This window comes from Arthrobacter sp. CC3 (genome assembly GCF_039907775.1).
Classification (GTDB): Bacteria; Actinomycetota; Actinomycetes; order Actinomycetales; family Micrococcaceae; genus Arthrobacter.
Window position 1 is genome coordinate 1 of record NZ_JARCCY010000023.1, and the last position, 57,218, is coordinate 57,218.

General features: G+C 65.9%; 52 protein-coding genes. 26 read left to right on the forward strand and 26 right to left on the reverse strand.

Features of this window, described 5'->3' with window-relative positions; translation table 11 throughout:
- The 8 genes from PV761_RS14495 to PV761_RS14530 all read right to left on the reverse strand — a co-directional run.
- Positions 1–359 (reverse strand): alcohol dehydrogenase catalytic domain-containing protein (locus tag PV761_RS14495; RefSeq protein ID WP_347897744.1); only part of this gene is annotated, 359 nt, incomplete at its 3' end.
- Entirely contained in the window at positions 359–1,129 is a 771-nt protein-coding gene (locus PV761_RS14500) for an SDR family oxidoreductase (protein WP_347897746.1), read from the reverse strand. The genes PV761_RS14495 and PV761_RS14500, both read right to left, overlap by 1 nt.
- 137 nt (positions 1,130–1,266) lie before the next feature.
- Complete coding sequence (locus tag PV761_RS14505) at positions 1,267–2,208, reverse strand: 2-hydroxyacid dehydrogenase (RefSeq protein WP_347897748.1); 942 nt, start codon at positions 2,206–2,208, stop codon at positions 1,267–1,269.
- 44 nt (positions 2,209–2,252) lie between these two features.
- A complete protein-coding gene (locus tag PV761_RS14510) occupies positions 2,253–3,002 on the reverse strand; it encodes an SDR family oxidoreductase (RefSeq protein WP_028269812.1) in 750 nt (249 codons plus the stop codon).
- 95 nt (positions 3,003–3,097) lie between these two features.
- The gene (locus PV761_RS14515; RefSeq protein ID WP_347897751.1) at positions 3,098–4,435 is read right to left on the reverse strand and encodes an MFS transporter; all 1,338 of its coding nucleotides are present in this window, start codon (positions 4,433–4,435) and stop codon (positions 3,098–3,100) included.
- A gap of 55 nt (positions 4,436–4,490) precedes the next feature.
- Positions 4,491–5,504 carry a biotin-dependent carboxyltransferase family protein gene (locus PV761_RS14520; protein WP_347897753.1) on the reverse strand — a complete coding sequence of 338 codons (1,014 nt, stop codon included), beginning with the start codon at positions 5,502–5,504 and terminating at the stop codon, positions 4,491–4,493.
- Complete coding sequence (locus tag PV761_RS14525) at positions 5,501–6,226, reverse strand: carboxyltransferase domain-containing protein (protein WP_347897755.1); 726 nt, start codon at positions 6,224–6,226, stop codon at positions 5,501–5,503. The genes PV761_RS14520 and PV761_RS14525 overlap by 4 nt, the downstream gene beginning before the upstream one ends.
- Before the next feature lies 1 nt (position 6,227).
- Positions 6,228–7,016 (reverse strand): 5-oxoprolinase subunit PxpA, encoded by a 789-nt coding sequence (locus tag PV761_RS14530; RefSeq protein ID WP_347897757.1) that lies wholly within the window; start codon positions 7,014–7,016, stop codon positions 6,228–6,230.
- Between the two features lie 487 nt (positions 7,017–7,503).
- Here PV761_RS14530 and nac point away from each other — a divergent pair, with 487 nt between their 5' ends.
- Positions 7,504–8,424, forward strand: a complete 921-nt coding sequence (nac, locus tag PV761_RS14535; RefSeq protein WP_028269807.1) for a nitrogen assimilation transcriptional regulator NAC — start codon at positions 7,504–7,506, stop codon at positions 8,422–8,424.
- A 159-nt stretch (positions 8,425–8,583) separates the two neighbouring features.
- Positions 8,584–8,781 carry a hypothetical protein gene (locus PV761_RS14540; protein ID WP_197024900.1) on the forward strand — a complete coding sequence of 66 codons (198 nt, stop codon included), beginning with the start codon at positions 8,584–8,586 and terminating at the stop codon, positions 8,779–8,781.
- 162 nt (positions 8,782–8,943) lie between these two features.
- Here PV761_RS14540 and PV761_RS14545 read toward each other — a convergent pair whose 3' ends face one another.
- Positions 8,944–9,621: a 4-carboxy-4-hydroxy-2-oxoadipate aldolase/oxaloacetate decarboxylase gene (locus tag PV761_RS14545; RefSeq protein ID WP_028269805.1), complete on the reverse strand. Its 678-nt coding sequence runs from the start codon at positions 9,619–9,621 to the stop codon at positions 8,944–8,946.
- A gap of 25 nt (positions 9,622–9,646) precedes the next feature.
- Positions 9,647–10,855 (reverse strand): aspartate transaminase, encoded by a 1,209-nt coding sequence (locus tag PV761_RS14550; protein WP_347897760.1) that lies wholly within the window; start codon positions 10,853–10,855, stop codon positions 9,647–9,649.
- A 237-nt stretch (positions 10,856–11,092) separates the two neighbouring features.
- Between PV761_RS14550 and PV761_RS14555 the strand changes: the two genes are divergently transcribed.
- The 8 genes from PV761_RS14555 (at position 11,093) to PV761_RS14590 (ending at position 19,586) form a co-directional block, all read left to right on the forward strand.
- Entirely contained in the window at positions 11,093–11,629 is a 537-nt protein-coding gene (locus PV761_RS14555; RefSeq protein ID WP_347897762.1) for a hypothetical protein, read from the forward strand.
- A gap of 331 nt (positions 11,630–11,960) precedes the next feature.
- Positions 11,961–12,737, forward strand: coding sequence for an FCD domain-containing protein (locus PV761_RS14560; protein ID WP_347897764.1), 777 nt, complete (start codon positions 11,961–11,963; stop codon positions 12,735–12,737).
- A gap of 1 nt (position 12,738) precedes the next feature.
- Positions 12,739–13,461 carry a hypothetical protein gene (locus PV761_RS14565; RefSeq protein ID WP_028269801.1) on the forward strand — a complete coding sequence of 241 codons (723 nt, stop codon included), beginning with the start codon at positions 12,739–12,741 and terminating at the stop codon, positions 13,459–13,461.
- Positions 13,462–13,681: 220 nt separating this feature from the next.
- Entirely contained in the window at positions 13,682–15,049 is a 1,368-nt protein-coding gene (locus PV761_RS14570; protein ID WP_347897766.1) for an MFS transporter, read from the forward strand.
- A 34-nt stretch (positions 15,050–15,083) separates the two neighbouring features.
- The gene (locus tag PV761_RS14575) at positions 15,084–16,475 is read left to right on the forward strand and encodes an FAD-dependent oxidoreductase (RefSeq protein WP_347897768.1); all 1,392 of its coding nucleotides are present in this window, start codon (positions 15,084–15,086) and stop codon (positions 16,473–16,475) included.
- 53 nt (positions 16,476–16,528) lie between these two features.
- Entirely contained in the window at positions 16,529–17,416 is an 888-nt protein-coding gene (gene dapA, locus PV761_RS14580; RefSeq protein WP_347897770.1) for a 4-hydroxy-tetrahydrodipicolinate synthase, read from the forward strand.
- A 22-nt stretch (positions 17,417–17,438) separates the two neighbouring features.
- Positions 17,439–18,929 (forward strand): aldehyde dehydrogenase family protein, encoded by a 1,491-nt coding sequence (locus PV761_RS14585; protein ID WP_347897772.1) that lies wholly within the window; start codon positions 17,439–17,441, stop codon positions 18,927–18,929.
- 234 nt (positions 18,930–19,163) lie between these two features.
- On the forward strand, positions 19,164–19,586 hold the full coding sequence (locus PV761_RS14590; RefSeq protein WP_347897774.1) for a hypothetical protein: 423 nt from the start codon (positions 19,164–19,166) through the stop codon (positions 19,584–19,586).
- Between the two features lie 22 nt (positions 19,587–19,608).
- Here PV761_RS14590 and PV761_RS14595 read toward each other — a convergent pair whose 3' ends face one another.
- The 5 genes from PV761_RS14595 to PV761_RS14615 form a co-directional block, all read right to left on the reverse strand.
- The gene (locus PV761_RS14595) at positions 19,609–20,394 is read right to left on the reverse strand and encodes an alpha/beta hydrolase (protein WP_347897776.1); all 786 of its coding nucleotides are present in this window, start codon (positions 20,392–20,394) and stop codon (positions 19,609–19,611) included.
- Positions 20,395–20,402: 8 nt separating this feature from the next.
- The gene (locus PV761_RS14600) at positions 20,403–23,021 is read right to left on the reverse strand and encodes a glycoside hydrolase family 78 protein (RefSeq protein WP_347897778.1); all 2,619 of its coding nucleotides are present in this window, start codon (positions 23,019–23,021) and stop codon (positions 20,403–20,405) included.
- Between the two features lie 32 nt (positions 23,022–23,053).
- Complete coding sequence (locus tag PV761_RS14605; RefSeq protein WP_347897780.1) at positions 23,054–23,881, reverse strand: carbohydrate ABC transporter permease; 828 nt, start codon at positions 23,879–23,881, stop codon at positions 23,054–23,056.
- Positions 23,878–24,789: a sugar ABC transporter permease gene (locus PV761_RS14610; protein WP_347897844.1), complete on the reverse strand. Its 912-nt coding sequence runs from the start codon at positions 24,787–24,789 to the stop codon at positions 23,878–23,880. Before PV761_RS14610 ends, PV761_RS14605 begins: the two co-directional genes overlap by 4 nt.
- Positions 24,790–24,870: 81 nt before the next feature.
- Positions 24,871–26,178, reverse strand: coding sequence for an extracellular solute-binding protein (locus tag PV761_RS14615; RefSeq protein WP_347897782.1), 1,308 nt, complete (start codon positions 26,176–26,178; stop codon positions 24,871–24,873).
- A 274-nt stretch (positions 26,179–26,452) separates the two neighbouring features.
- Between PV761_RS14615 and PV761_RS14620 the strand changes: the two genes are divergently transcribed.
- Entirely contained in the window at positions 26,453–28,606 is a 2,154-nt protein-coding gene (locus tag PV761_RS14620; RefSeq protein ID WP_347897784.1) for a hypothetical protein, read from the forward strand.
- Positions 28,607–28,618: 12 nt separating this feature from the next.
- Here the strand turns inward: PV761_RS14620 and PV761_RS14625 are convergent, their stop codons facing one another.
- Positions 28,619–29,638, reverse strand: a complete 1,020-nt coding sequence (locus PV761_RS14625; RefSeq protein ID WP_028269790.1) for a LacI family DNA-binding transcriptional regulator — start codon at positions 29,636–29,638, stop codon at positions 28,619–28,621.
- 207 nt (positions 29,639–29,845) lie between these two features.
- Here PV761_RS14625 and PV761_RS14630 point away from each other — a divergent pair, with 207 nt between their 5' ends.
- Positions 29,846–30,238: a VOC family protein gene (locus PV761_RS14630; protein ID WP_028269789.1), complete on the forward strand. Its 393-nt coding sequence runs from the start codon at positions 29,846–29,848 to the stop codon at positions 30,236–30,238.
- A gap of 7 nt (positions 30,239–30,245) precedes the next feature.
- Here PV761_RS14630 and PV761_RS14635 read toward each other — a convergent pair whose 3' ends face one another.
- Positions 30,246–30,959 carry a GPP34 family phosphoprotein gene (locus PV761_RS14635; protein ID WP_347897787.1) on the reverse strand — a complete coding sequence of 238 codons (714 nt, stop codon included), beginning with the start codon at positions 30,957–30,959 and terminating at the stop codon, positions 30,246–30,248.
- 145 nt (positions 30,960–31,104) lie between these two features.
- Here PV761_RS14635 and PV761_RS14640 point away from each other — a divergent pair, with 145 nt between their 5' ends.
- The 5 genes from PV761_RS14640 to PV761_RS14660 all read left to right on the forward strand — a co-directional run bounded on the left by PV761_RS14640 (position 31,105) and on the right by PV761_RS14660 (position 37,175).
- Entirely contained in the window at positions 31,105–32,004 is a 900-nt protein-coding gene (locus PV761_RS14640) for a MurR/RpiR family transcriptional regulator (RefSeq protein WP_347897789.1), read from the forward strand.
- A gap of 72 nt (positions 32,005–32,076) precedes the next feature.
- The gene (locus PV761_RS14645) at positions 32,077–32,988 is read left to right on the forward strand and encodes an NAD(P)-dependent oxidoreductase (RefSeq protein WP_347897791.1); all 912 of its coding nucleotides are present in this window, start codon (positions 32,077–32,079) and stop codon (positions 32,986–32,988) included.
- 35 nt (positions 32,989–33,023) lie between these two features.
- Entirely contained in the window at positions 33,024–34,571 is a 1,548-nt protein-coding gene (locus PV761_RS14650) for an aldehyde dehydrogenase family protein (RefSeq protein WP_347897793.1), read from the forward strand.
- 7 nt (positions 34,572–34,578) lie between these two features.
- Complete coding sequence (locus tag PV761_RS14655; RefSeq protein WP_028269784.1) at positions 34,579–35,802, forward strand: amidohydrolase; 1,224 nt, start codon at positions 34,579–34,581, stop codon at positions 35,800–35,802.
- The gene (locus PV761_RS14660; RefSeq protein ID WP_028269783.1) at positions 35,799–37,175 is read left to right on the forward strand and encodes a DUF3100 domain-containing protein; all 1,377 of its coding nucleotides are present in this window, start codon (positions 35,799–35,801) and stop codon (positions 37,173–37,175) included. Before PV761_RS14655 ends, PV761_RS14660 begins: the two co-directional genes overlap by 4 nt.
- A gap of 66 nt (positions 37,176–37,241) precedes the next feature.
- On the opposite strand, the gene PV761_RS14665 is transcribed toward PV761_RS14660, so the two are convergent.
- From PV761_RS14665 to PV761_RS14680, 4 genes are all read right to left on the reverse strand, one after another.
- Positions 37,242–37,907 (reverse strand): GntR family transcriptional regulator, encoded by a 666-nt coding sequence (locus tag PV761_RS14665; protein ID WP_028269782.1) that lies wholly within the window; start codon positions 37,905–37,907, stop codon positions 37,242–37,244.
- Between the two features lie 42 nt (positions 37,908–37,949).
- A complete protein-coding gene (locus tag PV761_RS14670) occupies positions 37,950–38,936 on the reverse strand; it encodes an ornithine cyclodeaminase family protein (protein ID WP_028269781.1) in 987 nt (328 codons plus the stop codon).
- 21 nt (positions 38,937–38,957) lie between these two features.
- Entirely contained in the window at positions 38,958–40,295 is a 1,338-nt protein-coding gene (locus PV761_RS14675; protein WP_028269780.1) for an amidohydrolase family protein, read from the reverse strand.
- 190 nt (positions 40,296–40,485) lie between these two features.
- Positions 40,486–41,973 carry an amidohydrolase family protein gene (locus tag PV761_RS14680; RefSeq protein WP_347897797.1) on the reverse strand — a complete coding sequence of 496 codons (1,488 nt, stop codon included), beginning with the start codon at positions 41,971–41,973 and terminating at the stop codon, positions 40,486–40,488.
- Between the two features lie 142 nt (positions 41,974–42,115).
- Between PV761_RS14680 and PV761_RS14685 the strand changes: the two genes are divergently transcribed.
- Positions 42,116–43,573, forward strand: coding sequence for a DUF3100 domain-containing protein (locus PV761_RS14685; RefSeq protein ID WP_347897799.1), 1,458 nt, complete (start codon positions 42,116–42,118; stop codon positions 43,571–43,573).
- A gap of 85 nt (positions 43,574–43,658) precedes the next feature.
- On the forward strand, positions 43,659–44,891 hold the full coding sequence (locus tag PV761_RS14690) for an amidohydrolase family protein (RefSeq protein WP_347897801.1): 1,233 nt from the start codon (positions 43,659–43,661) through the stop codon (positions 44,889–44,891).
- 242 nt (positions 44,892–45,133) lie between these two features.
- Here the strand turns inward: PV761_RS14690 and PV761_RS14695 are convergent, their stop codons facing one another.
- The gene (locus PV761_RS14695) at positions 45,134–45,652 is read right to left on the reverse strand and encodes a hypothetical protein (RefSeq protein ID WP_347897848.1); all 519 of its coding nucleotides are present in this window, start codon (positions 45,650–45,652) and stop codon (positions 45,134–45,136) included.
- 170 nt (positions 45,653–45,822) lie between these two features.
- Positions 45,823–46,623, reverse strand: coding sequence for an alpha/beta fold hydrolase (locus tag PV761_RS14700; RefSeq protein ID WP_347897803.1), 801 nt, complete (start codon positions 46,621–46,623; stop codon positions 45,823–45,825).
- 80 nt (positions 46,624–46,703) lie between these two features.
- Here PV761_RS14700 and PV761_RS14705 point away from each other — a divergent pair, with 80 nt between their 5' ends.
- Positions 46,704–47,207, forward strand: a complete 504-nt coding sequence (locus PV761_RS14705) for a GNAT family N-acetyltransferase (RefSeq protein ID WP_347897805.1) — start codon at positions 46,704–46,706, stop codon at positions 47,205–47,207.
- A gap of 69 nt (positions 47,208–47,276) precedes the next feature.
- Here the strand turns inward: PV761_RS14705 and PV761_RS14710 are convergent, their stop codons facing one another.
- The gene (locus PV761_RS14710; RefSeq protein WP_347897807.1) at positions 47,277–48,200 is read right to left on the reverse strand and encodes an NAD(P)-dependent oxidoreductase; all 924 of its coding nucleotides are present in this window, start codon (positions 48,198–48,200) and stop codon (positions 47,277–47,279) included.
- 153 nt (positions 48,201–48,353) lie between these two features.
- Positions 48,354–49,382: a substrate-binding domain-containing protein gene (locus PV761_RS14715; protein ID WP_347897809.1), complete on the reverse strand. Its 1,029-nt coding sequence runs from the start codon at positions 49,380–49,382 to the stop codon at positions 48,354–48,356.
- A gap of 277 nt (positions 49,383–49,659) precedes the next feature.
- Between PV761_RS14715 and PV761_RS14720 the strand changes: the two genes are divergently transcribed.
- The 6 genes from PV761_RS14720 to PV761_RS14745 all read left to right on the forward strand — a co-directional run bounded on the left by PV761_RS14720 (position 49,660) and on the right by PV761_RS14745 (position 55,738).
- The gene (locus tag PV761_RS14720) at positions 49,660–51,012 is read left to right on the forward strand and encodes a Gfo/Idh/MocA family oxidoreductase (RefSeq protein WP_028269772.1); all 1,353 of its coding nucleotides are present in this window, start codon (positions 49,660–49,662) and stop codon (positions 51,010–51,012) included.
- Positions 51,009–52,274, forward strand: a complete 1,266-nt coding sequence (locus PV761_RS14725) for an extracellular solute-binding protein (RefSeq protein WP_028269771.1) — start codon at positions 51,009–51,011, stop codon at positions 52,272–52,274. The genes PV761_RS14720 and PV761_RS14725 overlap by 4 nt, the downstream gene beginning before the upstream one ends.
- Positions 52,275–52,300: 26 nt before the next feature.
- The gene (locus PV761_RS14730; protein WP_197024899.1) at positions 52,301–53,248 is read left to right on the forward strand and encodes a sugar ABC transporter permease; all 948 of its coding nucleotides are present in this window, start codon (positions 52,301–52,303) and stop codon (positions 53,246–53,248) included.
- A gap of 4 nt (positions 53,249–53,252) precedes the next feature.
- The gene (locus PV761_RS14735; protein ID WP_081818815.1) at positions 53,253–54,146 is read left to right on the forward strand and encodes a carbohydrate ABC transporter permease; all 894 of its coding nucleotides are present in this window, start codon (positions 53,253–53,255) and stop codon (positions 54,144–54,146) included.
- Positions 54,147–54,148: 2 nt separating this feature from the next.
- Positions 54,149–55,345, forward strand: a complete 1,197-nt coding sequence (locus tag PV761_RS14740; protein WP_347897813.1) for an ABC transporter ATP-binding protein — start codon at positions 54,149–54,151, stop codon at positions 55,343–55,345.
- Between the two features lie 81 nt (positions 55,346–55,426).
- Positions 55,427–55,738, forward strand: a complete 312-nt coding sequence (locus tag PV761_RS14745) for a putative quinol monooxygenase (protein WP_028269769.1) — start codon at positions 55,427–55,429, stop codon at positions 55,736–55,738.
- A 154-nt stretch (positions 55,739–55,892) separates the two neighbouring features.
- Here the strand turns inward: PV761_RS14745 and PV761_RS14750 are convergent, their stop codons facing one another.
- Entirely contained in the window at positions 55,893–57,206 is a 1,314-nt protein-coding gene (locus PV761_RS14750; protein WP_347897815.1) for an FAD-dependent oxidoreductase, read from the reverse strand.
- Between the last annotated feature and the right edge of the window lie 12 nt (positions 57,207–57,218).

Genomic DNA, 57,218 nt, shown 5'->3' on the forward strand with positions numbered 1-57,218 from the left:
GTGCACCCCGGTGAGAGGTTGGGCCGGTCCGCCGGGTACCGGGCCGCGCCCGGGCCGGGCGTGGCCGGATGGACAGCAACCGGGGTCCCCGCGGCCGGTCCGGTGCCGTCCGCCGCACCCTGCAGCACGGTGCCGACAATTTCGTGCCCCAGCACCAGCGGCGCCTTCAGGATCGATTCCCCGGCCGCGCCGTGCAGCCAGTAATGCAGGTCCGAACCGCAGATACCGCCGTAAGCCACTTCGATGACGGCCTCCTCCGGAGCAGGCGTGCCAAGACGCACGTCCTCGATCCGGAGGTCACCGGCCGCATGCGCCACCACGGCCGGGCCGCTGGCAGGAAGCTGGTAAACACCGCCCATCAGACCACCACCGTCATTCCGCCGTCAATGAAAATGGTCTGCCCGTTCACGAAGTCCGAGCCGCTGGAGGCCAGCCACACCGCCGGACCGGCCAGGTCCTGCACGGTCCCCCACCGGTGCGCCGGAGTCCGGCCCAGGATCCAGGCGTTGAACTGCTCATCGTCCACGAGGTTCTGCGTCATCTCGGTATGGATGTAGCCCGGCGCGATCCCGTTGATCTGCAGGCCCGAGGCCGCCCACTCCGCGGTCATCGCCCGGGTCAGGTTCCGCAACCCGCCCTTCGCCGCGATATACGGGGCGATCGTGGGCCGGGCAAGGTCGGTCTGCACCGAACAGATGTTAATGATCTTCCCCCGCCCGCGCGGAATCATATGCCGCGCCGCCTCACGCCCCACCAAAAACGCGCTCGTCAGGTCCGTGGAGATCACCCGCTCCCAATCCGCCACATCCAGCTCCAGCATCGGCACCCGGTGCTGGATCCCGGCATTATTCACCAGGATCTCCAACGGACCCACGTTCTCCTCCACCCACGCCACACCCCGCGCCGCCTCGGCATCGGACGTGACATCGAACGCGCAGCTGTGCACCCGCCCCGGTGGATACCCGGCCGCCATCGCAGCCTCCGCCGCCTTCAACCGCTCAGCATTGATGCCGTTCAACACCACCGTCGCCCCCGCATCCGCCAATGCCCGGGCCAGCGCATTACCGATCCCCCGGCTCGAACCGGTCACCAGGGCAACACGCCCCGTCAGATCAAAAAGTGAATTCATGGAAAGAGCAGCTCCTTCGCCGCGGTCTGCGCGGTATCGCGCTGGTAGTAGGTCGTTGGTGGCGCGAACGTACACTTGCGGCCCTTCGAGGAGGGGCGCCAAGTGTCCGTTCGCGCTTGGTGGGTGGGCGCTTGTGGCTAGAAGCGGCCTCTCTGCACCAGGTTGGCCGGAGCCTGCCCGGCGGCCAGGGCTTCGAGCTGCTGCCTCAGGAGCTTCAGGATCCGGGGCTGGAACGCCGACGCGTTGCCGCCGATGTGGGGCGTGATCAGCGCGTTCGGCGTGGACCACAGCGGGTGGTCCTGGGGCAGCGGTTCGGGATCAACGACGTCGAGCGCGCACTGCAGGCGCCCGGACAGGACTTCCTTGGTCAGGGCAGCCGTGTCCACCACGGAACCGCGGCCCACATTGACCACCAGGGCACCGTCCGGGAGGGCGGCGAGGACTTCTTCGCCGATCAGCTGGTGGGTCTGCTGGTTCAGGGGCAGCACGGAAACCAGGATGTCGTGCGACGCGGCGAGCGCGGTCAGTTCGGAAGACCCGTGAACCTCGCCGTGCTCATCCGTGCGCGCAGAGCTTCCCACCCGCGTGACGGCGACCTCGAACGGCGCCAGGCGCAGGGCAATTTCATGCCCGATCCCCCCGACACCCACCAGCAGAACCCGCCGGTCCGCCAGCGACTGGCGCCGTTCCGGCCGCCACATCCCGTACTGCGAATCGCGGACGGCCTGGTCGATGCCGCGCAGCTTCGCCAGGATCAGCCCCACGGCCAGTTCGGCGGTGGCGGCGGCGTGGACGCCGGAGGCGCTGGCCACGCCGGCCGCCGGACCGGCGGCCTCGATCACGCCGTCGTATCCGGTGGACTGCGTCTGGACGTACTTGAAGTTGGGCACGCCGGCAAGGGACCCCAGCACGGCGGAAGCGTCGATGTACGGAAGGATGACGCCGTCGATCTCACTGAGCGTCCCGCCGTCGGGATCTGCCTTCAAGTCCCACACCACTCCCCTCAGCCCTTCGGGAAGGGGCGAGAGGTCGTCCAGGAGCTGCTGGTCGGGGAAGCTGACGGTGCGGACTGTTTGCATCGGGAAAACCTGTTTCAATCGGTGGCGGGTTGGGGCGGGGGCCGTTAGCGGCGGTCGAAGGTGAGGCCGCCGGGGACCTGGAAGGTTGGCATGAGTTCGAGCATGCCGACATTAACGTGGCGTGGTGTTTCGATCGCGTAGTCCATCGCGTTGACGATGTCGTCCGTGGTCAGCGATTCGTACCCTTCGTAATACGTCTTCCACGCCTCTTCCATGGCTTCGGGAGTGCCGCCCATGTTGCGGCCGAAGATCTCCGTTTCGACGCGTCCGGGGCAGATTTCGGTGACGCGGATGCGCTTGCCCACCGTGTCGTTGCGCAGCTGCCGGGAGACCTGGTGCACTGCCGCTTTGGTGGCGTGGTAGACCGTGTGGCCGTAGAAGTTGTACACCCCGGCGATGGAGCTGATGTTGATGACGTGGCCGCGGTCCCGCTCCACCATGCCCGGCAGCACCAGCCGGGTCAGCTGCAGCAGGCCGCGCAGGTTGACGTCCACGAGTTCGTCGATGTCGCTCTCGCTGGAGTCCAGGATGTTCCCCGGCCGGGACACCCCGGCGCAGTTCACCAGGACATCCACTTTAAGATTTCCGACGGCGGCAGCCAGCGCCGCCGTGTCGGTCAGGTCCACCACATGGGGAATCGCACCGGTCTTGTCCGCCAGTTCGGTCAGGCGCTCCTCGTTGCGGGCGAGGGCGTGGACGGTGAGTCCCCGCTTGGCCAGGCGTTCTGCGATCGCGGCGCCCATGCCGGTGGATGCGCCGGTGACGAGGGCAGTTGAATAGTCTGAGAAAGGCATGGAAGTCTCCTGTGGGTGCAGCGCAGTTGATGCCCCGCAATTGGTGCAGTGCACTGCCGGCGGGGGCAGTGCACTGCTGTTCGGATGGGTGGGGTTTAGGCGTCGCGGAGGGGCAGGTGCGCCCGGTCCTTGACAGTGCTGACGGCGGCGAGGGTGCCCAGTGCCGTGATCACGGCGTAGAAAGCGGGCATGTAGATGTTGCCGGTGGAGGAAATGAGCCAGGTCATCAGCAGCGGTGCGGTGCCGCCGAAGAGTGCCGAGGAGATGTTGTAGCCCAGTCCGTAGGCGGAGTACCGGACGCGGGTGGGGAACAGTTCAACGATGAGGATGTGGATCACTGCGGTGTGGCCGGCGAAGACGACGGCCATGATGCAGGCGCCCAGGATGGCCAGCGCCATTTCTCCGGTGGCGATCAGGGCGTAGGAGGGGATGCCGAGGACTGCCATGGCGATCGCGGAGCCGGCGATGACCTTCTTGCGTCCCACGCGGTCGGAGAGGGCGCCCATGAACGGGATGGCGATGCAGATGACCACCAGGCTGCAGGCGGTGACGAGGAGTGCTTCGCCGATGGTGAAGTTGAGCTGCTTGCCCTTCAGGAAGGTGGGCATGTAGGAGAAGAGGACGTAGTAGCCGGAGCCGTTCATCAGCGGGATGAACAGGGCCAGGAGCATGGCGCGGCGGTGTTCGGCGGAGGCGAAGGCTTCCTTCAGCGGGTTCTGGGACAGCCCGCCTTCTTCCTTGAGCTTCTCAAAGTTCGGGGTGTCGCTGATGGCCTTGCGGATGTACCAGCCGATGACGCCCATGGGGATGGCAACCAGGAACGGGATGCGCCAGGCGAAGGCACCGAAGCCGCCGCCGTCGATGGCTGCCTGGGTCAGCCAGGGTGACATGGAGTAGGCCACGAGCGTGCCGGTGAGCAGGGCTGCGAAGGAGGCGATCTGGGCGTAGGAGGTGATGATGCCGCGCTTGCCTTCCGGTGCGTGCTCGGCGAGGAAGGTCATGGCGCCGGCGGCTTCACCGCCAACGGAGAAACCCTGCAGCATGCGGAGCAGCACCAGGAGGATCGGGGCGGCAATGCCGATGGCCGAGTAGGCCGGCAGCAGGCCGATGCCCGCCGTGGCAACGCTGATCAGCAGAATGACGAAGACCAGTAGCTTCTGGCGCCCGATGCGGTCCCCCAGGAACCCGCAGACCACGGCGCCGAGGGGGCGCACGAAGAAGGACACGGCGTAGCCGGCGAAGACAAACAGCAGGGCGTTGTCCGGGTTGCCTGGCGCCAGGAAGACGAGGGCAAGCGTTCCCGCCATGAAGGCGAAGATGCCGTTGTCGTAGAGCTCCACGAAAATGCCGACGCAGCCGGCCGTAACAACTTTGCGGGTCTGCCTGCTGCTGAGCCGCTCTTGCGGCTGGGCCGCGTGCGTAGAAGTTGACATGGCTTTCCTTACTAAGGGGGATGGTAACAAGGCTTTGGATCTGACGCGAGGGGTGTTAGGTTCCGGCCGCCGGGGCGAACTGTTGCCAGCCCGGCCGGCTGCCGATGCCGAGGAGGGCAAAGACTGTGCTGACGGTGGAACGGAGGTTTTCCAGCTCCCGCAGGGCCGCCCTGTGCTTCGCCGTGGCGTCGGGGACGGTGGTCCTGCGGAAAGTTATGGTGTGGCCCGGCCTGGCCTGGGCCAGCACATCCAGCGAGCGGGTGGTGACCACTGCGAGGACCGGATAGCCTGCGGTAACGCCGCGGCCCCGGTGCAGCACCAGGAGTTCATCCCGGGACGGCACCTCGATCGCTCCGACCGGGACGCCGCGGGACAGCACTTCGGCGCCCGACTGGCGTTCGGGGAGGTCCCCGCCTAGGCGCAGTCCGATGTGGTTGCTCCGGGCGCTGACGGTGTATTCGGTGCTGTAGAGCAGGTCCGCGGTGTCGCCGAATTCGTCCACGTCGGGCCCGTCCGTGACCTCCACCACCGCATGGCTGCTGAATTCGGGCCGGGTCAGTCCCAGCCGGAACAGCGGGAGGTCGAAGTACGGTTGCCGGATCGGCGGGACGCTTCGCGAGGTCTTGAGTTCGGTGCCGTCGGTCAGTCGAAGACCGAAACCGATGACGGTGTCCGGGGCGCAGCTTCCCAGGAGGACGGGTGCCTCCACCGAGCCGTGGACGGCAAGGTAGGCGCGGAGTCCGCCGGTGATCTGGCGCAGCGCCACGGTTTCCCCTGCCCGCACGGAGATCGGTTCCCATTGCTGGCATTCGCGCCCGTCCACCGTGAGCCGCAGGGGTGCTCCCGTGACGGCGACAAGGATGTCGGTGCTGGCCCGCATCCGGAAATCCAGCGCGGTAATCTCCAGCAGGGGCGCGCTGTCCGCATTACCGGTGAGGATGTTGGCCGCGCGTGCGGAGAACTGGTCCAGTGCACCGTTGACGGGCAGCCCGAACCGGGGTCCGCGGAAACGGCCGAGGTCGGTGACCACGGAGTTGCCGGACTGCTGGATGACCAGGGAGCCGCTCATCGTGCCGCCTCCAGTTTCCGGCCGGCGTAGGTGGCGAATTCTTCGGCCCGGATCTGGTGGAACCTCAGCAGATCGCCGGGAACATAGGGAACCAGCGGTTCGCTGGTGACGTCCAGGACTGCCAGCGGCGTCTGGCCGATGACGCACCATCCGCCGGGGGCCATGGCCGGGGCGATGACTGCCTGCCGGCCCGCGACGGCCACGGCACCTGCCGGGACGGACAGGCGGGGGTCCTTCAGCCGCGGCACGGGGAGCGGAAAATCGGGGCCGTCCATCATGGGCGAGCCGGCAGGGGCGCCAAGGCAGCGGATCACGTAGGACTTTGCAGTGTGCAGTGCGATGATCTCCTCGACCGGCAGCTGCTCGTGCTCTGCCACGCGTTCCAGGTCCGGACCGTATTCACCGCCGTACACCACGGGGACGCTGAACTCCCGCGGAGCCCGGGCCGGGGCACCGATGAAGTCGAGCTGGCGCATTCCCAGCAGGACAAAGGCACGGACCTGGCGCGCGGAGGTGACCCCGGGATCGAATTCCACGAGCAGGGAGTCATAGGTGGGCACGGCGCCGTGGACGCCCTCGGCCCCTGCAGCCTCCAGCCATCCGGCGAGGGCATGGACGGTGCTCCAGTTGGCCTCGCGGTCCGGTGACGACGCGACGACGCGCAGTGCGGCGTCCCCGGACTCGAAGACTTCCACCGGGGTCGGCGTTGCGGTGGCGGGCATGTCAGGCTGCCTTCACTTTGGCGGCCAGGACCTGCGCAACGGGGGCGATGGTCACGCCGGCGCGTTCCAGTTCGGCGCGGACTGTGCGGGCCAGCTGGACGGCGCCGGGAGTGTCACCGTGCAGGAGGACGGTGTCGGCGACGATCCGCAGGTCGGTCCCGGCCACCGTTTCGATGAGCCCTTCGCAGACCATCCGGATGGTGCGGTCCACAATAGCCGACGGATCGTGGATGACGGCGCCGGGGCGGCTTCGCGGCACCAGCGTGCCGTCTGCCTCGTAGGCGCGGTCGGCGATGCCGACGATGGCGACCGGGAGTTGCCGCAGCGCGGCGGCGTCGGCAAGTTCGCCGTCCTGGGCCAGGACGATCAGGTCCGGCTTGATGCGGGCGGCGGCGTCCGCCACGGCTTCCGCATAGTCGGCGCGGGTGGCCACCAGGTTGCCGAGGCGTCCGTGCGGTGCGATGTGGGCGACGCCGGAGCCGTGGTACGCGGCGAAGGCGCTCAGTGCGCCGAACTGGTAGAGGATGTCGTTGCGGACTTCGTCGGCGGTGAGGTCCATGGCCCGGCGGCCGAAGCCCCGGAGGTCGGGGAAGCTCGGGTGCGCCCCGATGCTGACGCCGCGCCGCACGCATTCGGCGACAGTGGCGTTCATGATGTCGGGGTCTCCGGCGTGGAATCCGCAGGCGATGTTGGCGCTCGAGACCACCTCGAGCAAGGCCGCGTCGTCGCCCATCGAGTAGGCGCCGAAGCCTTCTCCGAGATCTGCCACGAGATCAACTGTGGGTCCCATGTGAGCCCTCCTGGGATGTTGGCTGCACAGCTGCGCAGCGGGGCGCAGAGTTCAGCTTCCGGTAGTGAAGTGAATTCCGGGAACCTGCCCGGTACGGGGCTTGCGGTCCGGCAGCCCGGACTGCCGGGCTTCTGTCAAAAAGTCTGGCATTGCGAATTGGCTCACACAAAGACGTAATCCATGTCACGGGATAGGCGCTGGTTATGACGGGTGCGCCGTAGGGTGCTGCCATCATTCGTGCCACCTCGTTTCAATCATCAGGCTCCGCCTTGTCACCGCGTTTTCGCGAATACATTCAAGGTAGGGACCGTATATTTCAGAAATGTAAAAGGGAACGGCTTCCCCGGTAAATCCCATTAGCATGCGAAATGCATCTGACGTCATCGTGAAATTGCATATCAACCCTGCGGGTAGAATGTACGATTAATGAATTGGCATCCGGTTATGACCTTCCCGGGGTCTGGACGCCGCGAAGAGAGAAGGCACCATGGATACGCGGAAGCTTGCGTACTTTGTCCAGATTGTGGATTCGGGCAGCATCACCAAGGCCGCAGCGGCGCTGCACGTGGCGCAGCCTGCCCTGAGCCAGCAGGTGTCGGCACTGGAAACCGACCTCAAGCAGCGGCTCCTGATCCGCAGCAAGCAGGGCGTCAAGCCCACCGCCGCGGGGCACACCCTGTACCGGCATGCCCAGTCCATCCTGCGGCTGGTGGAGCAGGCACGCCAGGACGTTGCCGCGTCCGGAGCCGCGCCGTCCGGCCGCGTCTCCATCGCGATCGCGCCGTACAGCATGGCCTCCAGCCTGACGCCGCGGATCATCGGCGAAGTGGGCCGCCGGTACCCGGAAATAATCCTGCACGTCACGGAAATTTACGGCGGCGTCCTGAGCGAGGCCATCAAGAACGGCCGGCTGGACATGGCGCTCATTTACGAGCCGGGCCCCATCCGCGGCGTTCAGTTCACCACGCTGATCGTGGAGGACCTGCATTTTGTGGTGAACGCCAACAGATCCGATGTGGCAGCCGGAAAAGGTGAAATTTCGCTGGAGGACGTGGCGCGTTTCGGGCTATTCCTTCCCGAGAAGATCCACACCCTGCGGCAGGTTGTCGAAACGGGATTCACCAGCAAAGGGCTCACGCTCCAGTTGGTGGGCGAGGTGGAGTCCGTGCCGTCCCTGGCCCGGCTCCTCCGCGCAGACCTGGGCGCCACCATCATGCCCAAGTCGGCCGCGGACGCCCTGTTCCATGAGGAGGACTTCCATGTCCTGCGGATTGTGGATCCGGCGCTGCAATGCAAAATCGCGCTGTGCACCCCTGATCACGACCCCCTCTCGGAAGCCGCCTCTGCGGTCCTGCTGGTCCTGAAGGAAATGCTCCAGGAAATGCTGAGCAACAAATACGCGCGGTAATCCGTCCATAGCATCCGCTTATTAGGCCACTCATCATTAGTCTTAGTATCAGGGCGCTCCCGAATCTAGAATTAAAGGGAAGCCGAGGAATTGCGGCAGTTACTTTTGTAATGAATTTATTGGGAGGCCGCCGTGAAAAAGATCAGCACTATACGAAGAATGTCCGACACACGCCCGGGACTCGCGGCCAGAACAGGTTTCCACTGCCCGGCCAACGGCTTTTGGCGCCCCGAGGACCGCTCCACGGATGCCGTCTTCATCTTCGAAGGCAGCATCATGCCGGCAGGAAGTGCCGGATCTACGGTCTGGTATTTGGAGGGCACGGCCGCTGCCCAGCCCCGCCACCCGGCCCGGTAGGTTCCCAACGCCACAGGGACAGCGCGAACTGGCAGCTAATGCCCCCAAATCGGTGATTTGGGGGCATTAGCTGCTTGTTCGCGCCGTCGTCCCGCACGCCAATGCCGCCGCACGGGAGATTTTCCCGTACGACGGCGGTGCTGCCGCGGCTGGCGCGATCGGTCAGGCCTCTTCGACGAGCAGTCCCTTGGACTTCAGGACGTCGGTGAGGTTGCACAGCTCGATGGTGGTTCCGCCGGCCTGGTAGAGGCTGATGAGTTCGCGCTCGGCGTCGTCGCGCTCCTGCGAGAGGCGGATGACTTCCTCGATCTCGTCCTTCCGGACCACCACCACGCCGTCCGCGTCACCGCGGAGCACGTCGCCGGGGTAGATGATCTCGTCGCCGAAGACCACGGGGTGGTTGATGGGGCCGATGGTTTCCTTCACGGTGCCCTTGATGGAGATGCTGCCGGAGAAGACGGGCAGCCCCAGTTCGATGAGGTCCTGGGTGTCGCGGACGCCCGAGTCGGTCACCAGGCCGGCGAGGCCCTTCGCCTTCATGGCGTTGCCGAGGACGTCGCCGAAGGTTCCGGCTTCCTCGTACTCCCCTGCCGCGGCCAGGATGACGTCCCCGGCTTCGGCGTAGTGGATGGCCACCTGCAGCATGAGGTTGTCCCGCGGGGCGCAGCGCACGGTGACGGCCGGGCCGCAGAAGGACATGGCGCGGTCGATCGGCTTGATCCTGGAGCTGAGGGCGCCCTTGCGGCCCTGTGCCTCGTGGATCGTGGCGGACGAGAACTTCGCGAGGCGGCTGACCGCGTCGGCTTCGGGTCGTTCGATGGTGGTTTTGACGTGGATCACGGCGTTTTCCTTCGGTGGGTTTGGATCAGTTGAGGGCCCGGACGGCCTTGTCGATGGCCGCGATGGACTCGTCGATGACGTCGAGGCTGGTGGCGTAGGAGATGCGGAAGTAGGGTCCCAGCCCGTAGGCCGATCCCTGGATGACGGCGACGGAAGCCGCCTCGAGGAGGTAGAGGGTGAAGTCCTCGTCGGTGGCGATGACCTGCCCCTCGGTGGTGGTCTTCCCGATGACTCCCGCACAGTTGACGTAGGCGTAAAAGGCGCCTTCCGGCGTCGTGCACGACAGCCCGTCGACGGCGTTGAGCGCCGCGACTGCCGCATCGCGCCGGCCGCGGTAGGTCTCGAGGCTTTCCTGCACGAAGCGCTGGCTGCCCGTGAGGGCGGCGGCAGCGGCGGCCTGGCTGACGGAGGACGGGCAGGAGGAGATCTGCGACTGAAGCTTGTTGATCGCGGCGATCAGCGGGGCCGGTCCTGCTGCGTAGCCCAGGCGCCAGCCGGTCATGGCGTAGGCCTTGGACACGCCGTTGACCGCCAGGATGCGGTCCTTCAGTTCCGGGGCCACCTCCACCAGGCTGGAGAGCTTGCCTGTGCCGAAGTAGATCTGGTCGTAAATCTCGTCCGTCAGGATCTGGACGTTCGGGAAGCCGGCCAGGACCTCGGCCAGCGCGCGCAGTTCCGCCGGGGAGTAGACGGCGCCGGTGGGGTTCGACGGCGTGTTCAGGATGACCCATTTGGTGCGCTCGGTGAGGGCCCCGGCCAGTGCCCCGGGTGTGAGCTTGAATCCCGCCTCCTCACCGCAGGCAACGATCACCGGCGTGCCCTCGTTGGCGAGCACCATGTCCGGGTAGGAGACCCAGTACGGGGCGGGCACCACCACTTCGTCGCCGGCGTCCAGGGTGGCCATGAAGGCGGTGAAGATCACCTGTTTGGCGCCGCCGCCGATGGTGATCTCGGCGGGGGTGTAGTGGATGCCGGTGCGCAGCTCGAGGGTCTGGAGGATCGCATGCTGCAGGGCGGGGGTTCCGGTGACGGACGTGTACTTGGTTTCCCCGCGGGTGATTGCTTCAATGGCGGCCGCTTTGATGTGTTCCGGGGTGTCGAAGTCCGGCTCCCCGACCGTCAGGTCCAGGATCCGGCGCCCCTCCGCCTTCAGCTCTCGCACGCGGGCCGCGGCGGCCACGCTGGCGGATGACTTGATGCGGGACACCCGTGATGCAGGTTCAAATTTAGGCATGGTCTCTTCCTACGGATTCAGGAGGGAGCGGTACTCGCTTCCTTCGACCCTAGGGAATCCTGGCGCGTCTGGATAAGACCTAAAGTGCGTGGACGGATAAGCGTCCCTTATGGCCCGCGCCCACATTTTTTGGTTATGGCTCCACGCAGGATTGGTATTTCCGCGGGCGGATTCTTGTGTCTAGCGTTTTAGGTACACCGGCCCGCCTGGCGGGATTTCCGACCTGAGGAGTGCCATTTGGCCGTTCTGCACCCCGTTGATTTACCCGCGGCCGACGGCGGCTTCTACCGTTACCGGGGACGGCGGAAGGCTGACCGGACTGCTGTCCAGGCGGAACGCCTCCGTCAGCTCCTCCGCGAGGACCGGCAGCGGATTTCGTTCAATGCCAGCAGCATGCGCGCCCTCTCGATGCGACTGAACCAGCACGTCGCACAGGCGCTGTGCGACGGGTTGAAGATCACCGCACTCGCCAAGGCGGCAGGGCTGTCCCGCTGGGCTGTTCGGACCATCGGCCTGTCCAGTGACGACCTGGCGCCGTCAGGGTTGCCGCCCGCCCAGCAGCTTGCGGCGATTGGTTCGTTGAAGTCAGAGCTGGCCTCACTCGAGGCCTCGAAGGCGGACCTGGAGGGGCGCCGGCTGAAGCTCCTCGCCGCGGCGCGCAGGCTGGGCGTCATGGACGATTACGAGCTCGCGGCGCTCAGCGGGCTCCAGAGTGAGGCGATCCGGAAGATGACCTGGGGGCTGCAGCCCGAGCCGGGAGTCATCCCGGCTTAGCGGGCGGACGACGGCGGCGGCGGGCGGACGACGGCGGCGGCGGGCGGACGACGGCGGGACCTCCCGCCGTCGTCCGTTTTGCGTTGAGTACGGGCCACCTGAACCATTGGTATGACTCCCGGGAGCCATGCGCCCAACACGGCCAGCGCACTAATCCAGGTTGTTCTCCGCCGTTTCCGGCCCGCACCGATTTAATACTACGAACTTCGGTTACCCCGCCGCGGGCCGTTCCCTCACCCAAAACCGGAAATATGCAAGGATTGAAGGTAATAGGGAACGGCCGACGGCGGCCGCCTCCCGCTTCGGATGGACCGGCAGGAGGGCCCCGGGAATGCAGAGCACGGCGCTGTCCACGCGTTCACTGGATCTTCTGTTGCTGCTGCGGGGCAGCGAGCCCGAGGGGCTGGGCCGCGCCGACCAGGTCTCGTACCAGATTGAAACCGCAATCCTGATGGGCATCCTGACCGAAGGCGACCGGCTACCCACGGAATCCGTCCTTGCCGGAGAGCTGGGCATCTCGCCGATCACCCTTCGCCAGTCCCTTGCCGCCCTCCGGACCAAGGGCCTCATCGAAACCAGCCGCGGCCGCAGCGGCGGAAGCGTCATCCGCCGCCAGATCGAACTCACGGACACACAGCTGCAGCACAAGCTCCGGGATACCAGCACTGAAGCCCTCCGAGACCTCGGGGACCTGGCGGCCGCCATCTCATCCATGTCCGCCCGGCTGGCCGCCGGCCGCGCAGACCCTCAAAATGTTGAGCATCTGGAAGAGCTGGTGACGCGCCACCGGGACACCGCCGATGAACGGGCCCGGCGGCGCATGGACGCCCGGTTCCATGTGGCCATCAGCATCGCTTCCCAATCCAGCAGGCTGACCTCGGCGACGCTGCAGCTTGAAGCCGAGCTAATGACCCTTTGGTGGGGAGACCCCGGCCAACCAGGCAACGAGGGTGACCTCGTCGAACAGCATGCGTCGATCGTCGAGGCGATCCGAAAGCGGGACGCCGACGCAGCGGCCACAGCGGCCGAGCATCACAGCCGGAGCGGAACGGAATATTTGATCGAGCAGCATCTCAGGCTGACGATGCAGGCTGAAGGAAGTGTGTGACGTGGAAACCGTAAGCGAGGCCCTCCAACGGACGGTCGACACCGTCTCCTCCAGCATCAGCGCAGTCTTCGCGGACCTCGAAGAAGTCGCCGGCGCGGTCACCGCAGCGGCACAAGCTGCGTCCGGGGTCCCCCGCCGGAGCGACTACCTGTTCCTGCGGCAGGACTTGGCGAACTTCATCAAGCTGCACTCGGACCTCATCATCGGCGCCGGGATCGCCTACGCCCCCGGCAGCCTCCCGGAGGCACCGCATTGGCTGGAATGGTGGCGGGCACAGCCCAAGGGCGAGCCCCGCTTCGTCACCCACGACCTCAACCCGGACTCGCTGAACTACTACGACTACACCGGACGGGAATGGTTCACGCTTCCCTCCGCCGCCGGCCACCCGCTGGCAGTGGGTCCCTACGTCGATTTCGGCGGCATCAACGTCAGCATCATCACCCTCTGCGTCCCCGCCGCCACCCCCCAAGGGACCCACATCCTTGGGTGCGACCTCACTCTGGCGAACCTCGAAGGAGTCTTTCTCCGGGCGCTTCAGCTCCGTGACCCGGCGGTGGTCCTGCTCGGACCCAACGGCCGGGTCATCGCGTCCAACAACGCACGCATCGCAACAGGCACGCTGCTTCTCGAAGAAGACCTGAAGCGGGCCGATCTTTCCCTCGACGTCTCCCCCGCCGGCAGCCCCGCGCGCCTGCCCTGGAAGCTGATCAGCCTCAAGAAATAGGCGCCAGAAGGCCACCGGAACCCGCGTCAGCTCGACGCGGGTTTTTTTGGTTCCCAAAAAGCTATTGCATTAATCATACAATGATGTATCTTTTATATGTGACCAGGCGCACAACCCCCGCCTTGAAAGCATTTTCTTAGACCGCTCAACCCGCGAAACCCGGCCTTCGCTGCCGATGAAGACAGCGTTCGGGCAGGGATTCTCCAGCAAAGGAAAAGCAATGTCCCATGTAGTTGATGACGCGCCCCTGTCGTCATTCCACAAGAAGCTGGCCCTGTACTCCTCAGGCGGCCCGTTCGTTGACGGATACATCCTCAGCATCATCGGCGTGGCAATGATCCAGATCACCACGAAGTTCAACCTCTCCCCGTCGGAACAAGGCCTGATTGGGGCGGCCGCCCTGGCCGGCATCTTCTTCGGCGCTTTCCTGGGCGGCTGGCTGACAGACAAGTTCGGCCGGCACCTGCTCTTTACCGTTGACCTCATCGCCTTGGTCGCTTGCTCCGTCGCCCAGGCCTTCGTCAACGACGCCTTCTGGCTGATCATCCTGCGGTTGCTCATCGGCTTCGCCGTGGGCGCCGACTACCCCATTGCCACATCCCTGCTGGCGGAATTCACGCCCAAAAAGTGGCGCGGGCCGCTGCTTGGGGCCTTCGTCACCATGTGGTTCGTCGGTGCCGCCGTCGCCTACATCGTGGGCCAGTTCCTGCTCACCTTTGAAGACGGCTGGCGCTGGATGCTTGCCAGCTCGGCCGTCCCCGCCCTCATCATCGTCCTGCTACGGATGGGCACCCCCGAGTCGCCCCGCTGGCTGGTGAAGGTCGGCCGGCTTGAGGAAGCCAACAAGGTTCTCAAGCGCGTCTACGGCCCCAACGTCACCCTCGCGGACCTGCCTGAAGAGTCCGGCGAAAAGGTCAGCGTCGGCCAGCTCCTGAAGTCCGGCTACGGCAAGCGGATGGCCTTCATCACCATCTTCTGGACCTGCTCCATCGTCCCGCTCTTCGCTGTTTACGCCTTCGGCCCGGCCATCCTTGAAGCCCTCAAGCTCGGCGAGGACCTGGCCCACGTAGGCTCCGCGGCCATCACCGTAATGTTCCTCGTCGGCTGCCTGGTGGCCGTGTTCCTCGTCAACAGGATGGGCCGGCGCCCCCTAATCATCCACAGCTTCCTCTGGAGCGGCCTGGCCCTCCTCGCCATGGGAATCTTCCCCGACGCTGACACCTGGATCATCATGGCGCTCTTTGCGGCCTACGCGCTGCTCATCGGCGGCACGCAGATCATGCAGTGGGTCTACCCCAACGAGCTGTTCCCCACTGAGGTGCGCGGCTCCGCCGTCGGCTTGGCCTCATCCCTGAGCCGCATCGGCGCTGCCGTCGGCACGTACCTTGTCCCGCTGGCCCTGACCACGCTCGGCATCGGAACCACCATGATCATTGCCGGAATCGTCACGCTGATCGGCATGGGAGTCTCCATGGCCTGGGCGCCGGAAACCCGCGGAATGACCCTGGGCGAGGCTGCCGCACTGCCGGGAAATGCCCCCGGCGGTGCCACGGCTAACGTCGCCCTCGGCCACAGCGCAGCCAACTAGTACTTCAAACCAGCCTCACAAGAAAGTCCAAATCATGAAAGACGTAGTTATTGTCGGTGGCGGCCTCGCCGGACTATCGGCGGCCTGGAGGCTGCGGCACTGGGATTCCGTGGTGCTGGAATCAGCCGGGCGTGTGGGCGGGCGGATCCGCTCGGAGCGGCGGGGCGCGTACTGGTTGAACTGGGGCGGCCACGTCTTCGCCGGGGCCGGTTCCTCCACGGATGCCTTGCTCAATGAAGTCGGCGTGACGGCCGTCCAGATCCCCGGTTCCCTGCAGGCCCTGTCCATGAACGGGAAGTTCATCCGCGAAGGGCACATCGCCACCTATCCGTTCCGCATCCCGATGTCCCTGACCTCGCGGATCGACACCCTGAAGGCTGGAATGAAGGTCGTTGCCGGCGTCGCCAAGTACACCGGTGTGGTGCGGAAGCGTTCGGGTGAATCCGGTGCGATGCGGCAGCAGCGCATCTATGACTTCGAGAACGACAGCTCATTCCAGGACTTCACCGGAAACCTGTCCGAGGACGCGGCGGCACTGTTCAAGACCACCGTCACCCGCTCGGCCGGGGACATGGACCAGATCTCCGCCGGCGCCGGCATCGGGTACTTCAGCCTGGTCCTGGGCATCGGGCAGGGCCTGAGCCAGGGCATCGTGGGCGGCCCGTCCACCCTGACCGAGTCCATCGCGGCCGCCCTCGGGGACCGTGTCCAGCTCGGCGCCACGGTGCAGGAAGTGATCCACCGGAAGAACTCCGTGCTGGTCCGCTACAGCCAGGGCGGTGTGGACCGTGAAGTCGAGGCCCGCGCCGTGGTCCTGGCGACCACCGCTGATGTCTCGCACAAGATCGGCGTGGACCTCCCGGAAGACCTGCGCGGCGCCCTGTCCCAGATCAAGTACGGCCCGCACGTCAGCACCGCGTTCCTGACCAACGAGACAACGGCCAAGCCCTGGGATGACATCTACGCCATCGCCGCCCCGAAGCGTTCGTTCGCGATCGCCCTGAACCAGGCGAGCATCGTCCGTGGTTCCGAATCCGTGCGGAAGCCCGGCGGGTCCTTTATGACGTTCTCCCCGGCCGCCCTGGGCAAGGCGCTGCTGGAGAAGAGCGATGAGGAAGTGATCGCCACCCACCTTGCCGACCTGGACCAGGTCCTCGGCCACGGCTTCGCCGACAGCGTCGTCGAAGCCAAAACGGACCGCTGGAAGGTCGCGTCCCCGTACTGCTTCCCCGGCCGGGCCAAGCTCCAGTCCACGCTCATGCGCGGCACGGACCGGGTGTTCCTGGCCGGCGACTTCCTCGGCACCCTCTACACCGAAAGCTCCATCACCACCGGCTTCTCCGCAGCCCAGGAAGCCGCCAGCCTGCTCGCCACCGATAAGCAGCGGGCCGCTGCCCCCACCCTGCGCCTGGCCGCAGGCACCTGATCCGGCCCCTGCGCCCGCCCTCGAACCAACACCACCAAGGAGAACAACCCACCATGACAACGCAACTCAAAGGCGTCCTCACCGCTCTGTCCACCCCGTTCAACCAGGACGAAACCATCGACGTCGATACCCTGCGGCGGATCGTTGACCGCTCCATCGACGCCGGCGTGGACGGCGTCGTCGCGGCCGGATCGACCGGCGAGGTCGGCGCTTTGTCCTCGGAGGAGCGCCTGCTCCTGATCAACACGGTCATCGAGCAGGCGGCCGGCCGTGTCCCGGTCATCGCCAACACCGGCGCCACCTCCACCGCCGAAGCCATCCGCCTCTCCCAGGCCGCCGAGAAGGCGGGCGTGGACGTGCTGATGCTGATCACGCCCTACTACGAGCCGCTCTCCCTGGAAGAGACCGTCACCTACATCAAGGACGTCGCCCGCTCGGTGAGCATCCCGGTGATGCTCTACAACATCCCGGCCGTCACCGGGGTCAACCTGGACCCGGCCACCGTCCGTTCCCTGGCCGAGGACGTGGAGAACATCCTGTACATCAAGGACTCGTCCGCGAACTGGGAACAGGCACTGCAGCTGATCCACCACCACAGCGACGTCATTGGCACCTTCATCGGCTGGGACGCCTACCTGTACAGCGCCCTGGCCGAAGGCGCCGCCGGCGTGATGGCGGGCACCGCGAACGTCGTCCCCAACGAAATCGTCGCCGTCAGCCGCCGCATCGCCGAGGGCGACCTCGCCGGCGCCCTGAAACTGTGGAAGCAGCTCTACCCCGTCATCGACGCGCTCCTCTCTGTCCCGTTCATCCCGTCCGTCAAAGCCGGCCTGACCCTGCAGGGCCTGCCCGCCGGCTCACCCCGCCGCCCCACGGCCGACCTCAACGACGCGGACCTCGCCCGGGTCAAGAACGCCCTTACCGCCCTGAACCAGAAGTAAGAGACAGGACTCCAGGAAAACCATGACCGCCACAGACACAGCATTGTTCACCGTCCGCCGGGCGGCAGCCGCGCCCGCGGCGTCGCTGCCGCCGTTCGGCCAGTTCATCGGCGGGGCGTTCATCCCCTCTACCTCGGACGCAACGGTCGAGGTGGTGAACCCGGCCACCGAAGAGGTCCTGATGCAGGTCCCGGGCGGGTCCCTGGAGGACGTCGACGCCGCGGTCGCGGCTGCCCTCGCGGCCAAGGCCGGCTGGGCAGCAAAGACTCCCCAGGACCGTTCCGCGGTCCTGCTCCGCATCGCGGACATCATCGAGGCCAACCGCGGACTCCTCGAAACCCTGGAAGCGGCGAACACCGGCAAACCCGCCGCCGTGGCCGAAGACGACATCTCCAGCGCGATCGACACCTTCCGGTTCTCCGCCGGCGCCGCCCGCACTTTCAACACCCCCGGCGCGGGCGACTACGCGGAAAACCACACCTCCGTGATCCTCCGCGAACCCGTCGGAGTCGTCGGCGTCATCACCCCGTGGAACTACCCGCTGCTGATGGCCGCCTGGAAAATCGCACCGATCCTCGGCGCCGGGAACACCCTGGTCCTCAAACCCTCCGAGCAGACACCCCTGAGCACGCTCAAACTCGCCGAACTCATCGCCGCCGAAATCCCCGCCGGTGTCCTCAACATCGTCACCGGCTCCGGCCGCGTGACAGGACACCGGATCTCCGAACACCCCGACGTGGACCTCGTCGCCATCACCGGCAGCGTCGGCAGCGGCCAGCAAGTCGCCGCCAGCGCAGCGAACACCGTCAAACGCGTCCACCTGGAACTCGGCGGCAAAGCACCCGTGGTCGTCTTCGACGACGCCGACCTCGAAGCCGCCGCCAAAGGCGTCCGCTCCGCCGGATTCTGGAACGGCGGGCAGGAATGCGGCTCCGCCTGCCGGGTCCTCGTCCACGAATCAGTCGCCGCGAAGTTCACCGAACTGCTCGTCCGGGAGGTCAGCGAAATCACCGTCGGCACCCCCGGCGCGGGCGACGTCGAAATCGGCTCCATGATCTCCAAAGCCCATTACGACAGGGTCCTCGCCGCCCTCCAGGACGTCCGCAACGACGGCCTGACCATCGCCGTCGGCGGCAACGCCATCGAGGGCCCCGGCTACTTCATCGAACCCACCGTGGTGACCAACGTGCCCGCCGGCGCCGCGATCACCAGCACCGAAATCTTCGGCCCGGTGGTATCGGTGGAAACCTTCAGCACCGACGAGGAAGCCATCACCCGCGCCAACGAAACCGTGTACGGCCTCGCGGCCTCGGTCTGGTCCACCAACGCCGCCCGCGCCCTCTCCGTCCCCCGACGGCTCGACTTCGGCACCGTCTGGGTCAACTCCCACCTGGTCATCGCCAACGAAATGCCCTGGGGCGGCTTCAAGGGCTCCGGCTACGGCCGGGACCTCTCCGCCTACGCCCTCGAAGACTTCTCCCGCACCAAACACATCATGTACAACCACGGCTAAAGGCCGGGAACGGGCGACGGCGGGACCTCCCGCCGTCGCCCGTTTGCGTTAACCGTTGTCTCGCAGGCGGGTAGTGGGTAATCTACGGCCAACCGGACTTTCGGCCGCATCAGGCGGCGCCCGGAACGGCGCTGCCGTCAGGGGCTTCGCCCCGTACCTACAAGACGCCCAGTCACCGCACTGGCCGACAATGCGGAACGCAGGACGCCACGCTTCCATTCAAGGGAGAACCTGATGTTAGGCACCAGAAGCTGCCTCGCCGCCGCTCTTGCCGCCACCCTCGTGGCCATGGCCACCCCCGCGCAAGCAGCCCCCGCCACGCTGGTGAGCGCGGGCCCGGGAGTCCTCGTCGCCGACGGCGCGGCAGTGGATGTTCCCGTCACCTTCGTGTGCGACACCGACCCCGCCCTGGTCATGGCAATACCCGTTGTCCAGATCACCCAAAGGGTCAGCGACGGTCGTATCGCAGGCGGCGGCGGGAACGATCAGCTCAGCTGCACCAAACAGACCCAGACAGTCACCATCCGGGTGGTCCCAACCATGATGGCGTTCAACGAGGGTGCCGCCGCAGCGTCGGTTTACCTGCAAACCTGCAGCGCGCAATTCCAGTGCACCGCGGTGATCATCCACACTGAAATAACGCTCGACAATCCGTGAGCGCGAACGGACATGTGTGGCCCTACCCGCTAAGGAACCGCAGCAATAACGGGACTGTGGCGTGCATCGTCCGCAGGTCACCGCCGCTGGCGGCCTGCTCGCCGAGGTAGTCGCCGTGGCCGCCGGGGACGACCAGCAGCCTGGCACCCGGGATCATTCCGGCCATCCGCGCGGCGTACTCGGCGGTGACGATGTCCCGGTCGCCGCTCACCACCAGCGCGGGCGCGGTGACGGTGCCCAGTTCGTGGTCCGACCATCCGGGGAAGTCCAGGATGCGCCGGCGGTCCAGCTCGAAAAGCCGTTCCAGATGGCCGGGTTCCGGGTTGAGGAGCCGGTCGGCGTCCTTGTAGGTGTCCGGCATGTCGTCCAGGGTGGCCTTCGCCATGCCGTCCCAGAACTCGGCAGGGACGGCATCGCGGCTTACGAAGGTGGAGGCGAGGACCAGGCGCCGGACAGCGGCGGGACGCGCGAGTGCCAGGGCGACGGCGGTGTGCCCGCCTGCGCTGAATCCCAGCAAGTCCGCAGTTTCAACGGAGAGCTGTTCCAGAACGGCGAGGATGTCGCCGGCGGAGTTTTCGGCAGTGAGCGGGCGGTCGGTGGGCCGGGTGCGGCCGTGGCCCTCCTCCTCGACGGCAATCACCTGGCGGTGGTCGGCCAGCACCGGGATGAGTTCGCCGAAGTTGGTGCCGATCGTGGAGCCGCCGCCCGGGATGAGGAGAAGCGGCGGCTGGCCGGCCACCGCCTCCCCGTGCACCTCGTAGTACATGCGAAGGCCGTTGTTGTCCGCGTAGCCGTGGGTGGAAGTCACACGGCATCCTAACGCCGGAGGCTTCCCTCCAAAAGGGGTGCCGATCGCGTGTGCTGGCCCGGCCCGAGCTCCACGGGTTCCGCACCGGGAAGTTCGAGCCTCGCCGTTGCGCCTGTGGGCACCACAACCTCGGCTTCGAGGGCGCCGTCATCGAGAATCCGCCACGAGATCGCCGCTGGTCCATAGGGGCTCTCGTGACGGGCGGACGCATGCGTCAGCCCCCCGCCGGGCAACGGCTTGAACAGGATCCGCCTGTACCCCGGTTCGAGCGGCGCGATTCCCGCGACCACCCGGTGCATCCAGTCGGCCACTGCCCCGAGGGCGTAGTGGTTGAACGACGTCATTTCGCCGGGGTGGACCGTTCCGTCCGGCAGCATGGAGTCCCAGCGTTCCCAGATGGTGGTTCCGCCCTGGTCCAGCTGGTAGAGCCACGAGGGACATTCCCGCTCGAGGAGCAGCCCGTAGGCAGCGTCCTTCTCTCCTGCGAGCGTGAGCGCCTCCGAGACAACCGGAGTTCCGGCAAATCCGGTTCCCACGCGGTGTCCGTTATTCCGTACGAGTTCGCCCAGGCGGCGGCCGGCCGCGGCCCGGGCCGTGTCATCCTGAATGAGGCCGAAGACCAAAGCGAGCGCGTAAGCCGTCTGGGCATCGGAGGCCATGATGCCGTCGTCGTGGACGTAGGCCTTGGAAAATGCCAGGGCAACGTCGCGGGCCAACGCGGCGTAGTAGCGTTCGTCGTCGGGCTTGCCCAGGACCCCGGCGGCCTTGGCCAGGTGCTCGGCTGAGCGGGCAAAATATGCGGTGGCCACGAGGTAGGGGTCGGTCATGGCGCGGGTGGCGTCTTCCGGCGGAGCCGTCGGGTCCAGCCAGTCCCCCAGCTGCTGGCCGTTTTCCCACAGCCTTCCGGGGCCCGCGAGACGCTCGACGAGGTCCACCCAGTCCTTGGCACTCTTGTACTGGGTGGCCAGCACGCCCGCGTCACCGAAACGCTCGTACAGCGTCCACGGGGTCAGCACAGCGACATCGCCCCATACTGCCCCCGGCCGCAGCGGAGTCCAGTAGTCCCCGCCGGGGATGAAGGGGACATACCAGGGGACGGTTCCGTCATCAAGCTGCTCCGCTGCCAGGTCCTTGAGCCAGGACGACAACATGCCCGAGCAGTCGTAGAGGAAGCTTCCTGTCGGGGCGAAGACCTGGATATCCCCTGTCCACCCAAGCCGTTCATCACGCTGGGGGCAGTCGGTGGGGATGTCCACGAAGTTCCCGCGCATGCTCCACAGGACGTTCTCATGGAGGCGGTTGATGTCGGGGTTTGAGCATTCGAACCACCCGGTCCGTTCCATGTCCGTGTGATACACGCGTGCCACGATGCGGTCCAGCGGGTCGCCTCCGGTCCAGCCGTCCACTTCGGCATAGCGGAAGCCGTGGATCGTGAAACGGGGCTCCCACGTTTCGGTGCCTGCCCCTGCCAGGGTGAAGCGGTCGGTGGCGGTGGCCCCGCGCAATGGCCGGGTATAGATTTCGCCGTCCTGGAGGACTTCCGCATGGCGCAGCGACACAGTGTGCCCCGCTGCGCCTTCCACGGTGATCCGGAGGCGGCCCACAAGGTTTTGCCCGAAATCCAGTATGAGTTTGCCGGAGGGCGCTTCGGTGACGGAAACGGGCCGCACTTCCTGGGTGCAGCGGACGGGCGGACCTTCGGGGGCAACCAGGGTTTGCGGGTCCCGCGCTACAGCCCGGACCTGCGACCACTCGGAATCGTCAAAGCCCGGCCTGCTCCATCCGTCGGGAAGCTCGCGGGCGTCGTACTCCTCGCCTTCGTAAAGCCCGGTGAATCGGATCGGACCGTAGGCAGCCCGCCACTCCGTGTCCGTACCTATCACGGTGACCGAACCGTCGTCGTGCGTCACGTGAACTTGGGCCAGCAGCGCGGCCTTGTCGCCGTAAAGGTTGCGGTGCCCGCCGTGGAAGCCGATGCGCCCGCGGTACCAGCCGTCGGCCAGCCACGCACCGATCGCGTTGTCTCCTTCAGCGAGCTGTTCAGTCACGTCATAGGTGTAGTAGCGGAGGCGCTGACCATAGACGGTCCACCCCGGCGACAGTGCATCGTTGCCGACGCGTTGCCCGTTGATTTCCACTTCATACAGACCGTGGGCGGTGACGTAGAGCCGGGCCGATGCCACGGGCCGCGCCAGACGGAACCCACGGCGAAGGAGCGGCGGGCGGCGGTCGGAATCCGGGTCTTCGTCCCAGTCCGGCGCGACTGCGACGGCGGTCCAGTCGGCAGGCCGCAGAAGGCCCGTTTCGACGACGGCTGCTTCGCTCCAGGCGCTCGGCTCGCCGTTTGCGTCGCCCCAGACGCGGACGCGGACCTCCGCCTTGACGCCGGAGGACAGGGGCGCGGCCGGCCAGTCGAGGAGAACGGATTCTGTCGACGCCGTCTGCTCGCCGGTCCATACGGTCCCGCCGGTTTGAATGGACAACTGGTAGGCGGCCTGTTGCCAGCCGGCAGGGGCGCTGGCTTTCCAGGAGAGACGGGGCGTTGCCGTGCCGATGCCAAGGGCTCCGGGCAGGTGTTCAAAAGTGATGGGCTGGATGAATACTTCGGCCTGCACGGGGGCAGTCATGGAGCTCCTAGGGGAAAAGTCGTGACGCACATTCAGCCCTTGACCGCGCCGGCGGTCATGCCGGCAACGATCTGGCGGTTGAAGAACATGTACATGATCAGGGGCGGGATGGTGATAAGCAGGATGTTCATGAACAGCAGGTTGTAGCTTGTGGCGAACTGGCTCTGGAAGTTGAACAGGGTCAGCTGCACGGTGGCATTCGCATCTCCGGGAAGGAAGTACAGCGGGTGCTGGAAGTCGTTGAAGACGGCCACCGACTGCACCACGATCACCGTGACCATGACCGAGCGCAGCAGCGGGAAGATCACACGGAAGAACAGGCGGACCGGACCGCACCCGTCAATCACGGCGGCTTCGTCCAGTTCCTTGGGGATGCCGGCGATGAAGGCACGGAACAGCATCACGCAGAAGGACAGACCGAACGCCACCTCGATCAGGATCAGGCCCGGGAGGGTCTTGAACAGGCCGAGGGACTGCAGCACCCAGATGGTGGGCACGACGGCGGGCGGGATGATGAGGCCGGACAGGATCAGGAAGTTCACTACCCCGTTCCAGCGCGACTTGCGTCGCTGCAGGACCCAGGCCACCATCGCGGCCAGCACCACCAGCACCGCAACACTGACAACGGTCAGGATGGTGCTGTTGATGAACGCCGTAACGAGCATGAAGTTGCGTTTGGACACAACCTCCTGGAAGTTTTCCCAGAAATGGATCTGCGTGGGCCAGGTGAACTCGAGTTTTGACGCTTCTCGCCGGTCCTTCAGCGCCGTGAGCACCATGAAGAGGAGCGGGACAACGAAAACGATGAGTGAGACACCAATGGCGAGGATCCCCGCGGCATAGCGTTTGATGGCGGTCACTGTTCGACCTCCTTGCGGTTCAGGAACATGGAGAGGGGCACGACGATCGCCGTGACGATAAGGAAGAGCACCACGTTGCCGGCCGTGGAGAGGCCGTAGAACCCGGCCTGGTACTGCTTGTAGATGACGGACGCGATGACGTCGGACGTGAAGCCCGGACCACCCTTCGTCATGGCCCAGATGAGGTCAAACGAGCGCAGGCCCCCGATCAGGGACAGGATGATCACCGTTGCCGTGGCGGGACGGGCCAGGGGCAGTGTGATGTTCCAGAAGCTCTTGAAGGAGCTCGCCCCGTCCACCTTGGCTGCTTCGAAGTACTCGGCGGGAATCGAAACGATGCCGGCGATGTAAATGACAGTGGCCAGGCCAACGCCTTTCCAGACGTCCACCAGCGCCACGGACATCAGGGCCCAGGCCGGATCGGTGAGCCATTTGGGCCCGTCGATACCGAAGAGGGCCAGCGCATCGTTGATCAGGCCATTGTTCGGGTCCATGAGCACCGTGAAGACCATGCCGACGCCAATGCTGGACAGCAGCACCGGGAAAAACAGAACCGAGCGCAGGAAGCCGCGGGCGATAATCTGCGACGTCAGCAGGACCCCGAGGAGCATGCCCAGCACCACTTTGAGTCCCGAAGTCACCACGCCGTAGATGAAGGTGTTGACGAGTCCCTTGATGAGGGCAGGTTCCTTGAAGAACTGAACGAAGTTGTCCAGGCCGATGAAGGTGAAATCGAACAGCGACCAGCGGGTGAAGCTGAAGAAGAACGACGCCACGGTGGGGACAAGGAACAGGACGGTGTAGATCACCGCTGCCGGGAGGTAGAACCAGTACGGATAAGCCGATCGGCCCGGACGACGCCGGGGGGCGTCGGTGATTTGGCGCGGACGGACGCTGGGCGTCGTCATGGTCGTATGTGTAGTCATGGTGGTGAGTCTCCGATCGCCGTCCGGGCCGGGTGGCGGCCCGGACGGCAGGGGGTCCTGGGATCAGTTCCAGCCGGGCAGGTTCAACTGCTTGGCCTGCTTGGTGACGTCCTCGTCATAGAGGGCAGCGCCGTCCTTCGCGGAACGGATACCGGAACCGACCTCAACGGTGATCTGCTCAAGCGAGGGGCCCTTGACGGGAGAAAGGAACTCGAGGGCAGGGCTGTTCTTCGCCGGGTCCTCGAAGTACGGAAGCATGTCCTTGACCGCAGCGGGTACTTCAGCCGGAAGTTCGCAGTCGTCCACGAGATACGGTCCGCTGACGCCAACCGCCTTCGTCACCGCGTCGCAGCCCGCCTTGCTGGCAATGAAGGCCAGCAGTTTCTTGGCTTCCTCGGGATGCTTGCTGGTCTTCGGCGTGTAGGCACCGCCGGGCAGCCACACGGTCAGGGCGTTCTTGGAGGCGTCGTCGCCGGGAAGCGGAAACAATCCGATGTCATTGATCTTTTCCGGGAAGGTGAGCTGGATCGCCGTCAGGGAGCTGCTGAGGATCGGGTACTGCGCCCCTTCGCCGTCCACGAGCTTCTGCAGCGCCTCCTCATACGTGGTCGAGGCGAAGTCCTCGTTGAACAGGCCCGCCTTCGCTGCCTCCTCCTGGTGCTGGAAGCCCTTGAAGGCTGCCGGATCAGTGGAGTACTTGGTCTTGTTGGCTGTGTAGTCAGTGGCGAAGTTCGGCGAAGCCTTGGCTACGTTGGCGAAATCGCCGAGGACAAACAGCTGGGACGACCAGGTGGCCTGGTAGCTCTGCAGGATCGGAGCGACACCGGAGTCCTTGATTTTCCGGCTGTTCTCCATGAACTGGTCCCAGGTCTTCGGAACGGACAGTCCGAGCTTCTCGTAGACCTTCTTGTTGTACAGCACGGCACCCGCAAAGCCGGTTCCGACCGGAACGCCATAGATGTCGCTGCCCGCCGTTACGGTCGGTTTGAACGTCTCGGACACCTTGGCAATGTACGGCTCGTTGGTGATGGGGGTGAGGTTCTGCTGCGGGCTGATCTGCTGGAACAGCGAGCCGGTGTTGTAGGAGAACACGTCCGTCATGTCGCCGGTGGAAAGGCGGGTCTTTATCAGGTTGTCCCCGTCTCCGCCCTGCGGCCGGGTCTCCAGATCCACTTTGATGCCGGGGTTGGCCGCCTGAAAGTCCTCAACGATCTGTTCTGCGGCTGAGACGGTGCTCTCGCCGTTGTCCACCAGCCACGTGATGGTGGTCTGGTTGGCGTTCCCGCTGCTGCCGGAGCAGCCAGTGAGTGCCAGTCCCAGGGCCATAGCCCCGGCGGCCGCTGGCGCCAAGCGCCGAGTAAAGCTCTTCATTCGTATCTCCTGGGTTCGAGGCGGCTTCACTGCCGCCTTGTGGAACGTTTCAAACCTTCTGGCCTTCGCTCCAGCCGGATATCGACTGTGTAGAGCGATCTACATTTGATATTAGCCAGATCACATTTGAGACGCAAGGGCTGTGGCGGATCATTCAAAAAGTGGATGCCCCCCTTGCCTGCCGGACTGCCTCGACTATAGCGTAGATCGCTCTACGTTTGTCCCGGGTCATCGTTTAGTAGCCCGGAGCGAGCTCCCAGGAGGAGAACCCAGGATGACCGAACCGCTGACGCTGCATTCCTTCCGCCCACTCTCCGCAGCGGATGTCAGGGCAGCCGCACGCGCTGGTTCCGTCGACGCGCTTCCGGATGCTCCCTCGCCCAACGCGGGCCCCGGCACCGCATGGCTTTACGTCCGCGGCCAGTACGAGCTGGGCCTCCTCGACCGGCTCGTTCACGACGGCTTCGCTGCCAACAAGCACGTCCACTACGCGCGGAATTACGGCCTGATCCACCACCAGGCGCTCTTCCGCACACCGTTATGCGGTGCCGAGGGCACCATGATCCTGCGGAGCAACGACGCGCTCGCCTGCGTGGTCGACGGAGAGCTTGCCTCCACAGCGAGGACCGCCGAGGGTGACTCCTCCGTTCGTTTGCCTGCCGGCTCACGACGGCTGCTGGTGAAGGTGCAGGCCCGCGAAGGACAGCCTGCAACCTTCGCCGTGCTGGACGGCCATCTGCTGCCCCCGGCAGCTCGGTGGGAAGCGCAAACCGGGCATAGGAACGGCGCCGACGAGGCACAACACTGGAGTCCCGCCGTCGAACGCCCGGGAGGTGCGGGTGTTCCGCCGCACCTCGAACACGCGCCCGTGGCGGAAGTGCGGCCGCACCCGGCCGGTTCCGGCGGGGACTGGAACCTCTTTTCCCTCAGCGCTCCGGTGCTCGGACGCCCTGTTGTCCGCTGCGAGGGTGTGCCAGGGATTTCCACCGGCGAATCGGTCGAGGAGGCCCTGTCACCGGACGCGGACAGCGAATCCCGGCGCGACGTGGTTCAGCTGGCGGACGGGCGCTGGACGACGGTCCATGAACTCGGCTTCCGCCACGTCGTTGTCCGTGGCGCAACGGTGCACGACGTCACGGTCGAGGCATCAGCCCACCCTGTCCCGCACCGCGGCGCGTTTGTCTGTTCAGACGAAAAGATCAATCGCATCTGGGATGTCAGCGCCTACACCCTCCGGCTCTGCATGAACGGACTGATGTTGGACGGCATCAAGCGCGACCGGATGCCGTGGATGGGCGATCAGGCCCTCAACACGCTCTCCAACGCATACGCCTTTGCCGACGCCGGGATAGTCCGGGACGGACTGGTGGCTTTGGGCCAGCCGCGGCACGGATTCATCAACGGCATCTCCGACTACTCCCTGTGGTGGCTGATCAATACAGCTTCGTACGTAAGGTTCTTCGGCGACGCCGAGTATGTGGCGAGGGAGAAGCATCAAATCCACCGTTTCACCGAGTACCTGGCGGGGCATTGTGGCAAGGACGGGATTTTCCGTCCGGGCGACGAGCCTGACTCGTTCGCCGACTCGTCCGACGGCGGCGTGTTCATCGACTGGGGCGTCTCGATTGAGCCTGGACGGACCTTCACTCCCCTCCAGGTGCTGTGGTTCTGGGCACTCCGGAGTGCCGCAGATGTCCTTGCCCTAGCCGGACATGACGGCAGCCGCCGCTGGGCGGCCCTCGCCGAGACGCTGCGTGAGACCCTCATGGAGCACGCATGGGACGAAGATGCCCAGGGGTGGCGCGAATATTTCGACGGGGATTCGATCTCCTCCCCGTATGCCAACATGCTTGCCGTCCTGAGCGGACTCTCACAGGGCAGGCCCGGAGCGGGAGTTCGTGCCTCGCTTCTGGGCACCCACCGGGCCGGGACACCCTTCATGACCAGCTTTGCGCTGCGCGCATTGGCGATGACCGGGGAAGCCGAGACCGCCGTCGCCCGCGTTCGGGAGCTCTGGGGAGGAATGCTCGACGCCGGTGCCCGCAGCTTTTGGGAGGAGTTCGCCTCACCGGGCGAGGGCAGCTACGAAATGTATGGGCGGCCCTTCGGCAAGAGCCTCTGCCATGCCTGGAGTTCAGGGCCTGCCGCGCTGCTTCCGCAAATTGTGCTGGGAGCCGAACCCACGGAAGACGGCTGGGCTGAGTTCCGCGTCCGGCCCGCGCTGGGATCCCTTGCGTGGGCGGCGGCCGTGATCCCGGTCCCCCAGGGTGAAATCACCATCCACGCTGATCCGGCCGTGACGCATGTGGACGTGCCGGCGGGAACTACCCTCGCCATGGCGGGCCACCGTGCCGCCGGCCCGTGCCTGGTGACGCATTCCGTGACGACGGGCGGGTGGACCATCCACCCGTCCGGTTCCGTGGCGTAGGCGGGCCCGCTGTCAGGACTCCCTGGCAGGTGGATACGTGGTTTTCCGGGGCCGCAACTCGGGCGCGTACGTCTCATGCTCAGCGACGTCCCGTCCGGCCAGCCGCTCCAGGAGCATTTCCACGGCCCGCGCCCCCATGTCTTCACCCGGCTGACTGACGGATGTGAGCGACACCAGGGGGTGCCCTGCGAGCGGAACGTCGTCGTACCCGGCAACCGAGATGGGCAGGCCCCGTTCCATCACTGCGCGAAGGGCGCCGAGGGCCAGCTCGTCATGGCCGGCCACGATCGCCGTCGGGGCCGGTCCCTCGTCCAGCATGTCCCTGGCCGCCTCATAGGACGGATCCAATCCTTCACCGCAGCGGATCACGCGGATGTTGCCGGCCAGGCCGGCGTCCACCATGCACTTCTCGTAGGTGGTGAGCCTGATGTCATGGGGCGACCGGGCCGCGCTGGAGAGGGCGTTGATCGTCAGGTGCGCGATGCGCTGGTGGCCAAGGTCGAACAAATGCTGCATCAGGGCCGCCGTCCCTGCCGAGTCGTCACCCGCGACCGTGTCGTAGTAGGGCGACTCATCGTGACGGCCGAACATCACGATGGGAGTCTGCACGGCCGCGCGTTCAAGCCACTCCTGGCTGACCAGCGGCGAGACGGCGATGAGCCCGTCAACCCGCTGGTCCAGCAGCGCCTCAATGGCACGGTACCCCTGCCTCATTCCTTCTTCGGCGGGAGCAATGATCAACTGGTAGTTGGTGCCGGCGAGCGCCCGGGAGGCACCCCTCAGGACCCTGGTAAAAAACTGGTTCCCGAAGTCCGGAATCTCGATGCCCAGCGTGTAGCTCGACCCGCGCATGGCCCGGGCGGCGACGCTCGGCCGATAGTTGAGTTCCTCGATGGCCTTGTCCACGCGGAGCTTCATTGCGGGACTCACGCCGTAGGCATTGCGCAGAACTTTGGAGACGGCAGCCCTGGAGACTCCGGCCGCCCGGGCGACGTCCTCGATGGTTGTCTTGCGGGCCTCATTCTCGGCCATGATGCCTCCAGTGGGATCTCACAGGTCCGCGATTCCTGCGGAAACGCTACAAGTCTATGCCCGTCTGTGGATCGGTCTATGACACGCCGCACGGCGCCACGGAGCCCGACTGGTTTTCCGCACCACAACGCACCGCGCCTGGGTAGCGCCAACCAACCGGCTGCCGAACAATGGTGGAAGGGGGCCACTTCGCGAAGGAGCCAGAAAATGCCCAACGACAACTCGGACATGGTCAGCGTCCGGTACATGGTTGACGACGTCGAGGCGGCGGTCGACTTCTACACCAAGCACCTCGGATTCACCCTCAGGATGAGCGCCGCACCGGCGTTCGCCGACGTCGCCCGGGGCCAGCTGAGGCTCCTGCTGAGCGGGCCGGCCAGTTCGGCAGGCCGGCCGATGCCGGACGGAGCCGTGCCGGCACCCGGCGGATGGAACCGGATCCACCTCATCGTGGGCGACATCGCGGCCGAAGTGGACCGGCTGCGCGCCGCGGGCGTCACGTTCCGAAACGACATCGTCAAAGGCCCGGGCGGTCAGCAGATCCTGCTGGTGGATCCGGCCGGCAACGTGGTGGAGCTGTTCCAGCCCGCCGGCGGGTAGGGCGGACCTAGGTCATTGCTTCTGCCTCCGCCATCCTGATCATGCGCAGTTCGTCCGCCACAGCCCGGGCCGGCCAGTAGTCCTTTGCCAGGCTTCTGGGCAGGTCCCGGTCAGCCTCCGGAAACATTCTGTCGAGCAGCCCGGCCGCTTCAAGCAGGGCGATAAGGGCCGCGGTCCTCGCATCCGTAGGTTTCGAGTCTGCGGGCTCCACTTCGGGCGCCTCGGTCTCGGGCGGCGTTGCAACTGACGGCTTAAGTCCGAGGGCGGCCTGGACCTTCTGCCGGATGGCCGCCTCAGGAGCGTGGTCTTTCTCCGGATACCGCACGGTCGTGAACACGCCCAGGTGCTTTTCGCCAACGTGATCGACGATGCCACGGGAGGCCATCCCCTCGTACACGCGCTGCACTTCCGCGCGGCCTTCGAGCATGGAGACCCACCGCTTGGGAGTGTGCGGCCGGGACTTGTGACGGATGAGCTCCAACTGGTGTTCGAAGTCCGTTTGCAGCGCGGCGCCGGTAGCGCCGACGTGCTTCCCCTGCAGCCCGACCGCGCCGACGACTTCCAGTTCGGCCAGTATTGCGCCCGCCAACGTGGTCCTGAGAATGTAGGCCGGCACTTCGGGATCGCCGTCCGCGTCGTTCGTCGCCAAAAGAAGGAAAGCCTCGGGAAGGCTCAACTCCATGTCCTTCGTGTCCTCAACCTGAGGTGTTTCAGCATCCATACGCTCATCGTGACCCTGTTAGGCGCTGACCACAATGAGGTTTTACAAGCCGGAAACCAAAAAACCTTTTCGCAAACAGAATTGCATAGTAGATTTTATGCAATCAGCCTTGCAGAGTGATGTGCATTACAGAAGAGGTCCGGACTTGAACACCAATGCGGTCGATTTTGATGCTGGCGCCGCCGGCGCCCCGGGCTCCGGAAGTGTTTCCCCGGCATGGCTCGGCGACGCCCTTCCGGACGTGCCGCTGTCCAAAGCCCAGAGCCGGGTAGTGGATGTCATCACCCGCAATCCGCAGCTCTCCTCGTACGCCGACATTGCCGAGATTGCCCAGCGGGCAGACGTCAACAACTCCACGGTGGTCCGCACAGCCCAGCATCTGGGATACCGCGGCTGGCCCGATCTCCAGCGGGAACTACGCTCGCGGTACCTCGTGATGATCTCCACCGAGGACACCCTGACGGAACACGGCGAACACCGCAGCCCGCTCCATGACGCGCTCAACCATGACATCGAGAACTTGCGCCTGACCCTGGACTCCAACACAGGAGACGACGCCGAGGCCGCCATTGCGGCCATGGCCGCTGCCAAGTCCATCACCGTCGTCGGGCTTGGATCCTTCGCCGGGCCCGCCAGTGTGATGGCTCACCTGGGTTCCACCATGGGCTACCCCATCGCCCTGGAGAACCGTGGCGGCGTCCACCTGGCTTCCAGCACCAACACCCTTGGTGCAGGCGATGTCCTGGTAGTCATCAACATGTGGCGCTCCATTCGGCAGATCATCGTCACCGCCGAAGCCGCCAAACTAGCAGGCGCCACGGTCATTGCCATCAGCGACATGCGCCGCGGCCGCCTTGCCGCCGCTGCTGACCACCTACTCATTGTGGCCTCCGAAGGCATCTCCTTCTTCCAGTCGGTGACCGCGGCAAATTCGGTGGTCTACGGGCTGCTCGCGGGCATGGAGGCGGCACATCCCGAACGAAGCCGCGCCGCCATCCGCCGCACCCAGCAGCTGTGGAAAGACCTGGACATCTACCTCGACTGACCGCATGCCCTTGGCACCAAACATTCCACGCACGCACGACACACCTCCACACGCATATTCCAGGAGCAGTTCATGAACACCAGCACAGACCGCCGCATAGCCGTCATTGGCCTTGGAGCCATGGGTGGAGCAATGGCCGCCACGCTGCACAAAACCGGCTGGGCCGTCACCGGATTCGACCCTTCCGAGGCAGCCCGGGCCGCCGCCTCGGCCGCCGGCATCGCCACCACCGCGAGCCTGGAGGACGTCGCCGGAACCCCCTACGCCGTCCTCTCCCTGCCGGCAGCCAGCATCGTGGAAGCCACCGTTCCCCAACTCCTGGCAAAGCCGGGAACGGTCGCAATCATCGACACCACCACCTCCGAGCCCGCCACCAGCAAACAGATGGCCGACCTTGCCGAAAAACAGGGCGCGGCCTTCGTGGATGCCCCGGTTTCCGGCGGTCGCGACGGCGCCGCAGCCGGATCCCTGAGTGCCTTCGTCGGAGCAACGGATGCCGCCCTCCAAGCTGCCGAGCCCGTCCTGCTCGCCCTCACCGGCGGCAAGTTCAGCCACATCGGCGGCCCCGGCAGCGGCAACGTGGTCAAGCTCCTCAACAACGTCCTGGCCGCGGCCAACCTGGTCTCGGTCGGCGAGGCCCTCGGCGTCGCCAAGGCCTACGGCATCGATCCCGCCACGGCGGCGGCCAGCATCAGCGAAGCCTCCGGCGGCAGCAAAGTCTCCGCCAACATGTACCCCAACTGGGTGCTGACCGGCACGCACGATTCAGGGTTTTCCCTCGGCCTGATGGCCAGGGATGCCGCCCTTGCAGTGGACGTCGCCAGGCAGATCGGCGAAAACCCGTCCTTGCTGGGAGCCGTCGCCAGCCAGTGGCAGGACGCCTTGGCCGCCCTCGGACCGCGCGCGGACTTCACCGAAATCGCCAGGACCGTCGCCCCCGCCATCACCCCCGCCGGCGCACCCGGCACGGCCGCCGTCGCCTGAACCCCTCCAGCCCTCAGCCCCAAAGGAACACCACATTGAGCATCACCACAGCACCCACCACCTCCTCGGCAGCCACTGCCCGCGCCGTCCTTGACGCCGCCTTCCCGAACGGCTTCGGCGCCTTCCTTGACGGCAAAGTCGTCACCGGAAGCGGCGAGAGCATCAGGCTCACCGCCGCTGCCACCGGTGAACCTTTTGCCACCTACGCGGACCCCGGCACCGAGGGCGCCAACGCCATCCTGGAAAGCTCGACGGCGGGCGCAACGGTTTGGGGCGCCCTGAACGGTTTCGAGCGGGCAGCCATCCTCCGCAACGTCAGCACCGCCGTCGAACGGCACGCCGAAGAGCTGGCCATGCTCGAGTCCGCCACCACCGGCAAGCCCATCCGCGACGCCCGGGTGGAAGCCGCCAAGGTGGCCGAAATGTTCGGCTACTACGCCGGCTGGGCGGACAAGCTGACCGGTCAGACCATCCCCGTCCCCGGCAACTGGCACACCTACACCGAGCGCGTGCCTTGGGGCGTGGTTGTGGCCATCACGCCGTGGAACGCTCCCCTGTTCACCGCCGGCTGGAACTCCGCAGCACCGCTCGCGGCCGGCAACGCCGTGATCATCAAGCCCAGCGAGTTCACCCCGGCCTCGTCGGTCCGGCTCGCCCAGATCGCCCACGAAGCCGGACTTCCGGCAGGCGTCTTCAACGTCGCCGCCGGGCTGGGACAGACCGTCGGCGCCACCCTCACCACCGACCGGCGCGTGGGCAAAGTCAGCTTCATCGGTTCCGTCCCCACCGGCCGCCGCGTGGCCGTCGCTGCCGCGCAGGCCGGGATCCCCGCTCTGCTGGAACTCGGCGGCAAGAGCGCCAACATCGTGTTCGCCGACGCCGACCTGGACCGCGCCGCGGACGGCGCCATCTCCGCCATCTTCTCCGGTGCCGGCCAGTCCTGCGTCGCCGGGTCCCGGCTCCTGGTGGAGCGCAGCGTGCACGCCCGGTTTGTCGAGCTGGTGGCCGCGAAGGCCGCGCGGCTGCGCGTCGGCGATCCCCTGAGCCCGGACACCGAGGTGGGTCCCATCATCACCGCCCAGCAGTTCGCCACAGTCACCTCGCTCATCGAGGCCGGAATGCACGACGGCGGCCGCCGGGTTACCGGGGCCACGCTTCCGGAGGCGCTGGCCGGGTCCGACCTGGCCGGCGGCCACTGGGTCATGCCCACCCTTCTGGACGGCGTCACCCCCGCGAACCGGCTCGAAACCACCGAAGTCTTCGGTCCCGTCGTGGGCGCGGACGCGTTCGACACCGAAGCCGAAGCCATCGCCCGGGCCAACAACACCAACTTCGGCCTGGCCGGTGCCGTCTGGACCTCGGACGTGTCCCGCGCCCACCACGTTGCCCGCGAGGTGAAGGCCGGCACGTTCTGGATCAACTCCTACAAGACCATCCACGTGGCAGTCCCGTTCGGCGGATTCGGCGATTCCGGCCACGGCCGCTCCTCCGGCCCCGGCGTGCTGGACGAATACACCCAGACCAAGGCCATCTGGGTTCCCACCCGCGCAGCGGGCTCTCCCTTCCCGTCGCTGTCCTACTAGGAGACTCATGGAAACCACAAACTCCACCGCCTCGGCGACGCTCCGCACGGCAGTTGCGGACGCCGTCGAACGCTGGAAACCCCAAGTCCAGGCGCTGGCGCAGGAAATCCACGCCCACAAGGAAATCTCCTTCGAGGAGGTCCGCTCGGCTGAAGCGATCGCAAAGCTGTTGGAGGAGGGCGGCTTCGAGGTGGAACGCGGCACCGGTGGGCTGCCCACGGCATTCACCGCGAGCGCCGGCAGCGGCGGGCTGACCGTGGCGCTGTGCGTGGAATATGATGCCCTCCCGGACATTGGGCACGCGTGCGGGCACAACCTGATCGCAGGCGCCTCGGTGGCTGCAGCCCTTGCCCTGCGTCCCTACGCGGACGAGCTGGGCATCACGCTGAAGGCCATCGGCACGCCGGCCGAGGAGCACGGCGGCGGCAAGGTGCTCATGCTGGAACAGGGAGCGTTCGACGGCGTGGGGCTGGCTTTGATGGTCCATCCCGTCCAGGACGGGCTCACCTACAACCCGGCAGGCACCAGCGCCCAGGCCGTGGGACGGTACAAGGCAACTTTCACGGGAAAGGCCGCGCACGCTGCGGCAGCCCCGCATCAGGGCATCAATGCAGCGGATGCCGCCGTGCTTAGCCAGGTGGCCATCGGTCTGCTCCGCCAGCAGATCCCGGCGGACCACCGCATCGCCTGCTTCGTGGCCGAGGCCGGACACGTCACCAACATCATTCCGGAACGGGCGGTGGTGCAGTTCGAGTGCCGGGCGTTCACGCTGCCGGAATACGAGGCGCTGCTGGAGCGGGTCCGCCGCTGCTTCGAAGGGGCGGCGCTGGCCACCGGAACCACGCTCGCCATCGAGGCCACCGAACCGCTCTATGAGCCGCTGCTCCAGGACGACGCCCTCGCCGCGCACTGGACCGATGCCATGCACGCGTTCGGCAAGGACACCTCCCGCTCGTCCGGCCTCAGCGGAGGCTCCACGGACATGGGCAACATTTCCCAGGTCATCCCGTCCCTGCATCCGTGGCTCAGCATTCCGGGCGCCGATGTCCCCATCCACTCCCACGCGTTCGCCGCACTGGCGAACACTCCGGAGGCGTACGGGGTGATGTTCGAGGCCGCCACCGCGCTGGCCTGGACCGTCGCCGCGGCAGCCTCAACACCCGCAGAACGGGAACGCTTCACCAAAGCGGCATACCGCCGTCGTACTTTCACCCAGGAAGGCACATCATGAGCAGCACTACTAGAACGGCGCGGACGGACAAGGCCGGCACCAAGCTGACCCTCCCGATTGCCGCCCTGGCCTTCGTCATTGCGCTGGCGGTCCAGTTCATCGGGCAGGCCAAGATCGACGTCGGGATCGGCTCGATCATCATCTTCCCCATGGTGTGGGGCCTCATTCTGGGCCTGCTGGTGTCGGTCCAGAAGTTCAAGCCGCTTGGCCTGGACCTGCAGCGCGTTGCGGCCGCCCTGGTGGGCGTCGCCGTGCTGCTGCTGGTGGCCCGGCTGGCCTTCAACATCGGGCCCAGCCTGCCCACCCTGCTTAAGGCGGGTCCGGCGTTGCTCCTCCAGGAGGTGGGCCACCTGCTGGGCACCATCGTGCTGGCGCTCCCCCTGGCCGTCCTGCTCCGGATGGGCAAAGCGACCGTGGGCGCCACGTTCTCGCTGGACCGCGAGCCGTCCTTCGCCATGGTTTCCGAGAAATACGGCCCGGACTCGGACCAGTACCGCGGTGTGCTGGCCATGTACGTCTTCGGGACGCTGTTCGGCGCGGTGTTCATCACGCTCCTGACTTCCTTGGTGGCCAACTGGAAGATCTTCGATCCCCTGGCTCTGGCCATGGGCGCCGGCGTGGGATCCGGTTCCATGATGGCGGCCTCCGCGGCCAGCATCGTGGCCGCCTACCCGGCTGACCAGGAAGCCATCCTGGGCATGGCGGCCGTGTCCAACCTGATCACCACCGTCCTGGGCGTCTACGTAGGCATCTACATCGCGCTGCCGCTGGCCGACAAGTTCTACAAAGCCCTTACCCGCAAACAGACGGCGCGCGAAGCCGCTGCCGTGACGGCCGGAGCGCCTGCCGAACGTTCGGCTGCCGACATTGACCGGGAAGCTGCCCAGGCGGAGGAGAACCGGCTGTTCCGCGAGCGCGTTGCAGAGTCGTCGGCGGCCATCAGGTTGCCCCTCTGGCTCTCGTTGTCAGTCCTGACGGTCCTGGGGATCGGCACGGCGTCGGTGGCGGCGAAGGGGTTCAGCCTGTCCATTGTGGCCGGGTACGGCATCATGCTGGCCCTGGTCCTGCTCAGCATCGGGCTGGCGAAGGTCACCCGCAAGATTTCGGCCATCGTGTACATCACCACCATCGGCGCGTACGTTTCGAGCCCATGGTTCTTCGCCGCGGGGCCCCTGACGGCCGCCATCAAGACCGTGGACTTCCTGTCCATCGCCACCGTGATGCTGACGCTCGCCGGCCTGTCGCTGGGCAAGGACATTCCGCTGCTGAAGAACATCGGCTGGAAGATCATCCCCGTGGGGCTCGTGGCCATCACGGCGTCCTTCCTCCTCTCCACGGTAATCGCAGAGTTCGCCCTGGGACTCTGGCACTGATAAGGAGCTTGCTCCAAAGTGAACGGACGACGGCGGGACATTCCGCCGTCGTCCGTTTGCGTTCGGTCAGCTTTCAGGCAGGCGGCCGGCCAGCCCCTGGAGCGACGGTTCGCGGCCCAACTCCACATGCGCATAGGCCAGCGCCGCCGCCAGCTCCGCCTTCCCGTCGTATATGGCCTTGCACAGGCTAAGGTGCTCGGCGCACTGAACCTGGGGGTCACGGTGCCCGGTCAGGGTAAAGAGCCACTGCATCCTGCCCAGCAGGGGCTTCATGGAGTACTCCAGCAGCGAGTTGCCGCCCAGTGCGACGATCTCTGCGTGCAGGGCCGTGTTGATCAACGGTATCTGCGCGTGGTCATGGCGCAGCGTTGCGTCCTCCGCCTGGTCCATGATCTGCTGCAGCCCGGCCGACGACTGCCCCCTCGCGGCGGCCTGGGCGGCGAGGCGCGCAGCCAGGACCTCCAGGCTGAGCCGCACGTCAAAGAGCTCGTTGACGTCGCGCAGGGTGATCTGCTTGACGGTGGCGCCACGGCGTGGCGAGGCGTCAATGAAGCCTTCGGCCTCCAACTGCTGCAGGGCTTCGCGCACGGGCACCCGGGATACAGCCAGCGTCTGGGACAGCTCGCGTTCCCGGAGCCGGGATCCCGGCGCGAAGTCACCTGAGATGATCAGCTCCCGGATCCGCGCCCGGGCAGTGTCAGCCGAGGATGCGGGTTCCGCCTGGACTGTCATTCATGCCTCCGTTGTGCTGCGGCGCCTGAAGTCCGCGGTCTCTCAGTTATTCAGCGCCACGCGGGTGCCAACGCCCTGTTTGAGCGCAGCGTCGTAGAGGAGCCGCCCGATGGCAAGGTCCTGCAGACCGATTCCCACCGAGTTGAACAAGGTTACGTCCTCATCGCCAAGGCGTCCTGCTCTTGTGCCCGCGGCCACGTCGCCAAGCTCGGCTTCCACGTCCTCGAAGCTCATGACACCTTCGGTCACAGGGATGATCAGGCCGCCGGACTTTGCCCGGGCAGTGGCCAGGTTGTCCACAAAAACCCTCGCCCGCACCATACCGGCGGAATCAATCTCCCGGTGGTCCGCCCGGGGACGGGATCCGACGGCGTTCACATGCTGCCCGGGCTTGAACCACTCGCCCTTGACCAGCGGCTCAACGGCCGGCGTGAGCGTGCACAGCACATCGGCAGCCTCCACGACTTCTTGGACGCTGGACGCAAGCGTGACGGTGAGGCCGTAGTGGGAAACCTCGCTGCAGAAGGCGGCAACCGTGTCCGCTGACCGGGACCACACCACCACGTTCTCAATCGGAAGCACGGCCAGCATCGCTTCCACATGGGCCACGGCCAGGGCGCCTGCGCCGACGAGTCCCAAGGTGGTGCTGCCCGGCCTCGCAAGGAGCTTGGTGGCCACGGCGCTGGCAGCGGCCGTGCGGACCCGGGTGGGGACTTTGCCGTCCAGGATGGCCAGGGTCTCGCCGGTCAGCTGGGAGACAAGCATGATGGTGGAGCGCTGGGTGGGCAGGCCGGACTCATGGTTGGCCGGGATGTCCGCCAGCAGCTTCACCGAAGCCAGCTCCTCGGCGCCGGACAGCGCCGCCATCGGCAGGAACCGCGCGTCCGAGGACGGCAGGAGAAGGGAATCCGGTGCCGGCTGAACAGCAGTTCCCCGGCTGAGACCGGCGAATACGCGTTCGACGGCGGCGATGGTCCCGGGCATGTCGGCCAGGGCCTGGAGCTCGGAGGCTTTGAGAATCAGTGTCATGATGGCTTTTCCCGGTGCGGATTAGAGGTTGTTCCGGACGAGGACTCCCTGCGCCACCACAGCCCGGATTTCTTCCAGGGCCGTGCCGCTGGTCAAGGGATCAGAGTCCACGATGACGGCGTCAGCGAAGGAACCGCGCACCAGCCTTCCCGCGTTCTCACTCCAACCGAGCAGGGCGGCGGCATTTACCGTCGCGGCCCGCAAGGCGTCCAGCGGCGAAAGCCCAGCCTCGGTCAACAGGCGCACCTCCGTGCCGATCGGTGTCACGTCGGATCCGAAGGAGTCCGTGCCTGCGACGACGGTGACTCCGGCTTCGTGGGCGGCTTTTACGGCCGCCTTGATGATGGGTGTGTACTCCTTGCCCCGGGCGGCAAGGATGGGGTTTGCGGAGCCTGCCATGCTGGTGATGGCATCCAAGGTGGGAGTGAAGTAGGTCCCCTGGCCGGCCATCCGGGAGATGGTCTCTTCGCTGACGAAGACACCGTGCTCGATGCTGCGCACACCGGCCCGGACCGCGCCGTCGATCCCTTCCGCGCTGTAGGCATGGCACAGCACGCCTGCTTTGCCTGCGGCCTTGACCACCGCGGACAGCTGCTCGAAGTTGTAGACCAGTTCGCGGGGGTCCTGCTCCGGCAGGCCCGCCCGGGGGTTGGCCCTTGTCTTGATCACCTGGGCGCCGCGTTTCAGGTTGACCCGGGTGAGGTAGGCGAGGTCGGTTGGTTCGGTCACTCCCCCTGACAGGGCTGCGAGCGGTGCCAGGTCCGGGTCAGCGAGGAGGGAGTCCCCCAGCTCGGGTGAGATGAACAGGCCCGCGGGGCTCATCCGGGGCGAGGCGCCGGCGGCCCAGGCGGGCAGGGCAGCGAGGGCGACGTCCTGGTAGAAGCTGCTTGAGCCACTCCTGACACTGGTGGCTCCGCCCTGCAGGATGGCACGTGCATCCGACAGCGCGTTCGCGTGGACATGCACGTCGATGAGGCCGGGAAGGACCCAGCGTCCGGAAGCGTTGAAGGTGCGGGCTTGGCCGGCAAGGGCGGCTACGGCACGGCGGGTTTCGTCGCGGGTGCCAACCGCTGTGACTTTGCCACCTTCCAGCACAAGGACACCGTCTGCCACTGCATCGCCGGTCTTGGGGTCCACGATGGTGCCCCCCTCGATGATCAAGGGCTGGGGTGAAGCGGGGTGCCCGGGGTAGCCGAAGCTCGCTGCGTTGCCGGCGGCCTTAGCCGCGGGGGCGGTTCCCAGCTGGGCTGCCAGGCCCGCCAGCGAGATTCCGGCGAGGGCTGCGGCCCCGGCGAGGATGCCGCGGCGCGGAACTGCGGCGGGAGGAAGGGCAGCCGGGGTGTGGTCGTGCAGGCACATAGTTTCTCCAGGGGGAAGGGGCCGCTCCGCAGCAGTGCGGGCGCCGGAGTCAGGGGGTCAAAATCGCGGTCGAGGAGGGGCGGATCAGCATCCCCCACAGGATGCCGGAGAGCCCCGTACGCACTAACAATACTCGTTTTGGTATACCAAGCCAAGAGGGTGCTGTGACTGGGAGTGCCGGGAACAGCCCTCAACCCACGTGGGCCCGAGCGGTGATTTCCGCGTGCGGATACGTGGGCGGGAACAGTTCGCTGCGCTCCCGGCGCACGAGGTCCCTCTCCGAGTAGGCCGCCGTCATCCGGTCGAAGAGCCGCTGCCCGTCAGCCCGCAGCGCACCGAGGTCCATCCCGGGCAGACCGCCGTCCACCACCACGGGGCGCCCCGCTACGAACGTGTCAGTCACTTGGCGTGCCGTGCCGTTGAGCACCAGCGTGCGCAGCGGATCTTCGACCACGCCGTCGCCGAAATGCCCCAGCGAAACTACCGTGATGTCGGCCTGCATGCCGGGTGCCAGCTTCCCCAGGTCGGCCCGCCCCAGTGCCCTGGCGCCGCCGAGAGTGGCGGCATCGAAGTAGTCCGCCAGGCTCCCGGCGTCCGGCCGCTCCTCGACGAGCCGGGTCAGGTGCATGCCCACGTCCATGCCGCGCACCAGGTCCGGCGGGAACGAGTCACTGCCCAGGCACAGGTTGACGCCTGCCGCACGGAAACGGTCAAACGAAACAAGCTGCTTCTGGTAGCGGAAGGAGGTCAGCGGGCAGTGAACAATGCTGACGCCATGACGGGAAAGCAGGTCAAGGGGGCCTCCGGGAGCGGACGCGGCGGGGTCCTTGGCGTCGATCACCACTCCGTGCGGGATGAGGAGGCGGGTGCCGAACAGGCCTGTGGTTTCGAGCAGTTCCAGCACGCCGCTCCCCGCGGAGCGCTGTAGAAGCTCATCCTCGAGGGGGGACTGGAGGCTATGGAGCCGGACAATCACGTCCCGCTCCCGGGCGATCCGCGCCGTCTCGCGCATGAGGTCTTCTGACAGCGTTTCAATGCGGCAGGGCAGCAGGACGCCGGTGACAAGCGGATCGGCGAGGCCAGCGGTGTGGTCCAGGAAGCGTTCCGCGTCGCGAAGCCCGGCCAAACCGCGGGCTTCGTCAAAGTGGACTTCGCGTCCGCCGGCCGCCGTGCTGACGTGGACCCCCGATCGGTAGGAGGGCCCAAGGTAGCCGCGCAGTCCAATCCGCCGGCTGGTCTCGGCCATTTCCACGAGCTCCTCGAGCCCTTCAGCCCAGGCGCTGTGGATCTCTGAAGCGATGGGCATGTAGGTGGTGATGCCGTGCAGTGCCAGCTGCGCGAGGGCGAATTCGCGGACCGTGGCGCGCTCCGCCGGAGTGAACACGTCCCGGCGGCGGTTGGCGAAGTAGTCGCTTGACCACAGGTGGCCGGCGGCTACATCGGAGGAAGGCCACGAGTCCAGGATGAGGTGGTCGATGTCGGCGAGGGCGTCCAGGTCAATCAGGCCGGGCATGGCCAGGCTCTGGCCATAGTCGCGTTCCTCATCGACGGGACCGTCATAGTTGCGTCCGACGAAAACGATGGAATCTCCGTCGAAGACCACTTCGCCGTCCGCGATGAGTGTGTGCTGGGTTCCGTCGAACCCAAGAACATAGCGGGCGGAAATTTTCGTGTACATCGTGCTCCTTGGTGGACTGCCGAAAATGTGACTTGCCTCTCAATGAGTCCGAGTATACAGTCATTTGGTATACCAAAGGCTCGGTTCAGCGAAATGCGAGAAGTCTTTGTCCTGACCCCATCCCCCTCGAAAGGCCTGCGCCATGCGCAATGAAGCGAAGACCACAGGCGGCTCCGTATCCGTCCTAGTGGACGCGGTACCGTCACGTACTTTCCGTGCCCGGCCAGCCCTGTGGTTCGCGATGATCGCGGTCTCCACTGCTGTCTGTGCCGTCGCCATCATGATCGGGACCCACAAATTCCATCTCGGCCCGGCCGCCATCGTTCTGATGCCGATCCTGTGGACTGTGCTTATCGGCGGATTCCTCGGAGTCCAGAGATGGAAACCCATCGGAGGGCGCGCCCGTGCAGTCTCCACACATCTAATGGACGTGTCCATCGTCTTCTTCCTGGCAGGCCTCGGCACGCAGATCGGCCCGTCACTGACGAAGTTCACCAACATCGGCCCAGCGATCCTGCTGCAGGAAGTGGGCCATGTGGTGGGCACGGTGATCCTTGCCCTTCCAGTCGCCGTGGCGCTGGGCCTGGGCCGCACCGCGATCGGCGCCACGTGGTCGATCGACCGTGAGTCCTACCTCGCTTTCGCCATCCAGCGCTTCGGCGTCCGCTCCCCCGAGTACCGGGGCGTGTTTGCTGTCTGGGTACTGGGCAGCGTCTTCGGCGCCGTGTTCATTTCGCTCTTGGCAGGTCTCCTCGGCGGCCTGGGATTCTTTGATCCCCGAGCCCTCGCACTGGGGCTGGGACTCGGTTCCGCTTCCATGATGCTCGGCGGCGTGGGCGCACTGTCCATCCTGTACCCGGAGATGGCCGGCGAGATCATGGCCCTCGCCGCCCTCTCCAATCTGGTCACCAACATCGTCGGTTTCTACGCCGGCGTCTTTATCGCACTGCCCTTGTGCCAAAAGCTCTACAAGATGTGGTCCCGCATCTTCGGACGGGACGACCTCGGCCGTCGCGTCCGCCGCGGCGCCCTGGTGGGCGCTGCTGCCACGACCCAAACGGGCGGCTCGAGCTCACTGCGCCCGGGCAGTGCGGCGATGGACGCGGAGGATGCGTCCGGCACTGAAACAGTGGACGTCAACGGGATCGAAGCGGACCCCGCTGTTGTCAGGACGCCGAGGACGTGGCTCATCGCGTTCGCCGCCACCGGAGTTGCCGGCGTCCTGCTGAACGCCCTCGGCACCGGTTCAGCGCGGCCGCTGGATGTTGTCGGCGTGCTCATCCTGCTTGCGCTGACCGCCGTCGCCCTGGTCCTTGCGAAGCTCGTGCCGGCAGTTCCTTCCAGCATCTGGGTTCTGGCCCTGGCCACCATTGCCTCGGCAACGTTCCTGCCCTTCGGTCCCTTTATCGCTTCCACCACGCAGCACATCAATGTCCTCTTCGCGGGTTTGCCCATGATTGCACTCATAGGCATGTCGCTGGGCCGTGATGTGAAGGCGCTGCGCTCATTGAGCTGGAAGATTGTCATCGTCGCCCTGCTGACATTCACTGCGAGCTTCCTTGCCGCGGCAGTCATCGCACAGGTTGCTTTCCACTTCTAGTACATGCTGCTGTGGGAGGGCGCCGGACCCCGCGGACCGGAGCCCTCCCCGCCGTCGTTAACTGCCCAGTCGAAAGGAATGAACCATGCTCATCACCAATGTCCGCCCCTGGGGCGGGGACACCGTAGACCTCGAGGTTCGCGAGGGGAGGATTGCCGCCGTACACACGGCAGGGACCGCCGTCGAGGGTGCCGACGCCGTTGGCGGGACGGTCGACGGACGCGGGCGAATCGCACTGCCCGCGTTTACCGACGTACACGTCCACCTCGATTCGACGCGGATCGGGCTGCCCTTCCGGGAGCACACCGGCTCCCCGGGTGTGTGGAACATGATGTGCAATGACCGTGAAAACTGGCGCGACACCCCCATTCCCTACAAAGATGTCGTGGCGGGAACGCTGGAGCGAATGATTGCCCGGGGCACCACGCGCGTCCGCTCCTACGCGCAGATCGACGTGGACTGCAAGCTTGAGCGGTTCGAGGCGGTGCTGGCTGCGAAGGAGCGCTTCGCCCACGCCGCCGACGTGGAGGTCATGGCTTTTCCCCAGGCCGGGCTGCTGCTCGAGCACGGCACTGTTCCGCTCCTCGAAGAGGCCCTGCGTGCGGGTGCGACAACCATCGGCGGCATTGACCCGTGCCAGCTCGACCGTGACCCCGTGCGCCACCTGGATATCGTGTTCGGCCTGGCGGAGAAGTACGGAGTGGACATCGACATTCACCTGCACGAGCCGGGTCACCTGGGCGTCTTCAGCGCGGAACTCGTCTTCGAACGCATTCGCGCACTGGGTATGGAAGGACGCGTCTCGCTGTCCCATGCCTACGATCTGGCCAACGTCCACCCCGATGTGACGGCCCGGCTGGTGGAGCAGATGGGCGAGTTGGACGTCGCATGGGCGACGGTCGCCCCGGCCACCGGCGGCACGCAGTTCGACCTGGCCCGCCTGACCGAGGCCGGAATACGCATTGGTTTGGGCGAGGACGGCCAGCGGGACTACTGGAGCCCGTACGGCAACTGCGACATGCTCGACCGCGCCTGGCAGCTGGCCTTCACGCACCGGCTCCGCAAGGACCGGCTGATCGAGCACTGTGCTGCGCTCGCCACCATTGGAGGCGCGTCCATCATGGACCGCAGCGTCGAGCGGCTCACCAGTCCGGACCATCGGCCTGGGATGGCTCCGGGGGATCGGGCCGATATCGTCTTGGTCGACGGCGAGACGGTCACCAGCACGGTTATGGACCGCGGCACCGACCGCACCGTCATCCACGACGGCAGGCTCGTCGCCGACGGCCTGGTTGTTCTTCCGAGCTCGGCGGCGTAGTCAGCCGAGTTGCCGGGCTGGCTGGCCGGCTGTCGCCGGCCCCTTTCGGGGACCCCGGTCAGCGTCCCCGCGAGGACAGTGGCGTGGTGAACCGGGCGACGGCGGGCGTTACCCGCCGTCGTCCGGTTTCGTGGTTTTTTGATCAGCAGAATTGTTCTGGGACGAAACAAGGATCCAACTCGACGAAATCATTTCCCAACAAACGCAATTATGCTAATCCACCAATTTACATACTTTGCCGATCAGGCAGCCAGCGGAAGTTCGAAAAGCCGCTCAGCCAGCCGAATTAAATGGCGCGGAACATCCGATTCCTGAACATACTTTGCGTGGCCAAGAAATACCGCTGTGCCGTAAACACAGTCGTCGATATGGACGCCGGCCTCACGGATGAGCACCTCGGCCCTGGGGTTCTGCGGCATGCGGCTTCCCTCGTCATTCAGGAAGACATGCCAGTCTGCGCCCGTCATGGATCCGATGTTTCCCGCAATCAGTTTCTGCAGTGCGGCCATGTCCGTATTCACGGCTTCGATGCGCACCGGCTGGGTGAGGCGGGCCGGGACGATCAGTGCGTTGCAGGGAGTGTTCATGGTCTTGTCCTTGGAACTGAACGGGCTGAAAGGCGCCAATGCGGCGAGTGGCGCGGGCAGCCGACGGGGGCTAGGAGTCTCCCGTTCGGCCGCCCGCAGGATGTTAGCGCTGGTTCTTCCGCGGCTTGATGAACTGGATTTCACTAGTTTCATTTTTGGCTTTTTTATCAGCACGCTTTTCGAGAATAGATTTTCCCGATTTTTTGGCGTCAGCGCTTCTGGGCGATTTTCCCGACATTGGAATCACACCTTTCAATGTGTTGTGCTTACCCAGTACCATACACACTTATATTTTTTATGCCAGTTTCCAAAAAATACCGCTGGCTGCATGGCGCGGCGGCGTTTTACTGCGGTGCTTTTACGGTGACGGTTTTGCCGTGATGAGCCGAGATGAATTGCCGGATCCACTGGATGGTTTCGGGACGGTCCAGGTGAAGGCCGTGGCCGGCGCCGGGAACCCTGACCAGCGTGGAGCGGCGGATGTGCCCGTGCATCCGGACGGCATTCTGCAGCGGAGTCAACGGATCTGCGGTGCCGTGGAGGATGAGCGTTGGTGACTGGACGGACGCCAGCCGGCTCCAGGCATCGTGTTCCCGGCTGGCGCGGAAGTGGCGGGATTTCGCCCAGGCGGACGCCCGCGAATTGAAGAAGACGCGGACGGCGTCGGGGTGGTCCGCCGCCCATGCGGGGTCGAAGAACAACGCCGCCAGCCGGGCGGCATCGCCGCTGACCAGCGCATCCATGGCTTCCCGGGAGGGCTCCGCCCCGGGCAGCTTCCCGCCGCTCGTCGCGGCCAGGACCAGCGCGCGGACACGTTGCGGATGATCAATGGCGAGCCACTGGGCGATCCTGCCACCCATCGAATGGCCGTACACATGGGCGCGTTCGGCGCCGGCGGCAGCCAGGACGGCGGCGGCATCGGCGGCCAGGAACCTGGTGGTGTACCGGTCGGCGTCGCCGTCGCTGCTTCTGCCGATTCCCCGGTGGTCGAAGCGGATGACCCGGAAGTGTTCGGCCAGCGCCTCCGCGGTTGGCCCCCAGCCGTCCATGGCCGTTGCCTGCCCGGCGATCAGCAGCAGCGGCTCCCCGTGGCCCTGCTCGGTCCACGCCAGCGCGGCGCCATCCGGGGCCAAGGCAATGTTCACGGTGACACTGTATCTTTCCGGACGGGCAGGGCGCTGTGGCGGTTTTCATAGTGGCTCGGACCGCCGGTAAATTTGGGGCGATGATCCACATTGACCAGGACGACCCCGCACGGGACGACGTCAGCCAACTCCTAAGCGAGCACCTGGCAGACATGTTCGCCACCTCGCCGGCCGAAAGCGTGCACGCACTCGACCATTCAGTGCTGTCCGCGCCGTCCATCACGTTCTGGACGGCCCGCGAGGACGGCGAACTCCTGGGCTGCGGCGCGCTCAAGGTCCTCGATTCCCCGCCCGGCTCAGCGGAGCACGAATCAGCGAAGCACGGCCCGGCCAGATACGGCGAAATCAAGTCCATGCGCACCACAGCAAGCGCGCGGGGGCGGGGCGTCGCCACCTTGATGCTCCGGCACATCCTGGACGCCGCCAGGTCCCGGGACTTCGAGCGCATCTATCTTGAGACCGGAACCGAGGACTATTTCGCGCCCGCGCGGCGCCTGTACGTCCGCAACGGATTCACTGAGTGCCCTCCCTTTGCCGGTTACTCCCTGGATCCCAACAGCGTTTTTATGGAACTCCGCCTCTAACCGAACGCCAGTCCAAGCTGACGTAGTTGACAAGCTGACGTTGTTGAGGCGGCTGCCCGCACCCCGTGGCTACAGCTGTGCAGCCGATCCGGCCGACTCCTGCGACCGGCGCGCGAGGGTGCCGTGGATGCCCGTGTGGTCGAGGGCGCCGTCACCCTGGGTCACCATCTCGCCGAACAGCCCCGTTACCGTACTGGTCAGCGGCAGTTCCAGGCCTTCTGATGACGCCGCGTCCCGAATGAAGCCCAGGTCTTTGAGCTGGTTCCGGGCGCTGCCGCCGCCGTCGAAATCGTTACTGATCCACCGGTAGCCCTTTTGCCGGAGCACAGCGGAATCGGCTAGCCCGCCCTGAAGCAGCTCCAGCATCACTGAAAGGTCAATGCCTCCCTTGCCGGCAAGCAGCATGGCCTCGGAGACCGCGGTCACGGTGGCGGCGACGACGATTTGATTGCAGGCCTTGGCGAGCGCCCCCGATCCGCTCGGTCCCATGTACCGGACGGTGGTGCCCATGGCGGCGAAGACGGGCTCCACGGAGTGGGCCGTTGCCTGGTCGCCACCCACCATGATGCTGAGTGTTCCGTTCTCCGCGCCGACGGTGCCACCGCTGACCGGCGCATCAAGGACCGTGACCCCGCGATCACGAAGCAGGCGTTCTGCAAAGGCCGCGACGGCGATGGGCGACACGGTGCCATGAACTACGAGGATGGGGCGGGCAATGCCCTTGGCCGACCAGCCTGCCAGCAATCCATCCGGTCCAGGCAACAGCGATTCGACCTGCTCCAGGTCTGGCAGAACGGTAAGAACGACGTCGGCCGCGGCGTCCGCGGGGGACGTGGCACCGCGCGCACCCAGCCCAACCAAGGGTTCGACTTTCGCGGAGGTCCGGTTCCAGACGGTGAGGCCGCCGCCTTGGTGGAGCAGTCGGCGGGCCATGGGGCCGCCCATGGGGCCGAGGCCCAGGAGGGCAAGCGAGGGTCGCGGGGTTTCCGTCATGTTCAAGTCCTTTGGGGTTGGGGGCGGCGGCCGCTGGCGCGGCTGTGCGCGGGGGCCCGGGGAACTGCAGTAGAGCCGGAGTGGAATCAAAGTGGAACCGGTTCACTTTTTGTACCATGGGAGTCGATCGGTGTAAATCGCCGTCCGGGAAACTTACGTGCGTACCCTCGGCCGGGCCACGCTGGACCGTTCGATAAGTTCGGCGTCGACACGGACCACCGTCGGCTTTCCGGAACTTTTCCCGCTCGCCCTGGAGAGAGCCAGCTGCACGGAGTGCCTGGCCAGCAGGTCGATGGGCTGCCGGACAATCGTCAGCGGCGGGGTCATGAGCTCGGTCCACGGTGAATCCTCGAACACGATGACCGAGAGCTCATCGGGAATCGAGACCCCGGCGTGTGCCAGGCGCCGGAGTACGGCCGTTACCTGGGCGGTATTGGCCACCACCAGCGCGGTGGGCGGATCGGCCAGGTTGAGCAGCGCCGTCATGGCATCTCCGCCGGCGGCACCGCGGAAGGCAGCGGAGCGGATGAGCAGGTCGTCCTGCTCCAAGCCGGCGGACTCCAGGGCTTCGCGGTAGCCCGCGATCCGGTCGCGCCCGGTAGTTGATGTCGCCGGGCCGGAGATGATTGCAATGCGGCGGTGTCCGTGCGCAGCCAGCAGGGCCGTGGCGGACCTTGCCGACTCAATGTTGTTGATGGTCACGACGTCCACCGCCGGCAGCGCCGGGATGGAGCGGTCGACGAAGACCACGTCGGTCCCCATGTCCTGGAGCTTCTTCCAGATTTCCAGGTTGTTCCCCGTAGGAGTGGCGATGATGCCGCTGACCCGTCGCTCAATGAGCGTGGAGAGACGCTCCGATTCCAGCTGGTCGTCCTCCTGCGTGGTCATGAGCAGCACCTGGATCCCGCGGGAGTGCGCTTCCTGGACAACCTGGTCCGCCAGGCGGGCGAAGAAGGGATTGGAGACGTCGGCAAGGAGCAGTCCCAGCGTGGTGGGAGGCCCGTGCTTCAGCTCCCTGGCCGCCGTACGGGGGTGGTAGCCAAGGGTTGCCATCACGTCGTTGACACGGTTCCTGGTTGCCTCCGCCACGGGACCGGAGCCCGGATTGAGGACGCGGGAGACGACGGCGACGGACACCCCCGCAGCCGCGGCAACATCGCGTATGGTCGGCTGCTTCTGCACGTGTACTCCTCCATCGGCTACTGCGGCTCCCCGGAACCTCCGGCGGGAACTTTTTCAGACTAGGGTATTGACCTCGTCGAGCAGGTATGACATAAAAGTGGAACCGGTTCCATTATGTTTACTTCGGAGCCGATTGTCTACCGCAGCACCGCCCGGGATTGAGGCAGCACACCCCAGCCACCCGCCTGAGCGTCACTTCACCGCAACGCTGCGGCGGACCCGATGCTTTCCGCCGGCCATCCACACGGGATGGAGCCGCACCCATTGAAAGGTAGTTATGAACCTGCACAAACTTCTGACCGAACGCGAGGCCGAAGGCGCCCCCATCCGCGTGGGGCTGATCGGTGCCGGACGTTTCGGCACGATGTACCTGGCACAGGCCCGCAACATCCCCGGCATCCACGTGGTGGCCATCGCCGACATCAATGCGGAACGCGCCAAGGGCGCACTGAAGCTGGTGGACTGGCCCGAGGAAGCCTTCGTTGAAGACATCGGGACGGCCATCGCCACGAGGGCCACCACCGTGGTGACCGACGCATCCGTCCTCTTCGACGCGGACCTGGACGTCATCGTCGAGGCCACCGGTAACCCGATTGTCGGCATCAACCACGCGCTCCGCGCCATCGAAACCGGCAAGCACATCATCATGGTCACGGTCGAGGCCGATGCCCTCGCCGGCCCGGCGCTGGCCAAGCGGGCCAGGGAGGCCGGCGTCGTCTATTCACTGGCGTACGGCGACCAGCCCGCGCTGATCTGGGAACTCGTCGACTGGGCCCGGACCTCCGGCTTCGACGTCGTCTGCGCCGGCAAGGGCGCCAAGTACCTCTCGCACTACCACCAGATGAACCCGGACAACGTCTGGGAAAACTGGGAGTTCTCGAAGGAGCTGACGGACTCCGGCCAGCTCAACCCCTACATGCACACGTCTTTCCGTGACGGCACCAAGGCCGCCATCGAGATGGCAGCCGTAGCCAATGCGGCGGGCCTGCGTCCGTCCGACGAAGGGCTGACGTTCACACCCGGCGACGTCGAACAGATCGCCACGATCTGCCGTCCCGCGGCCGACGGCGGCGTCCTCAGCAATGCCGGCAGCGTCGACGTGATGTCCAGCGTGACGCGTGAAGGCGACTGGATCCCCCACAACACCCAGGAAGGCGTCTTCGTCGTGGTGAAGGCCACCAACAAGTACGTCTCCGGCTGCTTCCAGGAATACCCCTGGCACCCGGACCCCACCGGCCAGTACGCCGCCCTCTACCGCCCCTACCACTACGTGGGACTGGAGCTCAACGTCTCCATCGCCAACGCGGTGCTCCGCGGTGTGGCCACCGGCGCCCCGGAAGGCTTCCACGCCGACGTCGTCGCCTGCGCCAAGAAGGACCTGCACGCCGGGGAAATCCTCGACGGCGAAGGCGGCTTCACGGTCTGGGGCAAGCTGATCTCGGCCGAAAAGTCCGTCCGGGACCGCGCCCTTCCCGTCGCCATGGCCCACCACGTCAAACTCGTCAACGACGTCCCCGAAGGCGGCATCGTCGGCTGGGACGACGTCGAGATCGACAACTCCCTGGAAGAGGCGCTGAAGCTGCGGCGCGAGACGGAGGCCCTCGCACTCGAAGTGGTGCCGGCGACATGATCGACCGCCGCACTTTCCTGGGAGCCGCCGCGGCGAGCATGGTGCTCGCCGGCTGCGGGGCCACCCCGGGAATCGACCCCAACCGTGCCGCGTCGGCCGGGGGCACCTTGAAGTTTGGCAGCTGGCAGTGGCTCGAACCGGGCCGCGGCGAGGCCATGTGGAAGGCCATCCAGGCCTACCAGAAGGTGAATCCGTCCGCCGTCCTGGCCCAGAGCACCACGCCGTTCCTTTCCTTCGCCGACAAGCTGAACACCGAGCTCGGCGGCAAGGGCGGGCCGGACGTCTTTGTCGTCCAGGACGTCAATTTCTATCCGCTGGCCGACGCCGGCATCCTGGCTCCGCTGAGTTCCGTCATCTCCTCGCACAAGGGCACCCCGTTCAACCACACCAATAAATCCGGCCTGGTCAACGGCGTGCAGTACGGGATCACGTGGGAACGGCTGAACTGGAACTTCTTCTGGAACCGCAAGATCATGGACAAGGCCGGCGTGACCCCGCCGACGAACGTCACTGAACTGATCTCGGCCGCGAGCCAGATCCGTTCCGCAACAGGCCTGGACGGCTTCGGTGTCCGCCACCAGATGACGGAATTCGACTCCTGGTTCATGGACTTCGACGTGTGGACCTACGGACACGGCGGATCCTGGTCGGACGGCTCACGCCCCACCATCGACTCGGCGGAGAACATCGCCGGCGTTAAGGCTTTCGGCGAGATCTACCGCTCGGGTGCCATGCCCATTGGCGATGACGCCTCAACGATGCGCACCAAGTTCCGCGAAGGCCGCCTGGGCATGATGATCGACGTCTCCTCCACGGTGGCCGGCATCCTGCGGTCCTCCAAGGCCCTGACGTCGGCCGACATCGGCTTTGCCGAACGGATTCCGCTGCCCAAGCCTTCGGCCCACCAGGAAATCGTGCTGGCAGTCAACGGGTACGGCAAGAACAAGAACCTCGCCGTCGACTTCGTCGGCTGGGTCGGTTCCGATGAAGGCCAGGCGGCGCTCCGTGCGGCAATGGGCCCATCAACACTGGCCACCGACGTGCCGCTGGCTCCCGACTACGCCGCAGCCAATCCGTGGGCCAAGGCGTTCATCGACCTCGCCTCCGAATCGCGCAGCCCCCTCATCCGGGGCTACGAGGCACAGACCAAGGCCATCATGCGCGAGGTCATGACGCAGGTGGAACGCTACCTCGTGGACGGCGGCGACGCTGCCAAGGCACTCGCCACCGCACAGACACAAGTAACTCAGCTGCTTGGCTGAGAAGACCTAGGCAAAGGATCCGGGCAATGTCGCTCCGAACTTCGATCTCCCCGCCCGCCGTGGCGCAGCCTCCCATCCAGGATGCCCCTTCCCGGCATCACATGTGGCAGAGGATCTCCCCGTACATCTACATCGGCCCGGCCGTCGTGTATCTGATCATTTTCATGATCGTTCCGGTGGTGCAGGGCATCCAGCTCAGCTTCACCAAAACCCCGCTCGTCAAGCCCGACGGCGGAACCGGCGTCGGGCTTGAGAACTACTCCCGCCTGCTCAGCAGCCCGCAGTTCTACAACTCGCTCGGCGCGACCATCCTGTACACGGCAGCGACCGTGATCTTCGCCGTCGCCATCGGCGCCGGATCAGCACTGCTCCTGAACCAGGCCTTCAAGGGACGCACCATTGTCCGGGCCATCATCACCTTCCCCTGGGCCGTCCCCACCGTGGCCACCGCCCTGATCTTCAGCTGGATCTTCAACCGGTCCGACGGCGTCCTGAACGAAGTGGTCGGAGTCCTCGGAGTCGGTCAGCAGGGCTGGCTGGTCGATCCAAAATTCGGGATGGCCGCCGTCGTCCTGACTTCGGTCTGGAAGGTCATGCCCCTGGTCATGCTTGTGGTCCTCGCCTCGCTGCAGTCCATCCCGAGCGAACTCTACGAAGCGACCCGCATGGACGGCGCCGGTGCGCTGGAGACGTTCAAGGCCGTCACCTGGCCGCACATCGCCCCCACCGTCAGGGTGGTCACGCTGCTCATGACGATCTGGTCCATCCGCCGTTTCGAGATCATCTACCTCCTGACCGGCGGCGGCCCCGTGGACACCACCAACACCCTCGTCGTCAACGTCTACCGTCAGGCCTTCAGCAACCAGGAACTGGGCCGCGCGGCAGCCATCGGCGCCCTCGGCCTGGTGCTGTCCCTGCTGGTCACGGTTGTCTACTTCATGATGGAACGGCGCAACGCCGCCAAGGAGGCCTAGCACAATGACCACCCAAGAAGCACCTCCAATCACCCAATCCGCTCCGCACAAGCGCCGGCTGAAGGCACCGGGCAACCGCAGCTTCAGCAAGCCCGCCCGGTACGTCATGCTGGCCGCCCTGGTCCTTTTCTCAGGCTTCCCGCTCTACTGGATGCTGAACACCGCACTCAGCGAGGACTCAGAACTGTACGGCCAGGCCCAGGGCTGGTGGCCGCACTGGGAACGGCTCGCTGACTTCGGCGATCTCATCGGCAGCGTCCCCATCTTCAAGTGGCTCACCAACTCCGTGGTCATCGCGGGCGGGACCACGCTGCTGTCCCTCATCTTCGCAGTGCTGGCCGGCTATGCACTGTCCAGGTTCAAGTTCTACGGCAAGGGCGCCGCGGGGTTCCTGCTGTTCGCCACCCAGATGCTGCCCGAGGCACTCCTTGTGGTCCCCATCTACGCGCTCTTCGCATCGCTGGGCCTCCTCAACGGCATGGGCGGCCTGATCCTCGCCAACGTGGCATTCACGATGCCCGTAAGCGTCTGGATCATCAAGGGAGCCATTGATGCGATTCCGTACGAAATCGAGGAAGCCGCTGCGGTCGACGGATGCCCCCGAGTCACCATTCTGTCGCTGGTTCTTACCCCGCTGATTCTTCCCAGCATCGCCGCTGCCGCCGTCATCAATTTTTTCGACGGGTGGAACGAGTTCCTCCTTGCCAAGACGTTCATCGCCGAACGGGACCTCTGGCCGGCGTCCGTGGGCCTGGCCTCGTTCATCGGCCAGTACCTGACCTCGCTGAACTCCGTCATGGCTGCAGCCCTGCTGTTCACCCTGCCGGCGTTGATCTTCTTCCTCCTTGTCCAGCGTCGAATCGTCTCGGGCCTCACGGCCGGCTCAGTCAAAGGTTGATCATGGCAAAGCTCTCACTACGCAACATCAGCAAGCGCTTCGGGGACACCCAGGTCATCCACGACTTCAGCGCCGAGGTCGACAACGGGGAGTTCCTCGTCCTGCTCGGCGCGTCGGGGTCCGGAAAGTCGACCCTGCTCCGCATCATCGCCGGGCTCACCGACGCCAGCGCGGGCGACGTCATCTTCGACAACCTCCGCGTGAACCGGCAAAGCCCGCGCGAACGCGACATCGCTTTCGTTTTCCAGTCCTACGCGCTCTATCCGCACCTGACGGTCCGCGAAAACATTGCCTTCCCGCTGGCCCTGGACAAGTTCAAGGGCTGGCACCACATCCCGGGCGTCAGCACCATCGCGCGCCGCGTCTTCGGCTCGTCCAAGGACATCGTCAAGCAGGTGGCCAGTGTCTCGTCAATGCTGGAACTGGACGAGTACGCGAACCGCAAGCCCGGTGGCCTCTCCGGCGGCCAGCGCCAGCGCGTAGCCCTGGCACGGGCACTGATCCGCAACCCGTCGATGTTCCTGCTGGACGAACCGCTGTCCAACCTCGACGCCAAGCTCCGTGCGGAACTCCGCGGCGAAATCGTCCGGCTTCACCGCCTGACCGGGAAGACCTTCGTCTATGTCACGCACGACCAGGTGGAGGCCATGACCATGGCCACCCAGATCGTCATTCTCCACAACGGCATCGTGCAGCAGCACGCCACCCCGCAGGAGATCTACGCCCGCCCTGCCAACACATACGTTGCCCGCTTCATCGGCAGCCCGCCCATGAACCTCATGACGGCGGCCGTGACCGACGGGCAGCCGGCACTCGGCGGGCTGCGGTTCCCGGCTCCCGAACAACTCCGGCTCGGCAACGGCACTGTGACTCTGGGCCTGCGCCCGGAACACCTGACGGTCTCCGCCGACGTTGACGTGCCGGGCCTGGCGGGAACGGTCCGGCGAATCGAGGACCTCGGCGCGGACACCCTGATCGGCGTCCAGCCGGACCCGGCTCTGGGGCTGGACATGTGGGAACTCAACCAGGATGACCTCCTCTGGATCCGCCAGACGGGCCAGACCCGCCTGATGGCCGGAGATCCCTGCACGGTCTCCCCCGAGGCACGAATGGCCAGCTACTTCGACAGCGACACTGGATTGAACCTCGTATCAGCCGGCAAGGACTCCGACGCCGGAATGCTGCCGACGCGCGGCTAACCACCCGCACCTCCCGGCCGGTCCTACGCTGGCAGTTCAGACCATGCTTGATCCCCTTTCACACACAAGGAAAAGTCACCGATGACCATCATTGTCACCGCAGAATTCACTCCCGTTGAGGGCGCCTACGACCAGGTGGTCGCCGCCCTCGCCCCTGCCATCGCCGAGGTGCACGAAGAACCCGGCTGCCTGCTCTACGCCATCCACGAATCCCCCACCGGCCAGATCATGATGATCGAAAAATGGGAAACCGTGGAACTGCTCGATGCCCACGGCGCCGGCGATGCCGTCAAGCGGCTCAACGCCTCGCTTGAGGGGCTTCTGGCCAAGCCGGTGGACGTCACCCGGCTGGTGCCGATCCCCGCCGGAACTGCGCAGCAGGGCGCGCTCTAAGTAGTACGCGCTCTGAGTAGTACAAGGCGGCTGGCAGCGGACGACGGCGGGACTTCCCGCCGTCGTCCGCTGCCGTTTTTGGGCTGAGGACCTCAGTCCGTTTCGGGTCCCGAACAGAACGGACAGTTTTCGTCGCATTCAACGTCCGGGCGCATCAGGGCAGTGCCTTCGCCCCGGCGCCGGCCAGGTCCTTGAGCTTCTGGGCCTGCGGGAAGGCGTCAAGGAGCCTGCGGGTGTCAGCCAGTTGCTCCTCCCAGATGGCGCGGACAATGTCGATCCTGTCGTCAGGTTCCTGAAGGGCGGACAGGTAGGCCTGGATTCCGGCGCCGCCGTCGCCCGCTGCCTCGTGCAGTTCGATCATGCGGACGGCGATCTTGGTCTGCACCCCGTAGACCGGAATCTGCGGCCCCCGCGGCGCCGTCATGCCGATCAGGTACAGCTTTTCCAGGCCGGCGGGAATGATGCCGCCGGCATACCGCAGCGGTACTCCGCGCCGGCGCGTGAGGAGGGATTCATCCACGAAGGGCAGGCTGGCGTGGAAGCCGGTGGCCCACAGGATGGTGTCGTAGTCGCGGCTCGTCCCGTCCGTGAAATGAACGGTCCTACCGTCGAACCGCTCGATGCCCGGCACCACACGGATGCGGCCGTGATGGACCCAGTAGAGCAGCAGGTCGTTAACCACCGTGCTGCCCTCCGCCAGGGTGCGGTGCTTGGGTTCCGGCATGCCGGGGTAGTTGTTCCACTCGCCGATGGAGACACGGGCCAGCAGCCTGCTGATCAGGTCCTGTTCGTCGGGCGAGAACTGGGCCAGGAACCCGACCTCCTGGCGCGGCTTGCCGAAGTAGGTCTTGGGCTGGAAGTAGGTGCCTTCGCGGATCACGATGTCGGCTTCCAACCGGTGCTGGGCGACGTCGACGGCGAGGTCGCAGCCGGAGTTTCCGGCGCCGACCACCAGGACGTTCCGGCCTTCCACATCGCCGACGTTGCGGTAGGAGCCCGAGTGGATCTGCTTGCCGGTGAAGGTGCCCGGAAACTGGGGGATCTTTTGGTCCCAGAGGTGACCGTTGGCGACGAGGACACCGTCGTAGTCGATGCGTTCCCCGGTGTCCAGGGTGACGGTCCAGCCGGCCGACCCGGTGGCCCCTGCCGTGTCGACGGGAACGACGGACACCACCGCTGTGTTGAACCGGATCACGTCGTAGTGCCCGTTGGCCCGCGCATAGGACTCCAGGTAGCTGCGGACCTGGTCACGCCGGGGGAAGTGGGGGTACTCGGCGGGCATGGGAAAGTCCTCGAAGTGGGTCATGTCCCGCGAGGTGATGAGGTGGAGGGCATCGTAGTCGGTGTGCCAGTGCCCGCCCACCCTGTCCGTCTTCTCGTAGCAGTCAACCTCGTGGCCCGCTTTGCGGAGCTGCTCGAGGGCGGAGATGCCGGCCGCGCCGGCGCCGATAACGCAGTAGCGTTTCATGGTTCTGGTTCC

What these genes read in the sequence shown, in the direction of transcription:
- PV761_RS14630 (WP_028269789.1), top strand. Translation starts at nt 29,846, where the DNA reads ATGCCCAACGACAACTCGGACATGGTCAGCGTCCGGTACATGGTTGAC.
- PV761_RS14730 (WP_197024899.1), top strand. Translation starts at nt 52,301, where the DNA reads ATGTCGCTCCGAACTTCGATCTCCCCGCCCGCCGTGGCGCAGCCTCCC.
- PV761_RS14560 (WP_347897764.1), top strand. Translation starts at nt 11,961, where the DNA reads ATGCAGAGCACGGCGCTGTCCACGCGTTCACTGGATCTTCTGTTGCTG.
- PV761_RS14655 (WP_028269784.1), top strand. Translation starts at nt 34,579, where the DNA reads ATGGAAACCACAAACTCCACCGCCTCGGCGACGCTCCGCACGGCAGTT.
- PV761_RS14740 (WP_347897813.1), top strand. Translation starts at nt 54,149, where the DNA reads ATGGCAAAGCTCTCACTACGCAACATCAGCAAGCGCTTCGGGGACACC.
- PV761_RS14530 (WP_347897757.1), bottom strand. Translation starts at nt 7,016, where the DNA reads ATGGGACCCACAGTTGATCTCGTGGCAGATCTCGGAGAAGGCTTCGGC.
- PV761_RS14620 (WP_347897784.1), top strand. Translation starts at nt 26,453, where the DNA reads ATGACCGAACCGCTGACGCTGCATTCCTTCCGCCCACTCTCCGCAGCG.
- PV761_RS14600 (WP_347897778.1), bottom strand. Translation starts at nt 23,021, where the DNA reads ATGACTGCCCCCGTGCAGGCCGAAGTATTCATCCAGCCCATCACTTTT.
- PV761_RS14750 (WP_347897815.1), bottom strand. Translation starts at nt 57,206, where the DNA reads ATGAAACGCTACTGCGTTATCGGCGCCGGCGCGGCCGGCATCTCCGCC.
- PV761_RS14670 (WP_028269781.1), bottom strand. Translation starts at nt 38,936, where the DNA reads ATGACACTGATTCTCAAAGCCTCCGAGCTCCAGGCCCTGGCCGACATG.
- PV761_RS14500 (WP_347897746.1), bottom strand. Translation starts at nt 1,129, where the DNA reads ATGAATTCACTTTTTGATCTGACGGGGCGTGTTGCCCTGGTGACCGGT.
- PV761_RS14690 (WP_347897801.1), top strand. Translation starts at nt 43,659, where the DNA reads ATGCTCATCACCAATGTCCGCCCCTGGGGCGGGGACACCGTAGACCTC.
- PV761_RS14540 (WP_197024900.1), top strand. Translation starts at nt 8,584, where the DNA reads ATGTCCGACACACGCCCGGGACTCGCGGCCAGAACAGGTTTCCACTGC.
- PV761_RS14710 (WP_347897807.1), bottom strand. Translation starts at nt 48,200, where the DNA reads ATGACGGAAACCCCGCGACCCTCGCTTGCCCTCCTGGGCCTCGGCCCC.
- PV761_RS14725 (WP_028269771.1), top strand. Translation starts at nt 51,009, where the DNA reads ATGATCGACCGCCGCACTTTCCTGGGAGCCGCCGCGGCGAGCATGGTG.
- dapA (WP_347897770.1), top strand. Translation starts at nt 16,529, where the DNA reads ATGACAACGCAACTCAAAGGCGTCCTCACCGCTCTGTCCACCCCGTTC.
- PV761_RS14510 (WP_028269812.1), bottom strand. Translation starts at nt 3,002, where the DNA reads ATGCCTTTCTCAGACTATTCAACTGCCCTCGTCACCGGCGCATCCACC.
- PV761_RS14705 (WP_347897805.1), top strand. Translation starts at nt 46,704, where the DNA reads ATGATCCACATTGACCAGGACGACCCCGCACGGGACGACGTCAGCCAA.
- PV761_RS14720 (WP_028269772.1), top strand. Translation starts at nt 49,660, where the DNA reads ATGAACCTGCACAAACTTCTGACCGAACGCGAGGCCGAAGGCGCCCCC.
- PV761_RS14735 (WP_081818815.1), top strand. Translation starts at nt 53,253, where the DNA reads ATGACCACCCAAGAAGCACCTCCAATCACCCAATCCGCTCCGCACAAG.
- PV761_RS14505 (WP_347897748.1), bottom strand. Translation starts at nt 2,208, where the DNA reads ATGCAAACAGTCCGCACCGTCAGCTTCCCCGACCAGCAGCTCCTGGAC.
- PV761_RS14680 (WP_347897797.1), bottom strand. Translation starts at nt 41,973, where the DNA reads ATGTACACGAAAATTTCCGCCCGCTATGTTCTTGGGTTCGACGGAACC.
- PV761_RS14550 (WP_347897760.1), bottom strand. Translation starts at nt 10,855, where the DNA reads ATGCCTAAATTTGAACCTGCATCACGGGTGTCCCGCATCAAGTCATCC.
- PV761_RS14675 (WP_028269780.1), bottom strand. Translation starts at nt 40,295, where the DNA reads ATGTGCCTGCACGACCACACCCCGGCTGCCCTTCCTCCCGCCGCAGTT.
- PV761_RS14590 (WP_347897774.1), top strand. Translation starts at nt 19,164, where the DNA reads ATGTTAGGCACCAGAAGCTGCCTCGCCGCCGCTCTTGCCGCCACCCTC.
- PV761_RS14575 (WP_347897768.1), top strand. Translation starts at nt 15,084, where the DNA reads ATGAAAGACGTAGTTATTGTCGGTGGCGGCCTCGCCGGACTATCGGCG.
- PV761_RS14645 (WP_347897791.1), top strand. Translation starts at nt 32,077, where the DNA reads ATGAACACCAGCACAGACCGCCGCATAGCCGTCATTGGCCTTGGAGCC.
- PV761_RS14610 (WP_347897844.1), bottom strand. Translation starts at nt 24,789, where the DNA reads ATGACGACGCCCAGCGTCCGTCCGCGCCAAATCACCGACGCCCCCCGG.
- PV761_RS14520 (WP_347897753.1), bottom strand. Translation starts at nt 5,504, where the DNA reads ATGAGCGGCTCCCTGGTCATCCAGCAGTCCGGCAACTCCGTGGTCACC.
- PV761_RS14745 (WP_028269769.1), top strand. Translation starts at nt 55,427, where the DNA reads ATGACCATCATTGTCACCGCAGAATTCACTCCCGTTGAGGGCGCCTAC.
- PV761_RS14625 (WP_028269790.1), bottom strand. Translation starts at nt 29,638, where the DNA reads ATGGCCGAGAATGAGGCCCGCAAGACAACCATCGAGGACGTCGCCCGG.
- PV761_RS14515 (WP_347897751.1), bottom strand. Translation starts at nt 4,435, where the DNA reads ATGTCAACTTCTACGCACGCGGCCCAGCCGCAAGAGCGGCTCAGCAGC.
- PV761_RS14660 (WP_028269783.1), top strand. Translation starts at nt 35,799, where the DNA reads ATGAGCAGCACTACTAGAACGGCGCGGACGGACAAGGCCGGCACCAAG.
- PV761_RS14570 (WP_347897766.1), top strand. Translation starts at nt 13,682, where the DNA reads ATGTCCCATGTAGTTGATGACGCGCCCCTGTCGTCATTCCACAAGAAG.
- nac (WP_028269807.1), top strand. Translation starts at nt 7,504, where the DNA reads ATGGATACGCGGAAGCTTGCGTACTTTGTCCAGATTGTGGATTCGGGC.
- PV761_RS14685 (WP_347897799.1), top strand. Translation starts at nt 42,116, where the DNA reads ATGCGCAATGAAGCGAAGACCACAGGCGGCTCCGTATCCGTCCTAGTG.
- PV761_RS14665 (WP_028269782.1), bottom strand. Translation starts at nt 37,907, where the DNA reads ATGACAGTCCAGGCGGAACCCGCATCCTCGGCTGACACTGCCCGGGCG.
- PV761_RS14615 (WP_347897782.1), bottom strand. Translation starts at nt 26,178, where the DNA reads ATGAAGAGCTTTACTCGGCGCTTGGCGCCAGCGGCCGCCGGGGCTATG.
- PV761_RS14525 (WP_347897755.1), bottom strand. Translation starts at nt 6,226, where the DNA reads ATGCCCGCCACCGCAACGCCGACCCCGGTGGAAGTCTTCGAGTCCGGG.
- PV761_RS14635 (WP_347897787.1), bottom strand. Translation starts at nt 30,959, where the DNA reads ATGGATGCTGAAACACCTCAGGTTGAGGACACGAAGGACATGGAGTTG.
- PV761_RS14585 (WP_347897772.1), top strand. Translation starts at nt 17,439, where the DNA reads ATGACCGCCACAGACACAGCATTGTTCACCGTCCGCCGGGCGGCAGCC.